Raw genomic sequence first — 45,250 nt, 5'->3', positions numbered from 1 at the left:
TCAAACTCTTCAGTTAAAATCATTTTGAAGCTTTAATCTAAACTTCCAAATCTGGCTCATCAATTTTCTGACTTAAATTTCGCTCAAATAAACTTCGAGTAATTTAAACCAATCAATCAATGAAATAATTTCGATCAATCAATCAGTAAAAATCCACACAAGTTGTTCTTCATAATCTCTTAATGATCTTAATTTCTGCCTCGTCAGCAGAAATTTTAACGCAAAACACTTCTAACAACTCAACCCTGTAAGCTAAGTTCGTAGGCTGTTTCGCGTCGGGATGGGTGCATTATAGGGCAATTTCCTACACGTGCAAGTGCTTTTAACTGCTTGTTTTCACGAGTGTTGGATTTTTACGCACTATTTTGGTTCAAAAACACACAAAACTCGCACTAACCCTATAATTTTAAATTAAAAACATGTTTTTCATATTTTTGCAATCTAAATCCGCTTATTTTGTTGAGGCAGCCTCTTTCACTTTCACACTGAGTATTTTTACCGCTTGTTTCGGTACATTTTGATGCATGCCATAGTTGCCTGTTGGTACTTTTACAATTTTATCGACAACATCCATACCTTTAGTGACTTGACCAAATACCGCATAGCCTGCGTTACGTGGACTTCGATTTAAGAAATCGTTATCTACCACATTAATAAAGAATTGGCTGCTGGCAGAATCAGGATGATTCATACGTGCCATCGCCAAGGTACCACGGGTATTTTTCAATCCATTACTTGATTCATTACGAATGGTCGCTTTGGTTGGCTTTTCTTGCATATTGGCATCCATACCACCGCCTTGCACCATAAAGCCTGGGATAACACGATGGAAGATCGTACCGTTATAGAAGTTTGACTTGGCATAGTTTTCAAAGTTCTTTGCAGAAACTGGGGCTTTGTCATTAAACAGTTCGATTTCAATATTGCCCATGCTGGTTGTCATTTCTACCACGGTGTTGGCTGCCATCGTATTGAAGCTGATAAGCATTGCTGCCATGGTAAACATACTTTGTTTTAACATTTGCTGACCAATCCATCTGTGTTGTATTTGCATTGCATCTATATTAATAAGATTATGCGAATAAATCAGTGGTTATTTTTTATCACGCTGGAAAACTTATGTATAAAAATAATTCAGATCAGAGCCGACTGTGTCCAGCACCTTGGCAACTTCAAGGTGAAGCCTATATTTTAAATTATTGGCTCAGCCCACAATTTTTAAAACAGGCACAACCTTTTGGCTTAACACCTTCTTTTTTAGGACGTCTTGTTCAAGTCATGTGGGTGCGTTATCACGCTAGCCCCATTGGTGCTTACGATGAGCTGCTGATTTTAGATCATCCTTTATTTAGGCAGCGTCGTTTATCTACTATTCCTAAAATTTTCGTTTCAACCGAGTCTTCTGTGCAACACGGACAACAACTTTGGGGCATTCCTAAACAACTGGCAAGCTTTGATTGGAATATTCAAGATCGACAGATAAGTTGCAAAATACAACACGCAGATTTGCAACTCGCCATTCAACTTGAAAAATGTAATAAGCAACACGGCTTTTATATTGATAGTCGCTACATCCCTGCTGCACTTTTAAAAATTCAGCAAACATGGCAAGGGAAATCCTATCAATTTAATCCTTCTTTTCGCGGCAGATTAATTCCACTCAAATATACATCTTGGCAATCGAATCCAAGTTTGATTCCTGATTTTAATCAGGCACGCTTCATCAACGGTTTTTACGTACCTGCATTTGAACTAATTTTTCCTGAAGCCAAAATTCATTCCAAGAAATAAAGTTCCACGTGAAACAAATTGAACCCAGATATACAGATTTTTAATGGCGAGGACGATCCCAAAACTTTCTAAAGTTTTTACACATTTCAATGCTGAGTTTTTTAGCACGGCTCGACACAAAACTCAGGTTAATAAAGCCATGTGCCTGATCTAAATATTCAACATACTTAGCCGTCACCTGATTTTGACGCAATTTATGTGCATAAATTTCAGCTTCATCGTGCAGCACATCATGCCCTGCTGTGACCACAAAAGCAGGCGCTAGTTTCTTCAACTTTCCAAAAGTTGGAGAAATAATCGGATCATCCAAAGCCACTTGGTGCTGCGTAGCGTAGTGATGCGTCACGAAATCTATATCTTGCTCTGTGAGCACCAAGCCATCTTTATAGGCAAAAAATGAAGGGTGTCGGCTTTTAAAATCCAATGCAGGATAAATCAGGAACTGCGCCTCGGGTGCATAGGCACTGTGTACACTACGCTGCGCAACCACTGCCGCAATATTACCGCCTGCGCTATCACCTGCCACCGCAATACGGTTTTTTAAAATTTTCATTTGACGACGATGTTGATAAGCCCACGCCAAAGCCTCTTCACACACCTGAATAATCTGCTGTGGACTGGCTTCAGGTGCAAGCGGATACGCCACACTCAACACTTGCGCATTGGCATGCACTGCCATCAAACGGCAGAATTCATCATGGCTGTCTAAACCACCCACCACAAAACCACCACCATGATAAAACACAATTAAAGGCAGTTTTTTATGCGGTGCAGGATGATAATAACGTGCTGCAATATCACCACTGGGTAAATTTAAGCGAACCTCTTCCACACGCTTGACTGCTGTTGGCGTACTGGCAATAGATGCAATTTGACGGTCAAATTGCTGTCTGGACTGAATTGGGTCTGCACCAATAAAACCAACTTTACCTTGCTTTAATTGTGCCGCCATCATGCATTTAATAAATGGATCAAGGTCTGGATAATGATACGGATAACCCAAAGCTTGAGCCAAAGTATGATGTACTCGACTTGGTAACTTATTTAATGCACGTGCAGCAGCACCTTGTCCTTTGTGCAATTTATTTTTGAGAGATGAATTCAAAATTTGCATGCCTGTTCCTTTTTATATGTCTGCATGATTTGCCTAAACGCTTCATAATTTCTTCATGATCAACAGCACAGTGACCATTTTGTTATACAAGTGCTTCAATCGTTATACACATTCAAATTACCTATACGCTACCCTGCTTTTATGACGCTGTCATTGACACTATTGCAGTCTATGTTTGATGTTTCAGACAAATTCACCTCATCAGCTCAGGAGGCAGAGCATGACTAAAAAATTAATCTTACTTTCATGTGCGACTGCTTTTTTAGCCGTAGGTTGCGTAGTCGTGCCTGACGAAGGTTACTACGATGGACGATATGAGCCACGCTATGATGATCATCGACGTTATGACAATGATCGGCAGCGTTGGGAATATCAACAAGGTAAAAATCGGGTTGAGTTAGAGCGTCGTAAACGTGAACTAGAACGTCGTGAATGGGAACAAAAACGACAACAGCAATTACAGCAACAACGCTATGAACAAGAGCGACAACGTTTAGCAGAGCAGCGTAAACGCTTATCGGAACAGCAGCGTAAACAGCTTGAGCAAAAGCGTAAGCAGCAAATTGAAGCTGAACAAAAAAAGCGTGAGGAAGCACGTAAACGCTGGCAACAACAACGTGATGCACAACAAAAGCGCTGGCAGGAAAACCGTAAAGACCGTGAACAACGACGTGATCGTGATTGAGTCTTGCAGCAAAGCAAAACAAATGAGGTAAAAAAAGGGCTTATTCAGAAGTTAGATAAGCCCCGAAAACACATTTAGCAATACACAAGAAACTACAGCGATATAGCATCTATGCGCAAAGAATAAGCAGTGTTAGGTTTTGTGTAAAATATATAATTACTCTCGATTAAGCTGTTTTAGCGATTAATCAACCAAAACTTAAAAACTCTAATCATACGCATGCACAATATAGTGAACAAACACCCAGTCGAATCCTGTTGATAAAACAGTGTTTTTAGCTATCTCCGTAATAAAAGCACTGGTTTAGCTGAATAATCAGCTCCCTATTACCATACTTTTTTAAACAAAAAAATATTATAAGTTTCAAAGTTTAATTTGCTTCATTCATCCGCCGACATCTTGATTCAAAATGTATTTTTTTGACCAAATTTCATGGCAATGAAAATTAATCTACTGGCACGCTTGAATTTTGCCTGCCCTGCCCCGATTTCTTAGCTAATTACGAACTTCTCTAACCATGGCAGTTCAGCAATAACGCAGTTAGCACTGACGCCAAAGGACTGTACATGTTTAAAAACCCATTTAAACGGAGTAAATCAATGGCAACTGAGCAGAACGAACAAACTCAAGACCTTGAGCAAGAGCAGACGGAACAACAAACAGCGCAAGATACTGAGCAAGCAGAAGTTTCCGTTGAGTCTTTACAAGAACAACTGAGCAAACTTGAAGAAAACCTAAAATTGGAAAAAGCACGTACTGCCAATGCAGTTTACGAAGCGGAAAAAACCAAAGAGCGTTTAGAACGTGAAGCAGATACAGCTAAAAAGTTTGCTTTAGAAAAGTTTGCTAAAGAATTATTGGATTCTGTAGACAACCTTGAGCGTGCTATTGCCGCCAATGGTGATGAAAAAACTGCCTTGTCTGAAGGTGTGGAACTGACCTTGAAATCATTACTGACCACTTTAGAAAAGTTTGGTGTGGTGGTGATTGATACAGCCAATGGTTTCAATGCAGACCTGCATCAAGCCGTAGGGATTGATCCAAATGCAAAAGCCAATGAAATTGGCAACGTATTACAAAAAGGCTACACCTTACATGGTCGCTTACTCCGCCCTGCAATGGTGATGGTTGGCGCTTAAGCCTTATAAAATCGAGAGTTGATAAAAAATTTTCATCTAAACAACTTGAAAAATTTTGATTGGCTCTCATATCGAATAACAAGTGAAAACATTGCAAAAGAATTTTTGAGGAAACATCCAAATGGCTAAAATCATTGGTATTGACTTAGGTACAACTAACTCATGTGTAGCGGTACTTGAAGGCGACAAAGTTAAAGTAATTGAAAACGCAGAAGGCGCACGTACAACTCCATCTATTATTGCTTATAAAGATGGCGAAATTCTTGTAGGTCAATCTGCAAAGCGTCAGGCTGTAACTAACCCGAAAAACACATTATTCGCAATTAAGCGTTTGATTGGTCGTCGTTATGAAGACCAAGCGGTACAAAAAGACATTGGTCTTGTGCCTTACAAAATCATCAAAGCAGACAATGGCGATGCTTGGGTTGAAGTGAATGACAAGAAACTTGCACCACAGCAAATTTCTGCAGAAACTTTGAAAAAGATGAAAAAGACTGCCGAAGATTATTTGGGCGAAACAGTTACTGAAGCCGTGATTACTGTACCTGCGTACTTTAACGATGCACAGCGCCAAGCAACCAAAGATGCGGGTAAAATTGCAGGCTTAGAAGTTAAACGTATCATCAACGAACCAACTGCTGCTGCGCTTGCATTTGGTATGGACAAGAAAGAAGGCGACCGTAAAGTTGCTGTATATGACTTGGGTGGTGGTACTTTTGACGTATCGATCATTGAAATTGCAGACCTTGATGGCGACCAACAAATTGAAGTGTTATCAACCAACGGTGATACCTTCCTTGGTGGTGAAGACTTTGACAATGCCTTGATCGAATACTTGGTTGAAGAGTTCAAAAAAGAGCAAAACTTCAACTTGAAACAAGATCCATTGGCATTACAACGTCTGAAAGAAGCGGCTGAGAAAGCAAAAATCGAGCTTTCATCTTCAAATGCGACTGAAATCAACTTGCCATATATCACTGCAGACGCAACAGGTCCGAAGCACTTGGTGATGAACGTGACTCGCGCCAAACTTGAAGGTTTGGTTGCTGATTTAGTCGCTCGTACCATTGAGCCATGTAAAGTTGCGCTACAAGATGCAGGACTTTCAACTTCTGACATCTCTGACGTGATTTTGGTGGGTGGTCAATCACGTATGCCACTTGTACAACAAAAAGTACAAGAATTCTTTGGCAAAGAGCCACGTAAAGACGTAAACCCAGACGAAGCTGTTGCAATTGGTGCAGCAATTCAGGGTGCCGTATTGTCTGGTGACAAAACTGACGTATTGCTTCTAGACGTAACTCCGTTAACGCTTGGTATTGAAACTATGGGTGGCGTGTTGACGCCAATCATTGAGAAAAACACCACGATTCCTGCGAAGAAGTCTCAAGTGTTCTCAACAGCGGCAGACAACCAGCCTGCAGTAGACATTTCAGTTTACCAAGGTGAGCGTAAAATGGCTCAACAAAACAAATTGTTGGGTAACTTCCAATTAGGTGACATTCCACCAGCGCCACGCGGTGTGCCACAAATTGAAGTTTCGTTCGACATTAACGCTGACGGTATCTTGAAAGTGTCTGCAAAAGACAAGAGCACAGGCAAAGAACAATCGATTCAAATTAAAGCAAACTCTGGTTTGAGCGATGCTGAAATTGAAGCGATGATTAAAGATGCTGAAGCAAATGCTGAAGAAGACCGTAAGTTTGAAGAACTTGCAAAAGCACGTAACGAAGCGGATGCTTTAGTTTCTTCTGCTCAAAAAGCAGTAAAAGACCTTGGTGAACAAGTGACTGCCGATGAAAAAACTGCGATTGAAACAGCAGTGACTGAGCTTGAAGCCAGCACTAAAGAAAATGATGTAGATGCGATCAAAGCGAAAACTGAAGCGCTTCAAAACATCATCATGCCAATTACGCAACGTGCGTATGAAGCTGCACAAGGTCAAGGCGGTGCACAAGGTTTTGACCCGAATGCATTCCAAGGCGATGCAGGTCAAAAAGCCGATGATGGCGTAGTCGATGCTGAATTCACTGAAGTCAAAGATGATAAAAAATAATTTGTCGCTTTAACGCACATCAAAAACCGCGCTGCAAGCAATTGCAGCGCGGTTTTTCTTTTCGATATCCATACACTGACTTCAAGATTTAAATGAAAGAGCACAGACAATTGGACGCTCAACCGAGTACAATAGATAAAATGATGCTCTAACTGCAAATAGATTGAGTTTCTGCCCTACTTTCGGCTACAGTAAACCCAAAAAAGGATGCCGCTAGCAATGCGTTTGTTTCTATTGGGTGCAATCATACTGTTTTCTATCTTGCTGATTTATCAAAATATTCAACATCCTCATACACGACACAATACTGCACTAGATCATTTAAAACATCCTTTAGATACTCGCTTACGTTATCGTATTGCTGAAGTCGATCCGCGTTTTGGCTTAAGCCATGCCGATTTACTACAACTGAGTCAGGAAGCCACCCATATTTGGAAACAAGGGACGGGACAAGATTATTTTGTATATGACCCGAACGCCAAGCTCGCCATTCACTTGATTTATGATCAACGTCAAGATGAATCAAACCAACGCCAACAACAACTTACAGCCATTGAACAACGCCAACAACACTGGAACAATCAAAACCAAAATATTCAAGCACTAAAACAAGAAATTGCAGATAAAAATCAACAACTTGATGCAAAAAAAATGCTATTTGAACAACAACTTGAACAATACAATCGTCAAGTACAGCAAATTAACCAAAGTGGTGGGCTACATCCTTCGCAACAGGAAATTTTTGCAGCCAAAAAACAAGAAATCCAGCAACACATGTGGAGTTTAGAACACGAAATAGCGCAATTTAATCAGCAAATTAACCAGCTCAATCAACAAGTCGATGCCCTCAATCAACTTAATCAAGACATTGATGTATCCATCCAGCAATTTAATGCACGTTTTCAACCACGTTTATTTGATAAAGGCAGCTTTGATGGTCAGGCCATTCGGATTTATGAGTTTCAATCTAAAGATGATTTACGTCTAACTTTGGCGCATGAATTTGGTCATGCTTTGGGTTTAGCACACCATAACGACCCTTATGCCTTAATGTATCCAATGCTAAAAGATCAGCAGTTGCAGAATTTCCAACTGCGCCCTGCCGATCTCGATTTACTCCATGCACAGCATTGAGCAATCTGGCAAACTGAAGTGACTAAAACACAAAACTCCCCTCACCCTGTACGATAGTTGCATATCCATTACACGTGCAAAGGCAGCAAATTTACTCATTTCATGTTATTGTGAAGGCTCTGTATAACCCTGAACGATCTGTGGAGATTCATGTGAGTTACTACCATATCCTGATTGAAGTAAATGACCACATCAGCACGATTGAACAAAGCCGTGATATCGAAATTTTTGATATTGTTGAGCTTCAACCTTGTCTCCACTCGATTTTATTGCCGTATTTTAATGAGCAAGTGATTGAACTTGAAGATGAAAATATTGAATACAAAGATATTTTGCATCTTGAGGTTAGACAGACCTTATTACCAATTGAACACCTGATTGAAGAAGAACAGCGTTTGCTGCCAAGTGATACCGACATCACCATTTCAGCTTATGAAATTTTTAATAACAAAGAATTAAGCCAAGATGTCACGACTGTGATTTTTGATTTGCTTGAAGCAGTGAAAATTGAACCTTAATCCCCTGTTTTAAGACAAAAATTAAAAAGGTCTGCACATTTGCAGACCTTTTTAATGCAATCACAACAACTTATTGCATCATTTGTTTGGCCGCTTCATTACGAAACGCTCTTAAAATTTGCTGCCCTGCCCGACCTGTTGCAGCCAAGCCGAGTCGAGTCTGTTCCTGACGAATCGCTTGACGGGTTTTGTCGCCAATTAAACCATCCACTTCACCAATGTCATAACCACGGCTTAACAAAAAGCGTTGAATTTCACGGCGTTCTGCGCGGGATGTACCTGCATCATCGGTTGGCCAAGCGGTGCGGAATGCAGACTGCCCCATTAAACGATCTGATAAATGCGCAATCGCTAAGGCATAACTTTCTGCTGCGTTATAGCTATAAATGGCATCGAAGTTTCTAAACACTAAGAATACAGGGCCATTCGCACCTGCAGGTGCCATCAAGCCTGCCTGACTACTGCCCGATAAATTGCCCTGAATTAATGCCGAACCATCTGCACGAGTCAACCCACGATTAACCCAACTGCTGAGGGATTTTTTATTGCGTCGCCCTTCACCACTCAAAGACATGCCTGCAGGCACTTTGACTTCAAAGCCCCACGGCTGCCCTGTTTGCCAGCCGCGACGTTTTAAAAAGTTAGCGGTGGAAGCCAAAGCATCTGGAATACTAGATACTAAGTCACGGCGACCATCACCATCAAAATCGACCGCCAACTCATCATAGGTCGATGGCATAAACTGAGTATGCCCAAACGCCCCTGCCCATGAGCCTTTTAATTGTGATTCAGTGACATCACCACGTTGCAATAAACGCATGGTGGTAAAAAACTCACCTCGGAAATAGCTTTGACGGCGTCCTTCACAGCTCAAGGTACCTAGCGCTTGCAATAATGGATAGGATCCTGAAATCGCACCAAAGTTACTTTCTACACCCCAAACCGCCACTACGGTTTCTGCAGGTACGCCATAGGCTGCTGCAACACGATTGAGCACATCACGGTGCTGTGCCAATTTCTGCTGTCCTGCCTGCACGCGCTCATCATCGACCAAGCCTGAGAGATAATCCCAGATTGGCGTAGAAAATTCAGGTTGGTAATTTAAACGCTCAATGACTGAATAATCTGGACTGAGATTTTGAGTATAGCGATCATAACTGCTACCACTCACCCCTTTGGCAATGGCTTGGCTGCGTAAATTGGCCAAACAACTTTGAAAATGGTTTTGTGGTTGAAAATTTGCAGATGTACTGACCGTTGGTGTTACGGTGACAGATTTTCCATTGATAATTAGTTCTGCCTGAACCTGAGTAGCTGCCATTGCAGCTGTCGCAAAAATCACAGCGAAACGATGCATAATACCCTTTGATGTGTTTTGAATTTAAATCTTGGCTTTACCATAACACCTTCAGCCACAGAGATCAGATGAAAATCTGTAACTTTAAATTCATTTACACAGTTTTAAATTCATTTACACAGTTTTAAATTCATTTTCTCGTTTTAAATTTAAAACACTTATCCACAAGTACAGCATCTCACATTTTTAAATTCAAAATCACAACACATGATAAGACTTTTAAATTTAAAAGTTTAAATTCAAATTAAACCAACCCAAGTTACCCACAAAACACGACATTCACTGCATATTTACGATGTATTGCTTTGAATTTAAAAGTAGCTTTTTAAATTTAAAGATCAAAAGAGCCGCTACTTTATTTAAATTCAAAACTGCAGATCTATCTTTAAATTCATTTCTGATATTTAAATTCAAAGTTGAAGCATCGCTTTAAATTTAAAACGCGCTATTTGAATTTAAAGTTTTGAATTCATAATTATCATCTGTTTCCCATCAGACTTGTGCGCATTTTTATTTTAAGTATTGCTTTGCTACGGTGATGGTTGCTTATTCAGCCTGATCTATCTTAATCAACCTAAAATTACAGCGTCAATCCTAGACAGATTAACGGTAGAACACCTTAAAAATAGGCAGAATAAAAACGTGAAAGTATAAAAAAGCGCTCATCGTGATGAGCGCTTTGGTGTCATTTTTAAATTTACAAGCTCATATCAGCACTGAGCGCCAATGGATTTGGTAAAATTTTTGCCAATTGGCGGCATAAATCTGTCAATTCAGCGGCATCATTCGGCATTAAAGTAATATGCCCAATTTTACGGCCTTCACGCTCAGTTTTATTGTACAAATGCAAATGTGCGCCATTCAATGCCAACACATCTTCAGTTTTGGGATGCTGACCAATAATATTGACCATCACCGTTGGACGTACCACTTCAGTTGAGCCTAACGGTAAACCTGCTACAGCACGAATATGGTTCTCAAACTGCGAACACACCGCGCCTTCAATTGACCAGTGACCTGAGTTATGCACACGAGGTGCCATCTCGTTGGCATACAAGCCCTTGTCAGTGACAAATAGCTCTAACGTCAACACACCAACATAATTTAAGTGATTGAGCAGGCGAGTGATGTAGTCTTGCGCCACAGGCTGTAAGTCTGCGCTGTTTGGTGCTGGTACAATCGAATGCGATAAAATACCGTTGTGATGATGGTTTTCTGCCAATGGCCAAGTTTTTACTTCACCATTTTGACCACGCACCGCAATAATAGATACTTCACGTGAAAAAGTAACAAAACTTTCTGCAATCAAGCTGCCTGCAGGGCCAAGTTCTGCCCATGCTTGTTCAATCTGATCTGCACTGCGCAGTACAAACTGACCTTTGCCATCATAGCCGCCTGTTGCGGTTTTTAGCACAATTGGCAGACCGAGTTCAGCTACAGCAGCCTGTAAACTTTCCAGCGAGTTGACGGCTTGGTACGGCGCAACAGGAATCGCCAATTCATCAAATAAGCCTTTTTCTAGCAAGCGGTTTTGAGCAATTGCCAAAGCCTGACGTGGTGGATGCAAGTCTTTCTGCTTAATCAATACATCAACATCTGCCAACGGAGTATTTTCAAACTCAAGGCTGAATACATCGGCACTGTGTATAAAATCTTGTAGGCTATTTTCGCTTTTGCTGGCAAAAACCTGACCCAAGGTTGCCGCTGGGCAATCTGGACTGGCTTCAAAAAAGGTACATTGAATATTTAAGGGTAAAGCCGCTTGTGCCATCATGCGACCCAATTGACCGCCACCAAAAATACCGATGGTCTTATCCATAGTAATTGTCCCGCTTAAGCCTGACCTGGAATATTGTTGCTTGAAACTTTCTCAGTTTGCGCGGCACGGAAATTGACAACATTTTGTGCAATCTCTGGACGGGTTAAACCTAAAATTTGGGCTGCCATAATTGCCGCATTGGTTGCTCCCGCAGGACCAATAGCCAATGTACCTACCGCAATACCCGCAGGCATTTGCACAATTGAAAGTAATGAATCGACACCATTTAAAATTGAAGATTTCACTGGCACACCTAAAACAGGTAAATCAGTTTTAGCTGCACACATACCTGGTAAGTGTGCGGCACCACCAGCGCCTGCAATAATCACCTGAATGCCACGATCACGCGCTTGCTCAGCATATTCAAATAAGCGATCTGGGGTACGGTGTGCAGAAACGACTTCCGCTTCAAATGGGACACCAAGCTGCTTCAGCATATTGGCAGTGTGTTCGAGAGTTGCCCAATCCGATTGAGAACCCATGATAATTCCAACGAGAGGAGCGTCTTGTGCAGCGGCCGCGTTCATTACAAATATTCCAGAAACGAAACTAAGGAAAGAGAAATTCAGGCGAGAAAGCCAAGCTTGAATAAGAACTCCACATTATAGACTGATTTTTCGACTTGTTAAAATTGAACACGGCGACTCAACCGACTTTTTTGATTATTTTTATCTGGTTATTTTCTAATAATTAACCACAGGCTCACACCATTGCAGCTACGCGAGCTGTTTAAGCCATGCAAAAGCACCATTTTAAGATGCTCGAAACACAAAATATACGCAGCCACATAAACATAAAGCTGCCCATAAATAATCCAGTTTAAAAGGTTGCTTAAACAAAAAAATCATAAACGGGACAAACACCAATAAAGTCACAACTTCTTGGGTAATTTTCATTTGACCTACCGCCCAGCCATGCTGCGCCAGCAAACGGGTAGCAGGAATCATCAAACTGTATTCAAACAGGGCGATCACCCAACTGAATAAAATAGCCTGCCACAGCGGCGCATCATGTGGTAAAAACTTGAGATGACCATACCACGCCAAGGTCATAAAACAGTTTGCAACCACCAAAAGTAAAAATGCTGAAGACATTGTGTCGTACTATCTTAAAAATTCAGTTTTATTTTACGAGCTATTTGCCATGAAAAATGCAAGAGCAGCAATTTTTTACATCGTTTGGCGCAGATTCAGCGCTGAAAAATCCCTGAAATGAGATACAAGAATCACTATCTTTTCGCCAAAACCCTTGCTATCGTTGCTTCAAATCAAATTAATCACGACAACAGCACAACAGATAAGTGATGTGTCTATAAAAGCAGTGGAGTAAGGCGGAATGCATCTGCATATTTTGGGTATTTGTGGCACATTTATGGGCTCTTTGGCACTTTTAGCCCGTGATTTAGGACATACCGTCACAGGTTCAGACCAAAACGTATATCCACCGATGTCGACCCAACTAGAAAATGCAGGCATTACTTTAATGCAAGGCTATGACCGCAGCCATTTACAACCGCATCCTGACTTGGTGATTGTCGGCAATGCCATGAAACGCGGGATTGATGCGATTGAATACATGCTCAATGCAGGTTTGCCGTATATTTCTGGCCCACAGTTTCTGGCCGATCATGTCTTGCAAGGTAAGCATGTACTGGGCGTTGCAGGTACACACGGTAAAACCACCACCACCACCATGCTGGCGTGGGTGTTAGATCAGGCAGGCTTAGAACCTGGCTTTTTAATTGGCGGCGTTCCGTTGGGCTTTAGCGAAAGTGCACGTTTAGGTGCTGGCAAATACTTCTGTGTAGAAGCCGATGAATACGACTCTGCATTTTTTGATAAACGTTCCAAGTTCGTCCATTACCACCCTAAAACGGCTATTTTAAATAATCTTGAATTTGACCATGCCGATATTTTTGATGATTTGGCTGCAATTCAGAAACAATTCCATCATTTGGTGCGAACCATTCCAAGTGAAGGCCGCATTATTGCCCCAATTACAGAAAACAATATTGATGAAGTGCTGGAGATGGGTTGCTGGACGCCTGTGCTGCGTACTTCGCTCGATGCACAGCCAAATGCAGAACTGTATGCAGAACAACTTGCAGCAGATGGTTCACACTTTAACGTCCTACAAAATGGTGTAGTCAAAGGCGAAGTGCGCTGGAATATGACAGGGCAGCACAGTGTTGCCAATGCTTTAGCTACCATTGCCGCAGCCGAGCATGTCGGTGTTTCAATTGAAACGGCATGTATTGCGCTATCCAATTTTGGTGGGGTCAAGCGCCGTATGGAATTACTCGGCACACCGCGCGGCATTGAAGTGTACGATGACTTTGCCCACCACCCAACTGCCATTGAAACGACTCTCGAAGGTGCACGCAAACGTTTAGGTGAACGTAAATTGTGGGCAATTATCGAACCACGTTCCAACACCATGCGCATGGGCAGTCATAAAGATGGCTTAGCCTATTCGGCTCGTTTGGCTGATGCTGTGATCTGGTATCAACCTGAAGGCTTAGACTGGGATTTACAACCCGTGGTTGCCGCGGCAGATAATCATGCTATGATGGCCAATACTTTGGATGAGATCATTCAAACCATCGTCAGCCAAGCAGGTGAGGGCGATGCAGTCGTGATCATGTCCAATGGTGGGTTTGGTGGCTTGCACCAAAAACTGATGCAGGCATTGCAACACAGCGCTTAAACCATCAATGTCATTTAAAGGCCGTTTTTGAAAAAATACGGCCTTTTTTATATATTATAAATTTATATATTATTTTTAAAAAGCAACGATTTTGCTAATGAACTTGTCATCTTGTCCTGTTACCTTAGAAGAATAACATCCTGCGAGCATGACAATTGCAGCAGGTTGGCTGCTGGATGTCTTTCATCATAATCACTATAGAAGGATAGTCACAATGTCAAAAACAATGAAAGCCATGGTCTATCACGGCGCTAATGATATCCGTTTTGAAGATCGACCTCGTCCAGAAATTCTACAACCGACTGATGCGGTGATTCGCCTGACCAAAACCACAATTTGCGGTACTGACTTAGGTATCTGGAAAGGTAAAAACCCTGAGATTCAAGAGACTGCTGTAGCTAAAACAGGCAATTTTGATGGCCGTATTTTAGGTCACGAAGGTATTGGGATTGTAGAAGAAGTCGGTTCTGCTGTAAAAAACTTCAAAAAAGGCGACAAGGTGATTATTTCCTGCGTCAGCCGTTGTGGTACCTGTGAAAACTGTCAAAAACAACTCTATGCACACTGCCAAAATGAAGGCGGTTGGATCATGGGATATATGATTGATGGTACTCATGCTGAATATGTCCATACTCCATTTGCAGACACTTCTTTATATTTGCTGCCTGAAGGTTTAAATGAAGAAGTTGCGGTTTTCTTGTCTGATGTATTGCCAACTTCACATGAAATTGGTGTGCAATACGGCAATGTTAAACCTGGTGATACCATTGCCATTGTGGGTACAGGTCCAATTGGCATGGGTTGTCTGCTTACCGCACAGTTCTATTCTCCTGCACAAATTATCGCAGTCGATATGGACGATAACCGCTTGGCGATGGCAAAAGAATTGGGGGCAACCCATACTATTAACTCTGCCAAAGAAGATGCTGTACAACGTATTTTAGAGATTACAGGTGGTCGCGGGGTAGACTGCGCCATGGAAGCTGTAGGTGTCGAAGCCACTTGGGATATTTGCCAAAATGTCGTGAAAGAGGGCGGACATATTGCCAATGTGGGCGTACATGGTAAGTCGGTAAATTTTGAGTTAAACAAACTCTGGATTAAAAACCTAACCATCACTACGGGTTTGGTGAATGCCAATACGACAGGCATGCTGTTAAAAACCTGCTGTTCAGGCAAATTGCCTTTAGAAAAACTGGCAACGCACCATTTTAAATTCTCTGAATTTGAAAAAGCCTATGATGTGTTTAAACATGCTTCAGATGAAAATGCCATGAAAGTGATGATTAATTACGAATAATCTTGGCTTAACTATGTTACAAAAAAGCCAATCTACGCGCTGTGGATTGGCTTTTTTGGGCTTTTATAATATTTTCAAGAAAATTTTAGACTGCACGACAGACGAAGTCTGCATGCTGTTTTAATACCAACACATTAGATTATTTCAACGTAGAAAGACTTTTAAGCCACGACATCAGCATATTGTGTATCTGTTTCAAAAGCCGTCTCAATATAAGAGCACACGGGTACAATTTTTAGCTGCTTTTCACGTGCAAAGGCGACCAAAATATCTAATAGCTGACGGGCAACCCCTTGACCTCGTAATGTCAGATCGACCCAAGTGTGATCTGCTAAAATAGTGTGATCATCTTGATATTGATAAGTAATTTCAGCGATATGCCGACCATCTCGTTCAATAAAAAACTCGCCACCGCGTTGGGTTTCTTGATGTTGAATTTGCATAAGTCCACCTATCAAACTAAATCTATTTTTTCAATTTGCCACACTCTTTACGAAATATTGTTCTGAATTTGTACAAATTAAAGTGATTTACCATACAGAATAAATTGCACAACACTTAAAATTATGTAATTCTTTACGCAGATTTAGGCAGCGTCCTAATCCCAAATTATGTTGAACAAGGGGAGTAGCCTCCTCCAAGCGTTAAAATATAACTTTAACGTGTCAGCGTTTCGTCATTACACTTTGCAAAAAGTCGGACGCTGAGCATAGTGCACATACTTGTTGATACAAGTCCGCTCTATGTAGGCAAGACCTTGATCATGTTGTTACAGATGTTTGAAATCATCTGACAACAGGTCAAGGTTTTTTTGTGGCCAGTTGTTGGATGTGGAGATTGTATGGAATCCATCGGCAATTTATGGCTATATCTGGTCTTTTTTGCAATTGTTGCAGTCATGCTCGCCATTGACTTCTTAGGCTTTAAACAAAAAGCAGGCGAATCGGTCAAAGTCAAAACCGCTGCGTATTGGAGTATCGCCTGGGTCAGTGTGGCAGCTTTATTTGGTGGCGGTTTATGGCTGTATCTTAAACACAGCGTTGGGCTAGAAGTCGCCAACACCAAAGTCATGGAATACTTTGCGGGTTATTTGCTGGAAAAATCACTGGCGATTGATAATGTATTCGTTTGGTTGATGATCTTCGCCGCATTCGCCATCCCACCGGGCTTACAGCGTAAAATTTTACTCTACGGCGTACTGGGCGCAATTATTCTCAGAACCATTTTTATTTTTATTGGAGCTTGGTTTGTACAAGAATTCTCCTGGATTTTGTATATTTTTGGCGCATTTTTGGTCTACACAGGCTTTAAATTCTTAAAAGGTCCAGAGCAAGAAGCCAGCAATATTGAAGATATGGCGTTGTTGAAATGGCTACGCAAACACATGCGTATTACCCCAACACTGGAAAAAGATCAGTTTTTTGTGCGCCAAAATGGTGTACTTTGGGCAACGCCATTATTTTTAGTTTTAATTTTGGTCGAAGCATCTGACGTTATTTTTGCCGTGGATTCTATCCCTGCAATTTTTGCCGTGACCACCGATCCCTTTATTGTACTCACCGCAAATCTTATGGCTATTTTGGGCTTACGTGCCATGTTTTTCTTGCTCTCAGGCGCAGCCACTAAAATGCATTATTTGCCGTATGGGCTGGGTTTAATTCTGCTATTTATTGGCTTTAAAATGCTGATGTTAGATGTATTCCACATGCCTATCTGGATTTCACTCGGCTTTATTGTACTCGTACTGACAATCACTGCGTGGTTATCAATTCGACATAGTCGAAAACACCATGAAACCACATTATAAAATTTAACAGTCCTCATCATCGTTGCAAGCCTTCTTTCGAGAGGGCTTTTTTATATCAATTGAGCTAAGTTTTAATTTACCGTACGATAAATTTTATCATACTGCTACAAGCCACATTTAAGGTACAATCTCTTGAAAAAATGAAAAATGTAGGTTGTTTTATGCCATCTCCTGTACAACGCACCGCAATTCGTGGTCGCTTTCTTGATTTCAAAAACTGTACCAGCCAAGCCGATCAAATTTCAGAACAAGTCCGTTATGTAGACGATGGCTTGTTAATTTGCGAACAAGGCAAAATTCAGTGGTTTGGTTCATGGCAAGAAGGGCAGGCACAGCTAAACGCCAACACTGAGTTCCAACATTATCCTGACCATCTCATTGTGCCTGGCTTCATCGACACCCATATTCATTTTCCACAGACTGAAATGATTGGCGCGTATGGTGAACAATTACTGGAATGGCTGAATACTTATACTTTTCCGACTGAACTGCAATTTGCAGATAAAGCCTATGCAGATCAGATTGCACAATTTTTTGTGCAGGAATTACTGAAAAATGGCACCACCACAGCTTTGGTGTTTTGTACGGTACATCCTGAATCGGTAGATGCGTTGTTTGAAGCGGCAGCACAACATCAAATGCGTTTAATTGCAGGTAAAGTGCTGATGGATCGGCATGCACCTGAAGCATTGTGTGACAGTGCAGACTCAGGCTATACAGACTCTAAAGCGTTGATTGAAAAATGGCATGGAAAAGGACGTAATCTCTACGCGATTACGCCACGTTTTGCACCGACTTCTAGCCCTGAGCAACTGGCGCGGGCAGGGCAACTCAAAGCCGAATATCCCGATGTTTATGTACATACCCATTTAAGTGAAAATCACAATGAAATTGCGTGGGTGAAACAATTATTTCCAGAGCAAAATGGATATTTAGATGTTTATCATCACTATGGTTTAACAGGTTCACGTTCGGTTTTTGCGCATTGTGTGCATTTAGAAGAACATGAATGGCAATGTCTGCATCATACCGATTCTGCAATTGCCTTTTGTCCAAGCTCCAATTTATTTTTGGGCAGCGGTTTATTTCCGCTGCATAAAACTTGGGAGCGACAGGTGAAGGTCGGTTTAGGTACAGATATTGGCGCAGGCACCACGTTTAATGTACTGCATATCCTCAATGAAGCCTATAAAGTACAACAACTGCAAGGGGCAAAACTCTCTGCTTTTGAAGCGTTGTATCACGCCACATTAGGTGCTGCCAAAGCTTTGGACTTAGACGATAAGCTGGGGAATTTTAAGGTAGGCAAAGAAGCCGATTTTGTGGTGCTGGATTTAAATGCCACCGCTTTACAACGCTTACGACAACAACGTTCCAAACATCTTGAAGATGCATTATTTGCCCTCATTACTTTAGCAGATGACCGTAATATTCATGCGACCTATATTTATGGACAACGTGCCTACTACCAACCCAATCAAAACTCAGCAGCAGGTGGCTAAACCTGCGCAATCCTCGTATATAAAACCCATCGGATGGGCAATGCTGATACTCGGTTGTGCTTTGTTGTTACGCTCAGATTCTCACTCAGCACAAAAATGATGCTATTTTAACCATGCAAGCACGTGCAACATCGCGCAAGATATATTAAAATTAGCGCATATTTTGGGGTGTTGCAGGTCAACACCTTTTTTATTTTTGCTTTTTAGGTATCTACCCATGACAGTTGAAATGCAGGTTTTGATTTCTGCAGAAGAAATCAAAACAAAAGTTCAGGAACTTGGTCAAAAAATTAATGCTCACTATGCCAATAGCGACAAAGAGTTGGTTTTAATTGGCTTATTACGTGGTTCTGTATTGTTCATGGCAGATTTATGCCGCACCATTCAAAAGCCACATGAACTGGATTTTATGACTGTATCCAGCTACGGCGGAGGTACTGTGTCATCGCGTGATGTGAAAATTTTAAAAGATTTGGATGGTGAAATTCGCGGTAAAGATGTCTTGGTGGTTGAAGATATTATCGACTCGGGCAACACCCTAAATAAAGTGATGGAAATTTTGCAAACCCGTGAGCCAAATTCAATTGAGCTATGTACCTTAATTAGCAAGCCATCACGCCGTGAAATTGAACTTGAAGTTAAATTCATGGGCTTTGAAATTGAAGATAAGTTTATTGTCGGTTATGGCTTAGATTACGACCAGAAATATCGTCATATTCCGTTTATTGGCGAAATTGGCTTATAAAACAAACACGCCTCGCTTAAAAAAAGTGATCGTTTCAGATCACTTTTTTTATGGCTAAAATTTGCATTTCATCTATCTAACAGGACAAAAACACAACATGCTGTAGCATTATTCGACTATTTTCCTTGGGATTTTTCAGCAAAAATAAGTCTGAAACATGATGTAAAACATAAACAAAGATAACAAGGAGCTGCTCATGTGGTCATTAATTGTCGCAATTGTGGTGGGTTTTATTGCAGGTTTAATCGCCCGTGCGATTCATCCTGGAGATGACAAAGCAGGGTTTATTGTCACCACCTTACTTGGGATTGCAGGGTCTTTATTGGCAACCTATGCAGGGCGTATGATGGGATTGTACGGTGATGGTTCTGCCGCAGGCTTTATTGCCTCCATCATTGGTGCGCTGATTATTCTATTTATTTATAATACGTTCATGAAAAAATCGCGTGCTTAAATCCTGTATTAACGACTGTAATTTTTCAGTCAAACATCTTCTCTCTCAATAAAAAAACCGCCTAAAAATTGAGGCGGTTTTTTTATATCTACTTCGCAATCACAAATTTCAGGTTTGCTCCGATACACACTACACAATTTTAGTTGCCAATATCAGATAAAAAATTAGCCGTTCTTAAAGACCAAATTCTTTAAAAATCTGTTCAATTTGTGCCGCAGGATATGCTCCCATAACTTTAAAGCCATTCAAGAAAATAATCGCAGGCGTACCGTTTACACCTAAACGATGCGCTAAAACAATGTTGCGCTCCACAGGGTTGGCACAACTGCTTTGACTTGTAGGCAATTGTGCTTTTGTGATCAGGTTTTCCCAAGCAAGAGCAGGGTTTTTCTCACAATACACCTGTTTAGATGGCGCAACAGATTGCGCTTTTAACGGCAAAATAAAGGTATAGATTGTAATGTTGTCCAGCTTTTTCAGTTCAGCCTCAAGCTGTTTACAATATGGGCAATTTGGGTCAGAAAAGATCGCAATCTGACGTTTTCCCGTACCTCGCACACTTTTGATTGCATCTTGTAACGGTAACTTTTTCCAATCGACACTGTTTTGTTGGATCAATAAATCTTTGGTTAAGTTATGCTGATCCTTTAAACGAATCATTGAACCCGCCAAAATATGTTGTGCATCTTCATTCAAATACACCACTTGACCATCCATAGAGGCACTGTAAATACCTTTCATTTCTGTGGCTTGAATATTGTCTAATTTCAGTTGCGGATGCTGTTGTTTGACATTTTTACTAACCGTTGCAACATCGGCCATGCTCACGGCGCTGCATAATCCCATTAAGGCAGCTAAACTCAATTGTTTAATCATGTGTTTCATCTAAAAGTAAATTTAGCCTGATTCTAAGCTGAAAGCTGCACAGAATTCAGTATTTTTAAGCCAGAATTACGCAATTGCTACAACTCGTTTTTGCTATGCAACGCTTTAGGTTTCACGTGGAACATTCAAGCCTGATGGCGGATTAATTTCTACTGAAATATGCACAATTTCTTCATGAATGGCGAGGGCGGTGCGGACTTGATCTGCGTCTAAATCGTGTGCGGTTTCCAATGCTAAAATACAGGAAAATTTACCCTGTCCGACTTTCCAAACATGCAAGTCTGTGATCATCACACTGACTGGTAACTCTGCAATCACTTCACGAATTTCATCCACCACAGGATGATCCATTTCTGCATCCAGCAATGTTTTCCCTGTTTCCTGCATCAAACCTATCGCCCAACGCGCCACTAAAATTGAACCAACAATACCTAACAGTGCATCTAGAAAATCCCAGCCCCAATATTTACCCGCAATTAAAGCAATAATCGCAAAAATTGAAGTCACCGCATCTGCCACCACATGCATAAAGGCGGCTTTTTGATTCAGGTCATGGCTGTCATGCGTATGCTCATGATGGTGATGGTGATGGTGATGGTGATGGTGATGGTGATGGTGATGGTGATGGTGATGGTGATGGTGATGGTGATGGTGATCATCTTCATGTAATAACCATGCACAAATCAAATTGACCAATAACCCTAAAATTGCAATTGGGATGGCTTGGTTATACTGAATATCGACAGGAAAAAATAAACGCTCGATAGAGTGAATTGCCATAAATGCAGCCACCACCAACAATAAAATGGCGCTGCTATAGCCAGCTAAAATTTCAATTTTCCATGTACCAAAACTAAACCGTGTATCTGCTGCATAATGACGTGCTGCCCGATAGGCAAAATAAGCCAAGCCTAGCGCCAGCATGTGTGAGCTCATGTGCCAGCCATCCGCTAGCAAAGCCATGGAATGAAAAATCCAACCACCCAAGATTTCCAAGAACATCATGACAGCCGTCAGCAAAGCCGCATATAATATTTTTTTCTGCGCCAGCGGATTGCCTTGATCGAATTGATGTGGATGGATACGATGAGAGTGTTGCTGACGCATAATGGGAAATCATTGTTAAATATACTCCCATAGAGTATATAAAATTGAGGTGATGTGTTGGGTCATTTACATACAGATAAGAAAATTTTAAATCGCGTCAAACGCCTACAAGGACAAATTGGGGCAGTAGAACAAGCACTTCACAATCCTGATCATGGCTGTATTGAAGTTTTACAACAAGTCGCAGCCATTAAAGGTGCGGTCAATGGTTTGATGAATGAGTTAATCGAATCGCATTTACGCCATCATGTGATTGGTGATCAATGCGCGATTGATGAACATGAACTGGAAGAGTTTATGAAATTGCTGAAACGCTATGCTTAAACACAAATAGGCTTGACCAGATTCAAGGCTTGTCTTTACACTGAGTGATATTTCTCACTATATGAGACTAAACTCAAGAGTTTAGCCATCAATCGAGTTTTTTATGACTCAATCTCAATCTTGGCATCCTTTCGTGATGATCAGCCTCGCCCTGATTATTGGCACCATGGGCACGGCACTTGCAAGCCCGCTGTATCCAATTTATCAGGAATTGTGGCAGCTTTTACCCAGCCATATCACCTTTATTTTTGTGGCGTATATGCTCGGTTGTTTGGCTACCTTGCTCTTTTTAGGACGTACCAGCAACAGTATCGGCTTCTTAAAAACCTTAGAATTGGGTTTAGTGATCATCACCCTCGGACTGATTCTGTCGATGTTTGCCACCAATGCACTTTGGCTTGCTTTGGGGCGTTTTGTGATTGGGATTGCTTCAGGTCTTATGACTACATCGGCGTTAATTGGCTTAATGTGGAGTATCCCCGAATCACATAAAGCACATGCGCCACAGCTCAGTTCAGTCATTACCGCAGTCGGGTTTGGCTTAGGTCCTTTGCTCGGTGGTGGTGTGGCACAATTTTCAGCAGCGCCTTTGTTTAGTCCATATATTCCTGTCATTTTGGGTGCAGTACTGTGTTTTATTGGATTGTTACGTTTAGCACCGCCTGAATTTACGCCACAAGCCTTCTCGATTGCCCCAAAATTAGAACGCCCAGAACCACGCTTTCATGCAGAATTTTATATTACAGGTTTAACCGCATTCTGTGCCTTTGCTGCCTTTAGTTTATTTGCTTCGCTCTCTCCCTCTTTTGTGCAAGTGATTATTCCGTGGCACGGGCCTTTGGTCAGTGGTTTGGCTATCACCTGTATTTTGCTGATTTCAGCGCTGGTGCAGTATTTTTCCAAAGCCATTCCTGCACAAAAATGTCTAAATTATGGGCTGTATTTGCTGTTATTGAGTTTATTGGTACTCGGTTTATGCATGTATTTACACTGGAGTTTTCTATTTTTTGTGAGTGATGTGCTGCTAGGCATAGGACACGGGTTGGCATTGATTGGCGCTTTTGGCTTAATTCATGCCATGACCAATCTACAGAATCGCGCTGCAGTGATGTCGACCTATTTATTTGTGGGCTATTTAGGCACAATTCTGCCAATTATTGCAGTCGGTTATTTGGCCGATCATTTCGGTTTAACCACCGCCGTACTTAGCTTTTGTGCAGCCATCTGCTTACTGTGTGGCTACATCATTATTTGGTATCGCCAGTTGCAGAACAAACCTGTTTTAGGATGAGTTTTTACCTAAACTAAACGTTAAAATCAGGACAAGGTTTGAATCAGCTGAGTTTATTCAAACCTTGTAGATGAATGGGACTATGTCTTCTGTTTTGATCTCAAACTCAATAGCCATTATTTTTCATTAAGGGCTTGATGTTCTAACTCTTTGGTCAGGAAGTAATTCAAAAAGGTTCGAATCACTGCAATGATCGCCAATTTAATTAGGCTATCTAAATCTGGATCTACCGTGGTGGCTAAAATATCTGCAGCCAACTGAAATTCAAGCGCCGTCGCAAGCCAATCCCCAAAACAATAACGTGCAGTACGCCCCGATTTTAACCGAACCAGCACCCATAAAGTTTTAACTAGACCAATCACCACACAAATCACAGAAATGGCTTCGAGTGACAATTGCAGAAAATGAACCGAAGAAATGAGTATTTCACGTAAAAAAGCCAGTTCAAACATCCAAAAAACCTCCATCAGAGATTTCATCTCGTGCATTTAGGATTGAATTGAGCGCCAATCTTTGATTATTTTCTCATCATAGCTTTAAATGCTGCGGTTTAAAAAAACTTGCGTGATTATTGATGGGTTTTCATAAAGGTAAATTGAAATGTTTAAACATGACATGGGTTAAATCGGGTTTGTAACAAAAGAGACACTAAACATTATCAAATAGGCTGATTTTTATCAGCTGACCAACCTAAAATAGGATAATAAAAAAGCACTAAGCCACTAAAACTTAATGCTATTTTCATATCAAATCAGAAAGTAATCGCTAAAAATCATTTCCCAATACAAAACGATCCAAAAATCTTGCCCAACAAATCATCTGCAGAAAAATCACCAGTGATCTCACCCAAAGCATTCTGTGCAAGACGTAACGACTCGGCTACTAATTCCCCCGCATGATAGACCACCAACTGCTCACGTGCTTCAGCCAAATACTGCTGCGTGCGCTTCATTGCGTCTAAATGACGGGTACGTGCAATAAAGGTATCTTCTTCAGGCTGAAAGCCTGCATGCGCTGTAATCGCCTCTATGAGCGATTGAACACCTGTTTCTTGTTTGGCCGACACAGTAATATGTCTAAACCCTTTAAAATCTGAAATTGCAGCTTGTACACCAGTTAAATCACATTTATTGCCAATCAACATCAAACGCTTCGGTTCAATATGTTCCGCAAAATAATGCTGTGCCAATTGCAACGGATCTTCGTTTTGGCTCAAGTCATAGACCAATAACAATAAATCTGCCTGTTCAATTTCTTTAATCGCACGGCGAATCCCTTCCTGTTCCACAATATCCCCTGTTTCACGCAAGCCTGCAGTATCAGTCAGGGTAATTGGTAAGCCATTCAGGGTAATTTTTTCATGCAATACGTCACGAGTAGTCCCTGCAATATCGGTCACAATCGCACGTTCAATACCCGCCAAGGCATTGAGTAAGGAAGATTTACCTGCATTCGGTTTGCCCGCAATCACCACCTGCAGACCTTCACGCAACAATTGTCCCTGACGCGCAGATTGTTGCACAGCAGTCACCGAAGCAGCCACTTCATCCAGCAAATTAAGGATTTTCCCATCGGCCAAAAAGTCAATTTCTTCTTCAGGAAAATCAATAGCAGCTTCAACATGCAGACGTAAGTGAATTAACTGTTCCAGCACGGTATTCACTTTGGTGGAAAAAGCCCCTTGCAGGGAACGTAGAGCAGAACGCGCAGCGGCTTGTGAAGTGGCATCAATTAAATCGGCAATGGCTTCGGCCTGTACCAAATCCAGCTTGCCATTTTCAAAGGCGCGCATCGAAAATTCACCCGCTTTGGCAGCCGTTGCACCGAGTTCCAGTAAACGTGCCAACAGCGCATTTTGAATCACTGGGCCACCATGCCCTTGTAGTTCCACCACATCTTCGCCAGTAAATGAATGAGGATTGGGGAAACAAATCACCAAACCTTCATCCATGACTTCATTGGCTGCATCGTAAAACTGGCGAAAACCTGCGTAACGTGCTTTGGGTAAGTCTTTTTGGGTCAAGGCTGCGGCAATCGCATAGGCTTTGGATCCCGACAGGCGAATCACCCCCACACCACCACGGCCAGGTGGAGTCGCGATTGCGGCAATGGTGCTGCGGTTATACATAAAATTCACCTAAAATTTTCAAAATATATGCAAAGAAAAATCCGCCTAAGATTACCATCTTAAGCGGATTTATTCAGCAGCTCAGCCATACTTAATTGACTGGAGTTGCCTCTTCTCGTTTAGCGCGGTCTTTTTCAACACTTTTGTTGATCAAGCTTTGCTGCAAAATCGTAATCAAGTTGTTGACAATCCAGTACAGAACTAGACCTGCAGGGAAGAACAATAAGAATACGGTAAATACCACAGGCATAATGCGGAAGATTTTTGCCTGCATTGGATCTGTTGGCTGTGGGTTCAACATTTGTTGAACATACATGGTCACACCCATCAACAATGGCAAGATAAACCAAGGGTCCATTGCCGATAAGTCTTGAATCCAACCTAACCACGGTGCATGGCGTAACTCTACCGATTCCATCAATACCCAGTACAAGGCAAGGAAAATTGGCATTTGTAGTAACAATGGCAAACAACCTGACAGTGGATTCACTTGTTCACGTTTATAAAGTGCCATCATTTCTTGCGAGAAACGCATACGGTCTTCGCCAAATTCTTCTTTCATGCGCTGCATTTCTGGTGCAATCACACGCATTTTCGCCATAGAACGATAGCTCTTAGACGATAACGGCCAAAGAATCAGTTTGACAAGAACGGTTAATAAGATGATTGACCAACCCCAGTTGCCCACTAAACCATGGAAGAATTGCAAACCAATAAACAATAATTTTGCAATTGGCCATAACCAGCCATAATCCACAGTTTGGTTCAAACCTGTCGCCAAATCTTTCAATTCAGACTGAATTTTTGGACCAGAGTAGAAGGTCGCATCAACTTCTGCCACCGTACCTGCAGGGACATTAATGGTTGGCGAGGTAAAACCAATGATGTTCATTTCATCGCTAGATTTACGTGATTCCAACTTCGCTGCATACGGTTGACCATCGGCCTGCGTCAATTTTAACTGCCCCGGAACCCATGCACTCACGAAATAGTGCTGAACCACGGCCACCCAACCACCTGTTGCATCGACATTCAATTTTTCGTCATTAAAATTGTCAAATTTCAACTTGTTGTAGTGTTCTTCAGGTGTTCCCCATGCGCCGCCAAGGAAAGTACCCAAGGTAAAAATACCTTGATCTGACTTGCCTGGATCATCTGAATTATCACGTTTCAACTGACCAAACATCTGACCTTGCCAGTTTTGGCTGCTGCGGTTAATCACTTTGTGATTCACCAGCACAGGATATTCACCTTCAGTAAAACTAAAGGTTTTAATGATTTCTACACCATCGGCAGTTTTATATACCATTGGGACAGTTAAAGTTTTAACTGTTTCACCCGCTTTATTTTTGCTTTCTTTGGCATCGGCTAAGCTATAAGTCGATTTTTCAATTTCATAGCTTGGGCGGCCATTACGGCTACTGTCTGGACCATTCAGCCCGATTAACCCAGATTGCGCGACATAGGTGCGCTTAGCATCGCTTTCCAGCATGACGAAAGGATCGTCACTGTCTTTATTTTTGTCATGATTGAGTAATTCAACACGAACAATATCACCACCTTTCGGATTGATCCAAAGATGATAAAGGTCAGTTTGTACTGAAATAAGCTGCTGACTTACAGGTGCTGTGGCATCGGTTGTTTGCTGTGCAGGAATATTTGCTTGCGGTACATCAGAAGCTGCTGTAGCCGTTTGGGCATTCGGCAAATCTGCAGACACTTCATGTGAAACAACGGCAGTTTTTTGCTGCGGTGCTGTTTCAGCATTTCCATAATCTTTTTGCCACGCCAAAATGAGCAAATATGCGACGACAAACATGGCCCCGAGAGTTGCAAACCTGGCCCATTGTTGCATATCTATTACCCCAAGTGGTTAGAGTGATTTTGGTTCAATAAACGATCACGAAAGGGTACAGTAATGTGATGCGTTTGAGAATCTATTTGCTGAAATGAAATAAAACGAATGACTTTTGGCGGCACCGGATCATAGCCCGAACCACCCCACGGATGACAACGACAAATACGTTTTGTAGCCAGCCACACACCACGTACAGCACCATGCGTATGGACTGCTTCCAAAGAATATTGAGAACATGTTGGAATATAGCGACAGCGTGGTCCCAATAAAGGACTAATCGCGATCTGATAGAAACGTATCAACCAATGCAGTAAACGTACCATTGGCCATCTCTACTTTTGTGGGGAGGGAGCTATTTTTGAATGCTTTTTGGCGAGACGTTGTAACTTCTGCCAAGCAAATTGTAATTGCTGATGCAATTCCGCATTAGATACCGTATCTACCCCAACTTTGGGCATTACCACAATATCTAAGTCATTTAATTGCTGTTGGTGTAAGCGAAAACTTTCGCGAGCAAGTCGTTTTACTCGATTTCGTTCGTGTGCACGACGCACTTTCTTTTTTGCAACGACAAGACCCAAACGGCTATTCGGCAGTTCGGAATGTTTTGCAAGAAATAAGAAATGGGGTTGATGCACTTTAAAAAGCGCACCATCAAACACACCTTTATAATCGGCAGCACAGCGTAATCTCAACTCTGTGCTGAAGCCATAAAGTGTTGTCATAACACCCAAGAGTCGGTTCAGCGTGACTGTATTAAACAGTTAAGCTGTGACGACCTTTTGCACGACGGCGAGCCAATACTTGACGACCAGCTTTAGTAGCCATACGAGCACGGAAACCATGAACGCGCTTACGCTTTAATTCAGATGGTTGAAATGTACGTTTCATATCGAAACTCCAAAAATGATCTTTCTATAAAGGTCCGCGATTTTAGTGCTCATTGCTTGAGCTGTCAATGAAAAACACGGTTTCTTGCAAAATAAGCCTAAATTTTTCTTTTTAACAAGTTTTCGCTCAATTGACTGGTTGATCATACAAATTAAAGTATACACAAGATAAGCAATTGTTTATGCTTGACTAATAAGTTATTAACAGTATTATTCACATAATTATCCACAAGCTTATTCTGTTTAATTTTAAAATTTTCGGTTTTGAATTTAAATTTAAACTCAGATTGAATTATCCACAGTTGCAACGTTTCTTATAAATAAATTCAAATTTATAAATTTAAATTTATTACTATTAGGGACGCATTTTTCTGTTGAAAACCCACTTTTTCTTTTATAAAACAAAATTTTGAATTGTGGATATCTGTGTTTCTATAATTTTAATACTATGTGGATAACTTTGTGCTATATTTTATCCACACCTTGCGGATAAACTTATCCACACCACGTTTCAAATTTAAATTCAGGTTTAGTGATTCCTTTTTTGAGCAATTTTGCTGATTTTGTCATGACAGATGTGGATAACTTGGTTAGAATGGCGACCCGCTCAGGCGGTCGAGAGAAGTTTTAAATTTAAAAATGGATTAGATAGGGGTTTCACATGCTTTGGACGGACTGCTTAAATCGCTTGCGACAAGAGCTCTCTGGAAATGTCTTTACAATGTGGATTCGCCCATTGGTGGCAGAAGAAGTTGAAGATACATTAAAACTTTATGCGCCTAATCCTTATTGGACGCGTTACATTCAAGAACATCATCTGGAATTGATTACTATTTTGGCAGAGCAGTTGTCTGAGGGACGCGTGCGTAAGGTCGAAATTTTAGTCGATTCGCGTCCAGGTGCAATTTTATCGGCCAGTGAACAACCTGCTACCACTACTGCTGCGCTGGAATCTAGCCCTGCGCCTGTGGCCAAGCCTAAACGTGAAAAAGAAGAAAGTTCTGCAAAAAGCCGTAAACGCCAACTCAATCCGTTATTTACCTTTTCCTTATTTGTGGAAGGTCGTTCTAACCAAATGGCTGCGGAAACCTGTCGCAAGGTATTGACCCAATTGGGGGCTTCACAGCACAACCCATTATTTTTGTATGGCCCAACAGGTTTGGGTAAAACTCACTTGATGCAAGCGGTGGGCAATGCTTTGTTGCAAGCCAAACCGAATGCACGGGTGATGTACATGACTGCAGAAAGTTTTGTGCAGGATTTTGTCAGCTCTTTGCAGCAGGGCAAGGTTGAAGAATTTAAGAAAAACTGCCGCTCTTTAGATTTGTTATTGGTGGATGACATTCACTTATTGGCAGGTAAAGAAGCCAGTTTGGTCGAGTTTTTCTATACCTTTAACGCTTTATTGGATGAATCTAAACAGATTATTTTGACTTCAGACCGTTATCCAAAAGAATTAACCGAATTGGATGCACGTTTGGTGTCACGTTTTTCTTGGGGCTTATCAGTCGGGGTAGAACCGCCAGATATTGAAACCCGAATTGAAATTTTATTAAAGAAAGCTGAAAGCAGCGCCGTAGATTTACCACGTAACTGTGCTTTATTTATTGCCCAGCAAGTGGTGGCTAATGTGCGTGAACTTGAAGGTGCACTCAATAAAGTGGTGGCAATTTCCCGTTTTAAAGGCACCCCAATCGATCTAGATGTGGTACGTGAATCTTTAAAAGATGTCTTGGCAATTCGCGCACGTACCATCAGTACCGAAAATATTCAGCGAGTCGTGAGTGAATATTTCCGTATTCCGCTCAAAGAATTGGTGGGGCCAAAACGTACCCGTATTTATGCGCGTCCACGTCAGTTGGCAATGGGCTTGGCACGTGAGCTGACAGGCGACAGTTTCCCTGAAATTGGTATGGCATTTGGTGGCCGTGATCACAGTACCGTGATGCATGCCTGCGAAAAAGTACAAAGCCTGCGCGAAGAAGATCCGATCTTTAACGAAGACTATAAAAACCTGCAACGATTGTTGCAAAGTTGACCGAATTTGCTCAAATTCTGTTCTTGCCATGCGGCAGCTTTTGCCGCATAGTACACTGCTAAAAAACCTATTTTATACTCCAATCTTCAGTTGTTAGAGGAATGTACCGTGCGTTTAAAAATCGCGAAAGAAAGCTTACTGAATGTTCTGTCACATGTCGTAGGAGCGGTTGAACGTCGCCATACCTTAAATATTTTATCCAATGTCAAAGTTCAGGTGACTGAGCAAGCCTTAACCATTACTGGTTCGGACTTGGAAGTGGAATTGGTTGCCAGTACGAATCTGACTGAAGGGGCATGTTTACAGGCAGGGGAAACTACAGTGCCTGCACGTAAACTGATGGATATTTGTAAATCTTTACCAAGCGCAGCTTTGATTGATTTGCAAATCACTGAAGATCAGCGCTGTATTTTAAAATCGGGCAATAGCCGCTTTGTATTAGGTACTTTGCCTGCGGAAGATTATCCATTATTGGCTACAGAAAATGCTCAAGGTACGCAAGTGACGGTTACTGAGCGTGAGCTGAAGCGTTTGTTTGAAAAAACTGCGTTTGCGATGGCAGTGCAGGATGTACGCTTTTATTTAACGGGTACTTTGTTAGAAATTGATGAAAACCAATTACGTGCTGTGACCACAGATGGTCACCGTTTGGCCTTGTGTGAAACAGCGGCATCTTCGACAGCTACTCAATTAATTCAAGCCATTGTGCCGCGTAAAGCTGTGGCTGAATTGCAGCGTTTGCTGAGCATTGAAGATGAACAACTGGCACTTTTAATTGGGCGTGAATTGCTGAATGTGACCATTCGCACCCCAAGCCGTGACAAAGAACAAGCAGAAATTACCGTGCGTTTTACCACTAAATTAATTGATGGTAAGTTCCCAGATTATCGCCGTGTGATTCCACGTGGTGGTGATAAAAACGTGCTGATCGCGCATGATGTATTTAAACAATCTTTACAGCGTGTGGCGATTTTAAGTAATGAAAAATTGCGTGGCGTATTCCTGAATTTTAGTGCGGACACCTTGCAATTACGTGCCAATAACCCAGAACAAGATGAAGCAATTGAAGATTTAGCGATTCAATATGCCGATTCACCGTTAGAAATGTCATTTAACGCACAGTATTTATTGGACGTATTAGGGGCATTGGATGGCGATGATGTATCGATGACCATGACCGAAGCCAATCAATCGGTATTGGTACAAGATCCAGCACATCAAGATCAAACCTATGTTGTGATGCCAATGCGTGTTTAAGTGAGCGGTTTATTTCAAGATTAAATCTAGCTGAATCATGCATATTACGCGTTTACATATCGAGCGTGTTCGGAACTTAAAAGCGGTTGCACTTCATGAGTTGCAGCCGTTTAACGTCTTTTATGGGCAAAATGGTTCGGGTAAAACCTCGATTTTAGAAGCGATTCATTTATTGGCGACAGGGCGTTCTTTTCGCACCCATATTCCTAAAAATTACATTCAGAACAGTAGCCAAGATGCGATTGTATTTGCTCAGTCATTGACTGAAAAAATTGGCATGCAAAAAATGGCATCGGGTGAGCAGTTGATTAAGGTCAATGGCGACCCTGTTGCGACCCAAGGGCAATTGGCTAAAATTCTGCCTTTACAACATATTGATCCACTCAGTACCGATATTATTGACCATGGTGCAAAACCACGACGGCAACTGTTGGACTGGTTGATGTTCCACGTGGAACCAGAGTTTTATCACGCTTGGCAATATTATTCACGTGCCTTAAAACAACGTAATAGTTTGCTTAAATCACAGCGACATTTAAGTCTGTCGGACTTGGAACCGTGGAACAAAATGCTCAGTGATTATGGTGAGATTTTGCATCGGCAGCGTTTGGGAACGGTGGAACAATGGCAGCAATTTTTTGCACAAGATTTACAGTATTTATTGCCTGATTTACACATTAGTCTGGAATACAGCGCAGGCTTTCATACCGAAACAGGCTTGTTGAATGATCTGTGCAATTATCATCAAAAAGATGTGGAACGTCGCTATACCGAATATGGGCCACACCGCGCCGATTTACGCTTAAAAACCCCAATGGGTGATGCCGATGTGGTGCTGTCACGTGGGCAGAAAAAGCTATTGATTATGGCATTAAAACTGTCACAGATTGCAATGCTGCATGCGTCTAATAAGGAAACTGTGGTATTATTAGATGATCTGACAGCAGAATTAGATTTAAGCGCACAACAACGTTTAATTGAACGATTAAGCCAATTGGGTAGTCAAGTTTTTATTACCACTTTAGATCATCAATCCGTGCAACAACACTTACAAGCGTTGTCGATTCCTTATCGCTTATTTCAGGTCGATCACGGAACGGTGCAGGCTGTTGAGCAATAATTTTTTTATCTTTTGATAGACCTATTTTTCACTAGGGAGAAACCATGAGTTCAGAAGATCAATCTGTCTCTACTACAGAACAAACCAATGAAAAGGCTTATGATTCCTCTAGTATCAAAGTATTGCGTGGCCTAGATGCTGTTCGTAAACGCCCAGGCATGTATATCGGTGATACAGATGATGGTACAGGTTTGCATCACATGGTGTTCGAGGTAGTCGATAACGCTATTGATGAAGCTTTGGCGGGTCATTGTGATGAAATTTTGGTGACTATCCATGAAGATGAATCTGTCAGCGTATCTGACAATGGTCGTGGTATTCCAACCGATATTCACCCTGAAGAAGGTGTTTCTGCGGCAGAAGTAATTCTAACAATTCTGCACGCAGGCGGTAAGTTCGATGACAACAGTTATAAAGTCTCGGGTGGTTTGCACGGTGTTGGTGTGTCGGTGGTCAACGCTTTATCGAGTAAACTTGAATTAACGATTAAACGCGCGGGTCAAATTCACCAACAGGAATACCGCCATGGTGATCCACAATATCCTTTAAAAGTAGTGGGCGACACTGAGCAATCAGGCACGACTGTGCGTTTTTGGCCAAGTGCTGAAACCTTTAGCCAAACCATTTTTAACGTAGATATTTTGGCGCGTCGCTTGCGTGAACTGTCTTTCTTAAACGCGGGCGTGCGTATTGTACTGCGTGATGAACGTGTCAATTTAGAACATATTTTTGACTATGAAGGTGGTTTGTCTGAATTTGTGAAATATATCAATGCAGGCAAAACCCATCTGAATGAAATTTTCCATTTCACGACACAGGCTGAAAACGGGATTACCGTAGAAGTTGCTTTGCAGTGGAATGATTCTTATCAGGAAAACGTACGTTGTTTTACCAATAATATTCCACAAAAAGATGGTGGAACGCACTTGGCAGGCTTCCGTGCTGCGCTGACCCGTGGTTTAAATAACTACATGGAAAGCGAAAATATCCTGAAAAAAGAAAAAGTCGTGGTGTCGGGTGATGATGCACGTGAAGGTTTAACCGCGATTGTGTCGGTCAAAGTGCCAGATCCAAAATTCTCATCACAGACCAAAGAAAAATTGGTATCGAGTGAAGTGAAACCTGCTGTTGAGCAGGCCATGAATAAATCTTTCTCTGAATATTTATTGGAAAATCCACAAGCGGCAAAATCCATTGCGGGTAAAATTATTGATGCAGCGCGTGCCCGTGATGCGGCGCGTAAAGCCCGTGAAATGACGCGCCGCAAGAGTGCTTTGGATATTGCAGGTTTGCCTGGTAAATTGGCTGACTGTCAGGAAAAAGACCCTGCATTATCTGAATTATATCTAGTCGAGGGTGACTCTGCAGGTGGTTCGGCTAAACAAGGTCGTAACCGTAAAATGCAGGCAATTTTGCCACTGAAAGGTAAAATCCTGAACGTGGAACGTGCCCGTTTTGACAAGATGATTTCATCGGCAGAAGTAGGTACTTTAATTACCGCTTTGGGCTGTGGTATTGGTCGTGAAGAATATAACCCAGACAAACTGCGTTATCACAAAATCATCATCATGACCGATGCTGACGTAGATGGTTCACACATTCGTACCTTGCTATTGACCTTCTTCTTCCGTCAAATGCCAGAATTGGTTGAGCGTGGTCATATTTATATCGCACAGCCACCATTGTATAAGCTGAAAAAAGGCAAGCAGGAACAATACATCAAAGATAACGATGCTTTAGAAACCTATTTAATTTCTAATGCGATTGATGAATTGGAGCTGCATGTGAGTGCTGATGCACCTGCAATTCGTGGTGAGGCTTTAGCCAAAGTCATTGCTGATTATCAAACTTCACAAAAGAGTTTGAGCCGTTTAACGCTGCGTTATCCTGCAAGTCTGTTGGATGGTTTATTAGAATTAGATGCCTTTAAAATTGATCAAGCAGCAGATCAGGCGTATGTACAACAATGGGGCGAGCAATTACGTCAAAGCATTGAACGATTACAGCCAGGTTTGCGTCCTGAATTAAGCATCGAACAGTTTGAAAAAGAAGATGCGGATGGTCAAAAATCTGCAACGTATTGGCCACGAATCACGGTATATGTGCACAACTTGCCCCATACTTATTTACTAGATACAGGTTTGCTGGGTTCAGCTGAATATGCACGTTTGCTGAAAAATTCAAAAAGCTGGTTTACGCTGCTTGAAGAAGGTGCGTATTTGGAAAAAGGCGAACGTAAAATTACGGTCAACAATTTCCATCAAGTGTGGCAACACATTTTGCAGGACTCGCGTCGCGGCATGATGATTCAGCGCTATAAAGGTTTGGGTGAGATGAATGCGGAACAACTTTGGGAAACCACGATGGACCCAGAAAACCGCAATATGTTGCAAGTCACCATTGATGATGCCATTGAAGCAGACCGCATGTTCTCTTGCTTAATGGGCGATGATGTAGAACCACGTCGTGCCTTTATTGAAGAAAATGCCTTAAATGCAGATATTGACGCTTAATTCGTCCAAATCATCCGCATAACCATAAGCACTCTACGGAGTGCTTTTTTATGTTTGGCTTTTGTTGTTGTCGTGATTCATCCAAATAACTTTTATAAAACTGACTTATTGTTCTGTCATGCTGAGCTACATTAAGCCAAAAATATAGGAGAATCATTAAGATGGATAATCAATTAGAACAAGCACGTGATGCATGGGTGAATGCTTTTTTTACTGGCAATGTGGAGCTGTTAGCACACTATGAAGATGAAGATTTTAAAGTCGTTTATACGGCAGAATCACGTGTGGAAAATCGTGAAACACGTTATGCCAACATTCAGCATGCAGTGAATAATGGTGTCTGGAAACCGATCAAACCGAATGTTGAATTAGAAGAATATGAGTTTGATCGTGAGCAGGTTAACTGTCGGATTCAAATTGGTTTGGCGGATGATCAAGGGTATATTCAAGAAATCTGGCGCTATATTCAGGGCTGGAAAATACAAGAATTATGTATTAGCAAAGCAAAAATTACTGCCGAGTAGCAGCGATTTTCTGTGAATCACTGAGATTCAATGACTCAAAATAACCATGAAAGAATGGATTGATTTGGCTTTAATTAGAGTTTTGAATTTAAAATAACAGTTAGTTTGAGTTGTGGATAACTAAGTTTTTGCTTTTAAATTTAAATTGTAGATTTTGAATTTAAAAATCACACTGAGTTTTAAATTCAAAACTTCTTGCTTGGTAGCTATCGTTGTCTTACTTTTATTCAGGGTGGGGGGTGTCATACAACTATGCTGTGGTGCAAGATTGATAAGTAAAAATAAACAAACGCAGAGAGTGACTTAAATTTCTTTGCGTGGTTATTGTGAAGATAAACTAAAGATTAAAACTATTACGAATGTGTCTTATAAGTATGGAACATACTCAATGCATATTCTACGAAATATGATGAGATTTAACCCTATTTAGCATAGCGTTAAAATCTCATCGGTATGGCTATTCAAAGCTACTTTCGAGTTCTTCCAATTCCATCATCAATTCAAGCATTTGTTCTTCTGCCTGTGCCAATTTTGTTTTCAGATCATTTTGCTCATTCATGAGTTTGAGCAAATCATCTTTACGGTTGGCATCGTAAAGGGCAGGATCTGCCAGTTCGGTTTCAATTTCAGTCAGACGCGGTTGAATTTTTTCAATTTGCGCTTCGTATTTTTCAATATTTTTACGAATAGGGCGAGTTTGTTCACGGCGTTGTGCTGCCAGTTTGCGTTGAGCTTCTTTATCTACTTTGACTAGGTTAGTCTTGTTCTCAACCACTGGACTTGGATTGGATGGAGCTGTGTTGGATGTACCTTGCTTAAGCATGTCTGCACGAGCTTGGCGTAACCATTGGGCATAATCTTGTAAATCGCCTTCAAATTCTGTGCATTGTCCTGCATGAACCAAGAGTAAGTCATCGCAGACACTGGCAATTAATTGACGTTCGTGTGACACCAATACCACTGCACCTTCATAATCCTGTAATGCCATGGTTAAGGCATGTCGCATATCTAAGTCTAAATGGTTGGTCGGTTCGTCCAGAATCAGTACGTTAGGACGTTGCCAGACAATTAAAGCCAAAGCCAAACGTGCACGTTCACCTCCTGAAAAACTTTCACAAGGCGTGTCCATACGTTCGCCACTAAAACCAAAACTGCCTAAAAAGGCGCGTAAAGTGGCTTCGCTGATTTTTTTATCGGCAATGCGTGCCAGTTGTAGCATCGGGCTGGCGCTATCATCCAAAGCATCCATTTGATGCTGTGCAAAATAGCCAATATTGAGTAATTCTGAGGCTTTGCGAGTACCTGCCAATAACGCCAATTCACCCACTAAGGATTTAATTAAGGTCGATTTACCTGCGCCGTTCATCCCCAATAAACCAATACGACTGGTCGGGGTAATTTGTAGGTTAATTTTGCTGGCAATCACTTTGTCTGCATAACCAATGCTGACTTGTTCCAAGGTCAGTAAGGGTGAGCTCATTTTGGTCGGTTCACGGAAACTAAAGGTAAATGGTGTATCTACATGCGCAGGGGCAAGCAATTGCATGCGTTCCAATTGCTTGATACGGCTTTGTGCCTGCCGTGCTTTGGTGGCTTTGGCTTTAAAACGATCAATATATTTTTGTAAATGTGCACGGGTTTCTAATTGTTTTTCATACGCTTGTTGATGTTGTGCCAAGCGTTCACTGCGTGTGGTTTCAAAGGTTGAATAATTGCCTGTATATAAAGTCAGTTCACTATTTTCAATATGTAAAATATGATCGGTAATGGCATCTAAAAAATCACGGTCATGGGAAATCAGCACCAAAGTTCCCGCATAGGCTTTAAGCCAGTCTTCTAACCATAAAATTGCATCTAAGTCTAAGTGGTTGGTTGGTTCGTCCAGTAATAATAATTCGGAGCGACTCATTAAGGTACGCGCCAAATTTAAACGCATGCGCCATCCACCAGAAAAACTACTGACCGCCAAGCTGTTTTGATGTTCCATAAAACCTAAACCTGCCATCAGTTGTGCGGCTTTGGCGGGTGCGGTATAGCCATGAATTTCATCAAAACGACCATGCAAATGTGCAAGTTGGTCATTATTTAATTGTTCAGGATGTTGCAGTTGTTGTTGAATGTTCCAGTATTCTTCATCACCCGACAGCACAAAATCAATCGCAGGCAAATCCAATGCTTTAACTTCCTGTGCCATGTGCGCCACAGTCCAGCCTTGCGGACGGCTCAACGTACCTTCGTCTGGGGTTAAACTACCTAAAAGCGCAGCAAATAAACTGGATTTTCCTGCACCATTGACACCTGTAAGACCGACTTTCCAGCCTGGATGGATTTGCATAGACGCTTTTTGAAATAAAACACGTCCACCGCGGCGTAAAGAAACTTGGTCAAGTTGAATCATGGTGTTTACTGGTCACAACAAAAGTTGGGCATATTCTAATGGAAGCCCACCAGAAAACAAAAATAAGCCCAGTTTTATTTGTGATTTGCGAAAAATCTCTCTTGTGATGTTTAAAAATTATGATCTAACAACAGGCTTTTTTTATGACTTTGTAAACAAGCACAAAATACGTGCATGTTGGAAATGATCTTTATTTTGATCTAAATCTATAAAATATAAGTGAATTATGAAATAAAAATGATCGCTTAAATAAGGCAGTATAAGGTTTTGGCAGAATTGACAGATGAAATTCGAGTAAATGCTCTATTTTTTTAATTTGAACTTGCTTAATATTTGTTTCGTGTACGGACACTCAAAAATAAAAAAATCTGTAGAAGGATCGAAACAATGAAAAAAATATGGGTCAGCGCAACATTGACAGCATTCGCAGCGATCGGTTTCAGTGCTCAGGCGCAAGCAGCAAAAGTAGATGTATGTGTCTTTGACTTACTGGGTAAGTCAGGTGAATCTTTTCAGATGGCACAAGAGTGGGCGCTAGCAGCAAAAGGCTGGGGTGCAGAAGTCAATTTAATTCCACGTCAGGATGAAGCTGTCGCAGATAATGACTTTAAAGCAGGCAAATGTGATGGGGTATTTATGACTGCCATGCGTGCCCGTCAATACAATAAGTTTGCAGGCTCGATTGATGCTTTAGGTGGTGCACCAAGTAATGCGATTGCAAAACGTGCCATCAGTTTTGCTTTAGATAAACGCAATGCAGCAAAAATGGTCACCACTTTAGGTGGCAAGAAATATGAAGTTGCAGGTATTTCACCTTTAGGTTCGGCATTCATTTTTGTGCGCGACAAGAATATCAATTCGATTGAAAAAGCAGCAGGGAAAAAGTTTGCGGTATTGGGCTATGATGATGCACAAAAAATTATGGTGCAGCGTGTAGGTGCGCAAGCTGTCATTTCTGATGTATCTAACTTTGTGGCGAAATTTAACAATGGTCAGGTCGATATGGTCGGTGCGCCTGCCTATGCGTACAAACCTTTAGAAATCTACAAAGGTTTAGGTAATCACGGGGCGATGTTTAATTTCCCTGTATTACAAGTGACCGCAGACTTTGTGATTCGCCCTGAACAATTCCCTGCGGGCTTTGGGCAAAAATCACGAGATTGGTTTGTAAAAAATCTGCCTAAAGCGATGAGTATGATTAATCGTTTAGAAGGTGAAATTCCAGCCAAATATAAAATGAACTTGAGCGCAGAAGATAAAACTAAATATCAAAAAATGCTACGTGATGGACGTATGGATATGACCAAACGCGGTATTTATGACCCTGCCATGATGAGTGTGTTAAAACGCGCTCGTTGTTCTGTCGAAAAAACCAATTTTGAATGTTCACTTGGTGGTGAATAGATTGATTTTTAATAAAAAAGCCTAGATCTCTAGGTTTTTTATAATGAAAGATTCGTCAATTGAGCCATATCAGCCAAAAAATCAAAATTCGCTAATCTGAGCTTGATAAAAGAACAGTGATACTAAATTGAAGGTTTGGATCAACTGTGCGCAGAAAAACAAAAAATGGAAGGAACTAGAAATGAAACAATGGACGCAAGCTTTATTATTTGGCGCAGGCTTATCTTTAGTCGCTAGTGCAGCGCAGGCCAAACAAGTGGTCTGTGTATTCGATTTGGTCGGTAAAAACGGTGATGTCTATAACTTAATGCAAGACTATCAATTGGCGGCCAAAAACTGGGGTGCAGAGATTGAGTTACGCGTAGGTCAAAACGAAGGCGTGATTGCAGAAGATTTTAAAGCAGGAAAATGTGATGGTATTAGTGTGACGGGCATGCGTGGTCGTCAATTTAACCATTTTACAGGCTCATTGGATGCAATTGGCGCGATTCCAGATTTAAAACTGGCAGTCAAAGTCATGCAAGGTTTGGCAAGTCCTGCTTTCGCCAAATATATGCGCAATGGTCAGTATGAAGTTGCAGGTGTCATTCCTGTGGGCGATGCCTTTTTGATGGTGAATGACCGCAGTATTAATAGTGTCGCCAAAGCCGCGGGGAAAAAAATTGCTGTTTTAGATTATGACCAAGCGCAAAAAATTATGGTACAGCAAATTGGTGCGCAAGCAGTCAGTGCCGATGTCACCAATTTTGGCAGTAAATTTAACAATGGTCAGGTCGATATTATTGGTGCGCCTGCTGCAGTATTCCGTCCTTTGGAACTACATAAAGGCTTAGGCACTAAAGGCGCGATTGTGAATTATCCAATTTTACAGGTCACGGGCAATATTATTATCCGCCCAGATAAATTCCCTGCAGGTTTTGGGCAAAAATCACGTGAATGGGTGAAAGGGCAGTTACCACGTGCCTTTGGTATTTTAGGCAAAATGAAAGCCGATATTCCTGCAAAATATTGGATGCAAGTGCCTGCAGCAGATCAACCGGGTTATCAAAAAATGATGCGTGAATCGCGGATTGATTTAACTAAACGTGGTGTTTATGACAAACGCATGATGAAATTATTGTGGCAATTCCGCTGTAAAGAAGCGCCAACCAATTTTGAATGTGGCTTGCAGGACGAAAATTACAAATAATTGGAGAATCTTGAGGTAATTACTCAGAATTCACTTTAATTCTGCATCACCGTCCCAATATTGAGTATGCTATACTTGATAAGTGGTCTTTTTGCAGAAAAGACATCTGAATTGTACCTGAGGAAAATCCATCATGAATGCCCAAGCACTTGAGCTCACCGACAACGCTGCTAAAAAAGTTCGCCAATTGCGTGACAGTGAAGGTAATCAAGACTTAATGCTACGTGTATATGTGACAGGTGGCGGTTGTTCAGGATTTTCTTATGGCTTTAACTTTGCGGAAAGCCAAAATGAAGATGATGCAGAATTTGTGAATGGCGATGTAAAAATGCTGGTCGATTCACTCAGCTATCAATATTTAGTTGGCTCGGTAGTGGACTATATTGAAGGCTTGGAAGGTTCGCGTTTTGTGGTACAAAACCCGAATGCAACCACGACTTGTGGTTGTGGTTCTTCATTCTCAATCTAAGTATGATTTAAATATTTTTGAGTATCAGCATCTGAAAAAGTAGATTGATGCACTCAAAATGATCAAAGCCTTTCCTATATAGAAGAGGAAAGGCTTTTTTGTTGCTACTGATCTGGTTTAAAAGTGCATCCTTAAACCAAAGTCATGGTACCTAAAATGCGATCACCTTTTGCCCCTGTGACCGCAGGTAAATTGCCACTTAATTGCTGACAAAAACGCATTGCCAACCAAGCAAAGGCGGTGGCTTCGACCCATGTTGGGTTTAGCCCTAAATCGGCTGTACTTTGTACAGTCCATTGATGTTTGCGCAAACGCCAGCGCAATTGCTCTAGCAAATAAGAATTATAGGCACCACCGCCACAGACATAGACTTCACCTGTATCCATGCCTGAACGATAAATGGCTTTTTTAATCGCGCGGGTGGTGAGCTTTAATAAAGTCGCCTGAATATTTTCAGGATTATCTTCCAGCTCGTCATATTCCACATCATTACGCCAATCGGCAACCTGTTCATCTAACCATTCCAAGTTAAAGTCTTCGCGCCCTGTACTTTTGGGTGGTTCTTTAGAGAAAAAAGCGTGGGCTTGTAAACGATCTAACAAGCTGCGAATCGGATGTCCATACGCAGCCCAATTGCCATTTTCATCATAAGGTTGTCCTGTGTAACGCTCACACCAAGCATCCATTAAAATATTGGCAGGCCCTGTATCAAAACCCGATACTGCTTCGGGCTGTCCTGCAGGCAACAAACTGACATTGGCAATGCCGCCTAAATTTAAAATTACCCGATGAATACTCGGATGTTGGAATAAGTTTTGATGGAAAGCGGGCACTAACGGTGCGCCTTGTCCGCCTGCAGCCATGTCACGACGACGAAAATCTGAAATTACAGGAATTTGGGTAATTTCGGTGATGATGTTCGGATCACCAATTTGTAAAGTAAAAGCATGTTCAGGACGATGACGAATGGTCTGGCCATGCGAACCAATCGCTTTAATTTGAGATTTATCCAGTTTATTTTTTTCAATCAGGCTATTAATACCATGTCCAATCATGGTGGCTAAAGCCACATCTGCCTTGCCCATGCGGTCAATTTCATTGTCACCTGGCAAAGTCAGTGCCATGAGTTCGTCACGTAAATCGGGATCAAACGGCAAAGTCAGGGTCGCGTGGAGTTGCAGTGGATCAAAAGAAGCAGCAACAAGATCGACACCATCCATACTTGTGCCCGTCATTACCCCAATATAGATCGCTGTCATGGTTATTCTATAGCCTGCAATATGCTGAAAAAGTGTTAGTATATCGCACAAATTGAATAACTGATGTGTTTGGATTTCGTGATGTCAAATTTCCTGCCGGCTGAAGAACAACTTGCCCTCATTCAACGAGGCACGCATGAAATTATTTCTGAAGAAGATCTTCTAAAGAAATTAAAAGAGAATCGTCCTTTAAAAATTAAGGCGGGGTTTGACCCGACTGCACCTGATTTACACTTGGGGCATACGGTATTAATCAATAAATTAAAAGTATTCCAAGACTTAGGTCACGAAGTATTTTTCTTGATTGGCGATTACACTGCCATGATTGGTGACCCAACAGGTAAAAGTGCTACACGTCCGCCGTTGTCACGTGAAAAAGTCTTGGAAAATGCCAAAACGTATCAGGAACAAGTTTTTAAAATTCTTGATCCAAATAAAACCAAAGTGGTGTTTAACTCTGAATGGTTTGCAACAAAAACTGCAGCAGACTTAATTCAGTTGGCATCGCAGCAAACCGTAGCGCGTATGTTGGAACGTGATGACTTCACCAAGCGTTATAACAACCAGCAACCGATTGCGATTCACGAATTTTTGTATCCGTTGGTACAAGGTTATGACTCGGTGGCATTACAAGCCGATGTAGAATTGGGCGGTACAGACCAGACCTTTAACTTGTTGATGGGACGTACCTTGCAAGGTCGTTATGATCAGGAAGCGCAAGTTTGTATTACTGTGCCAATTCTTGAAGGCTTAGATGGCGTGAATAAAATGTCTAAATCTTTAGGCAACTATATTGGCGTATTTGATGCACCGGGTGCGATGTATCAAAAAGTCTTGTCGATGCCTGATAGTCTGATTGAGCGCTATTTTGAGTTACTCAGCTTCAAGTCGATGGATGAAATTGAAGTGTTGCTCAAAGAAATGGCAGAAGGTCGTAATCCGCAAGAAATCAAAAAGATTTTGGCACTCGAATTGGTTGAGCGTTTCCACGGCAGCGAAGCTGCAGCCAATGCCCATAAAGGTGCAGGTAATATCATTACCGAAGGTGAATTACCTGAAGGTACGCCAGAAGTGACGATTTCACGTGCTGAATTTGGTGGTGAATTATTTATTGCTTCTATTGTACGTGCTGCAGGTTTAACCAAAAATGCCGCACAAGCCAAAGATGCTGTTGCACGTGGCGCAGTAAAAGTAGATTGGAATGTGGTTGATGCAGGTTTCTCGGTCAAAGAAAACGCAACACACATTATTCAGGCGGGCAAAAAAGCCATTGCCAAAGTCACATTTACGGACTAGGTCCATTCTAAGTGATTGAAATAAAAGCAGGCTTCGGTCTGCTTTTATTTTCTGTTTGGTATATTAATTATATGAATAAGTAAATTCAAAAAAAACCTTATAAAAACAACACTTAAATTTTGCCAAGTAGCTTGCATTTTTGCTCAGTTATGTATAAGATTTACCCATCTAGACACAGTGTACAAAACAGATCTAGAGGGTACTTATAACTATAGCTCCACAATTTACAAGTCCCTTCCCCAAGGGACTCTTTTTTTCGTATAACTATAATAATGATATATGGATCGCATATAGATTCAACTCCGAGGGAGAGATTTTGGGAGAGATCTCTTTCTTTTTTTTGCCTCTAGTTTTGTTGTGGTTTATATCTAAAGGTAAAATGTAAGATTACTTCTCTTTGTTTTATAAAAATTTTCTTAAAACTTTAAGACCTAAATTCAAAATTCAAAGCTAAAGCTACTTTTATACGGCAAAACCTCTTGTAGGTAGTGTATGTGGATGGCGCGATCTAAACTTGTTGAATAGAGGAGTAGACTCATTCGACTTGAAATCAATAATGTAAATGCTGAACACCAACTTTTAATCAACGGACAAGACCTCCACACTGATATGAAATCAATGATAGGTACGCCGTATGTAGGAATATGATTCTGGATAATGCAAAAGCATTTTTAACTGAGATGTAAAATTTTTTTAGATATCATAAGACAAAAAGAATTGTATACATTGGCAATCGTTGATTACAGCCTGCAAAACTTGACCGATTTGAGCCCATAAAAGTATGGATAAAAAAGCCCTCTTTACTTTGTAGATGTGAGTTTTTATTTAAATTTGATGAAAAAATAGCTAAAAAATTAAAAAACCAAGTATTTTTGTAGAAAAAAAATACATACGTGAAAAATATCCTAATTTGGGGCTTGCAAAGATTTTGAAATCCCCTAGAATGCACACATCCCGACGCGAAACAGCCTACAAACTTAGCTCACAGGGTTAAGTTGTAGAGAATTTTTTGCGTTAAAATTTCTACTGACGAGGTAGAAGTTGAGATCATTAAGAGATTATGAAGAACAACTTGTGTGGATTTTTACTGATTGATTGATCGAAAATATTTCATTGATTGATTGGTTTAAATTACTCGAAGTTTATTTGAGCGAAATTTAAGTCAGAAAATTG

Annotated in this window: 40 protein-coding genes; 23 read left to right on the top strand and 17 right to left on the bottom strand. The window is 41.3% G+C overall.

What is annotated here, in order from left to right:
- Window positions 1–451: 451 nt before the first annotated feature.
- A complete protein-coding gene (locus FTU39_RS11160; protein ID WP_180052190.1) occupies window positions 452–1,021 on the bottom strand; it encodes a peptidylprolyl isomerase in 570 nt (189 codons plus the stop codon).
- 98 nt (window positions 1,022–1,119) lie between these two features.
- Between FTU39_RS11160 and FTU39_RS11155 the strand changes: the two genes are divergently transcribed.
- Window positions 1,120–1,791 carry an acetoacetate decarboxylase family protein gene (locus tag FTU39_RS11155; protein ID WP_180052189.1) on the top strand — a complete coding sequence of 224 codons (672 nt, stop codon included), beginning with the start codon at window positions 1,120–1,122 and terminating at the stop codon, window positions 1,789–1,791.
- Window positions 1,792–1,831: 40 nt separating this feature from the next.
- Here FTU39_RS11155 and FTU39_RS11150 read toward each other — a convergent pair whose 3' ends face one another.
- A complete protein-coding gene (locus FTU39_RS11150; RefSeq protein ID WP_180052188.1) occupies window positions 1,832–2,905 on the bottom strand; it encodes an alpha/beta hydrolase in 1,074 nt (357 codons plus the stop codon).
- A 220-nt stretch (window positions 2,906–3,125) separates the two neighbouring features.
- Here FTU39_RS11150 and FTU39_RS11145 point away from each other — a divergent pair, with 220 nt between their 5' ends.
- The 5 genes from FTU39_RS11145 (at window position 3,126) to FTU39_RS11125 (ending at window position 8,437) form a co-directional block, all read left to right on the top strand.
- Window positions 3,126–3,590, top strand: a complete 465-nt coding sequence (locus FTU39_RS11145; RefSeq protein WP_180052187.1) for a hypothetical protein — start codon at window positions 3,126–3,128, stop codon at window positions 3,588–3,590.
- A 566-nt stretch (window positions 3,591–4,156) separates the two neighbouring features.
- Window positions 4,157–4,729, top strand: coding sequence for a nucleotide exchange factor GrpE (grpE, locus tag FTU39_RS11140; RefSeq protein ID WP_256732321.1), 573 nt, complete (start codon window positions 4,157–4,159; stop codon window positions 4,727–4,729).
- Between the two features lie 121 nt (window positions 4,730–4,850).
- The gene (gene dnaK, locus FTU39_RS11135; protein WP_104852793.1) at window positions 4,851–6,785 is read left to right on the top strand and encodes a molecular chaperone DnaK; all 1,935 of its coding nucleotides are present in this window, start codon (window positions 4,851–4,853) and stop codon (window positions 6,783–6,785) included.
- A gap of 219 nt (window positions 6,786–7,004) precedes the next feature.
- Entirely contained in the window at window positions 7,005–7,919 is a 915-nt protein-coding gene (locus FTU39_RS11130; RefSeq protein WP_180052186.1) for a matrixin family metalloprotease, read from the top strand.
- A gap of 140 nt (window positions 7,920–8,059) precedes the next feature.
- Window positions 8,060–8,437, top strand: coding sequence for a hypothetical protein (locus FTU39_RS11125; protein WP_162164695.1), 378 nt, complete (start codon window positions 8,060–8,062; stop codon window positions 8,435–8,437).
- A 70-nt stretch (window positions 8,438–8,507) separates the two neighbouring features.
- Here FTU39_RS11125 and FTU39_RS11120 read toward each other — a convergent pair whose 3' ends face one another.
- From FTU39_RS11120 to FTU39_RS11105, 4 genes are all read right to left on the bottom strand, one after another.
- Complete coding sequence (locus tag FTU39_RS11120; RefSeq protein ID WP_004969803.1) at window positions 8,508–9,794, bottom strand: lytic murein transglycosylase; 1,287 nt, start codon at window positions 9,792–9,794, stop codon at window positions 8,508–8,510.
- 697 nt (window positions 9,795–10,491) lie between these two features.
- Window positions 10,492–11,613: a 5-(carboxyamino)imidazole ribonucleotide synthase gene (locus tag FTU39_RS11115; RefSeq protein ID WP_180052185.1), complete on the bottom strand. Its 1,122-nt coding sequence runs from the start codon at window positions 11,611–11,613 to the stop codon at window positions 10,492–10,494.
- Window positions 11,614–11,627: 14 nt separating this feature from the next.
- On the bottom strand, window positions 11,628–12,140 hold the full coding sequence (gene purE, locus FTU39_RS11110) for a 5-(carboxyamino)imidazole ribonucleotide mutase (RefSeq protein ID WP_004969800.1): 513 nt from the start codon (window positions 12,138–12,140) through the stop codon (window positions 11,628–11,630).
- Between the two features lie 225 nt (window positions 12,141–12,365).
- Complete coding sequence (locus tag FTU39_RS11105) at window positions 12,366–12,707, bottom strand: DMT family protein (protein ID WP_004969799.1); 342 nt, start codon at window positions 12,705–12,707, stop codon at window positions 12,366–12,368.
- A gap of 241 nt (window positions 12,708–12,948) precedes the next feature.
- Here FTU39_RS11105 and mpl point away from each other — a divergent pair, with 241 nt between their 5' ends.
- Window positions 12,949–14,319, top strand: a complete 1,371-nt coding sequence (mpl, locus tag FTU39_RS11100; RefSeq protein WP_180052184.1) for a UDP-N-acetylmuramate:L-alanyl-gamma-D-glutamyl-meso-diaminopimelate ligase — start codon at window positions 12,949–12,951, stop codon at window positions 14,317–14,319.
- Between the two features lie 214 nt (window positions 14,320–14,533).
- Window positions 14,534–15,619 (top strand): zinc-dependent alcohol dehydrogenase family protein, encoded by a 1,086-nt coding sequence (locus tag FTU39_RS11095; protein WP_180052183.1) that lies wholly within the window; start codon window positions 14,534–14,536, stop codon window positions 15,617–15,619.
- A 161-nt stretch (window positions 15,620–15,780) separates the two neighbouring features.
- On the opposite strand, the gene FTU39_RS11090 is transcribed toward FTU39_RS11095, so the two are convergent.
- Window positions 15,781–16,062 carry a GNAT family N-acetyltransferase gene (locus tag FTU39_RS11090; protein ID WP_004969793.1) on the bottom strand — a complete coding sequence of 94 codons (282 nt, stop codon included), beginning with the start codon at window positions 16,060–16,062 and terminating at the stop codon, window positions 15,781–15,783.
- Window positions 16,063–16,460: 398 nt separating this feature from the next.
- Here FTU39_RS11090 and FTU39_RS11085 point away from each other — a divergent pair, with 398 nt between their 5' ends.
- The 4 genes from FTU39_RS11085 to FTU39_RS11070 all read left to right on the top strand — a co-directional run bounded on the left by FTU39_RS11085 (window position 16,461) and on the right by FTU39_RS11070 (window position 20,127).
- Window positions 16,461–17,426: a TerC family protein gene (locus FTU39_RS11085; protein ID WP_104852786.1), complete on the top strand. Its 966-nt coding sequence runs from the start codon at window positions 16,461–16,463 to the stop codon at window positions 17,424–17,426.
- Window positions 17,427–17,587: 161 nt separating this feature from the next.
- The gene (gene guaD / locus FTU39_RS11080) at window positions 17,588–18,928 is read left to right on the top strand and encodes a guanine deaminase (protein WP_180038204.1); all 1,341 of its coding nucleotides are present in this window, start codon (window positions 17,588–17,590) and stop codon (window positions 18,926–18,928) included.
- A gap of 217 nt (window positions 18,929–19,145) precedes the next feature.
- On the top strand, window positions 19,146–19,673 hold the full coding sequence (hpt, locus tag FTU39_RS11075) for a hypoxanthine phosphoribosyltransferase (protein WP_180044402.1): 528 nt from the start codon (window positions 19,146–19,148) through the stop codon (window positions 19,671–19,673).
- 196 nt (window positions 19,674–19,869) lie between these two features.
- Entirely contained in the window at window positions 19,870–20,127 is a 258-nt protein-coding gene (locus FTU39_RS11070) for a GlsB/YeaQ/YmgE family stress response membrane protein (protein WP_004969785.1), read from the top strand.
- 174 nt (window positions 20,128–20,301) lie between these two features.
- Here the strand turns inward: FTU39_RS11070 and FTU39_RS11065 are convergent, their stop codons facing one another.
- Together FTU39_RS11065 and dmeF are read right to left on the bottom strand one after the other, a co-directional pair.
- A complete protein-coding gene (locus FTU39_RS11065) occupies window positions 20,302–20,949 on the bottom strand; it encodes a DsbC family protein (protein WP_373683485.1) in 648 nt (215 codons plus the stop codon).
- Window positions 20,950–21,117: 168 nt separating this feature from the next.
- Window positions 21,118–22,119 (bottom strand): CDF family Co(II)/Ni(II) efflux transporter DmeF, encoded by a 1,002-nt coding sequence (gene dmeF / locus FTU39_RS11060; RefSeq protein ID WP_179996592.1) that lies wholly within the window; start codon window positions 22,117–22,119, stop codon window positions 21,118–21,120.
- Window positions 22,120–22,176: 57 nt separating this feature from the next.
- Between dmeF and FTU39_RS11055 the strand changes: the two genes are divergently transcribed.
- Together FTU39_RS11055 and FTU39_RS11050 are read left to right on the top strand one after the other, a co-directional pair.
- Entirely contained in the window at window positions 22,177–22,443 is a 267-nt protein-coding gene (locus FTU39_RS11055; protein ID WP_004969779.1) for a metal/formaldehyde-sensitive transcriptional repressor, read from the top strand.
- Window positions 22,444–22,546: 103 nt separating this feature from the next.
- Window positions 22,547–23,734 carry an MFS transporter gene (locus FTU39_RS11050; protein ID WP_171287397.1) on the top strand — a complete coding sequence of 396 codons (1,188 nt, stop codon included), beginning with the start codon at window positions 22,547–22,549 and terminating at the stop codon, window positions 23,732–23,734.
- A gap of 116 nt (window positions 23,735–23,850) precedes the next feature.
- Here the strand turns inward: FTU39_RS11050 and FTU39_RS11045 are convergent, their stop codons facing one another.
- From FTU39_RS11045 to rpmH, 6 genes are all read right to left on the bottom strand, one after another.
- The gene (locus tag FTU39_RS11045; RefSeq protein WP_180052182.1) at window positions 23,851–24,186 is read right to left on the bottom strand and encodes a DUF1622 domain-containing protein; all 336 of its coding nucleotides are present in this window, start codon (window positions 24,184–24,186) and stop codon (window positions 23,851–23,853) included.
- Between the two features lie 320 nt (window positions 24,187–24,506).
- Complete coding sequence (mnmE, locus tag FTU39_RS11040) at window positions 24,507–25,862, bottom strand: tRNA uridine-5-carboxymethylaminomethyl(34) synthesis GTPase MnmE (protein ID WP_178319448.1); 1,356 nt, start codon at window positions 25,860–25,862, stop codon at window positions 24,507–24,509.
- 91 nt (window positions 25,863–25,953) lie between these two features.
- On the bottom strand, window positions 25,954–27,717 hold the full coding sequence (yidC, locus tag FTU39_RS11035; protein WP_180051379.1) for a membrane protein insertase YidC: 1,764 nt from the start codon (window positions 27,715–27,717) through the stop codon (window positions 25,954–25,956).
- 5 nt (window positions 27,718–27,722) lie between these two features.
- On the bottom strand, window positions 27,723–28,043 hold the full coding sequence (gene yidD, locus FTU39_RS11030; RefSeq protein WP_178319449.1) for a membrane protein insertion efficiency factor YidD: 321 nt from the start codon (window positions 28,041–28,043) through the stop codon (window positions 27,723–27,725).
- A 9-nt stretch (window positions 28,044–28,052) separates the two neighbouring features.
- Window positions 28,053–28,445: a ribonuclease P protein component gene (gene rnpA, locus FTU39_RS11025; RefSeq protein WP_004969764.1), complete on the bottom strand. Its 393-nt coding sequence runs from the start codon at window positions 28,443–28,445 to the stop codon at window positions 28,053–28,055.
- Between the two features lie 31 nt (window positions 28,446–28,476).
- Entirely contained in the window at window positions 28,477–28,611 is a 135-nt protein-coding gene (gene rpmH, locus FTU39_RS11020; protein WP_000831329.1) for a 50S ribosomal protein L34, read from the bottom strand.
- Between the two features lie 660 nt (window positions 28,612–29,271).
- Between rpmH and dnaA the strand changes: the two genes are divergently transcribed.
- From dnaA to FTU39_RS10995, 5 genes are all read left to right on the top strand, one after another.
- Window positions 29,272–30,648, top strand: coding sequence for a chromosomal replication initiator protein DnaA (dnaA, locus tag FTU39_RS11015; RefSeq protein ID WP_004969761.1), 1,377 nt, complete (start codon window positions 29,272–29,274; stop codon window positions 30,646–30,648).
- Between the two features lie 108 nt (window positions 30,649–30,756).
- Window positions 30,757–31,905, top strand: coding sequence for a DNA polymerase III subunit beta (gene dnaN / locus FTU39_RS11010; protein ID WP_004969759.1), 1,149 nt, complete (start codon window positions 30,757–30,759; stop codon window positions 31,903–31,905).
- A gap of 37 nt (window positions 31,906–31,942) precedes the next feature.
- Window positions 31,943–33,025 carry a DNA replication/repair protein RecF gene (recF, locus tag FTU39_RS11005; protein ID WP_004969757.1) on the top strand — a complete coding sequence of 361 codons (1,083 nt, stop codon included), beginning with the start codon at window positions 31,943–31,945 and terminating at the stop codon, window positions 33,023–33,025.
- A 44-nt stretch (window positions 33,026–33,069) separates the two neighbouring features.
- Window positions 33,070–35,538 carry a DNA topoisomerase (ATP-hydrolyzing) subunit B gene (gyrB, locus tag FTU39_RS11000; protein ID WP_154320151.1) on the top strand — a complete coding sequence of 823 codons (2,469 nt, stop codon included), beginning with the start codon at window positions 33,070–33,072 and terminating at the stop codon, window positions 35,536–35,538.
- A 161-nt stretch (window positions 35,539–35,699) separates the two neighbouring features.
- The gene (locus FTU39_RS10995; RefSeq protein WP_004969754.1) at window positions 35,700–36,062 is read left to right on the top strand and encodes a hypothetical protein; all 363 of its coding nucleotides are present in this window, start codon (window positions 35,700–35,702) and stop codon (window positions 36,060–36,062) included.
- A 457-nt stretch (window positions 36,063–36,519) separates the two neighbouring features.
- On the opposite strand, the gene FTU39_RS10990 is transcribed toward FTU39_RS10995, so the two are convergent.
- Window positions 36,520–38,460 carry an ATP-binding cassette domain-containing protein gene (locus FTU39_RS10990; RefSeq protein ID WP_104852778.1) on the bottom strand — a complete coding sequence of 647 codons (1,941 nt, stop codon included), beginning with the start codon at window positions 38,458–38,460 and terminating at the stop codon, window positions 36,520–36,522.
- A 387-nt stretch (window positions 38,461–38,847) separates the two neighbouring features.
- Here FTU39_RS10990 and FTU39_RS10985 point away from each other — a divergent pair, with 387 nt between their 5' ends.
- The 3 genes from FTU39_RS10985 to erpA all read left to right on the top strand — a co-directional run bounded on the left by FTU39_RS10985 (window position 38,848) and on the right by erpA (window position 41,522).
- A complete protein-coding gene (locus tag FTU39_RS10985) occupies window positions 38,848–39,864 on the top strand; it encodes a putative solute-binding protein (RefSeq protein WP_180052181.1) in 1,017 nt (338 codons plus the stop codon).
- A 181-nt stretch (window positions 39,865–40,045) separates the two neighbouring features.
- Complete coding sequence (locus FTU39_RS10980; protein ID WP_104852777.1) at window positions 40,046–41,053, top strand: putative solute-binding protein; 1,008 nt, start codon at window positions 40,046–40,048, stop codon at window positions 41,051–41,053.
- A 133-nt stretch (window positions 41,054–41,186) separates the two neighbouring features.
- Window positions 41,187–41,522 carry an iron-sulfur cluster insertion protein ErpA gene (erpA, locus tag FTU39_RS10975; RefSeq protein ID WP_004969742.1) on the top strand — a complete coding sequence of 112 codons (336 nt, stop codon included), beginning with the start codon at window positions 41,187–41,189 and terminating at the stop codon, window positions 41,520–41,522.
- Between the two features lie 131 nt (window positions 41,523–41,653).
- Here the strand turns inward: erpA and FTU39_RS10970 are convergent, their stop codons facing one another.
- The gene (locus FTU39_RS10970) at window positions 41,654–42,781 is read right to left on the bottom strand and encodes an anhydro-N-acetylmuramic acid kinase (RefSeq protein ID WP_004969740.1); all 1,128 of its coding nucleotides are present in this window, start codon (window positions 42,779–42,781) and stop codon (window positions 41,654–41,656) included.
- Between the two features lie 63 nt (window positions 42,782–42,844).
- Here FTU39_RS10970 and tyrS point away from each other — a divergent pair, with 63 nt between their 5' ends.
- Entirely contained in the window at window positions 42,845–44,077 is a 1,233-nt protein-coding gene (gene tyrS, locus FTU39_RS10965; RefSeq protein ID WP_180006229.1) for a tyrosine--tRNA ligase, read from the top strand.
- Window positions 44,078–45,250: the final 1,173 nt, after the last annotated feature.

It is taken from the genome of Acinetobacter sp. YH12099 (assembly GCF_013419195.1).
GTDB classification, from domain to species: domain Bacteria; phylum Pseudomonadota; class Gammaproteobacteria; order Pseudomonadales; family Moraxellaceae; genus Acinetobacter; species Acinetobacter towneri.
This window is presented reverse-complemented; position numbering and strand designations above follow the sequence as displayed.

Coding starts and splice junctions, on each gene's coding strand:
- FTU39_RS11160 (WP_180052190.1), bottom strand. CDS start 1,021: ATGTTAAAACAAAGTATGTTTACCATGGCAGCAATGCTTATCAGCTTC.
- FTU39_RS11155 (WP_180052189.1), top strand. CDS start 1,120: ATGTATAAAAATAATTCAGATCAGAGCCGACTGTGTCCAGCACCTTGG.
- FTU39_RS11150 (WP_180052188.1), bottom strand. CDS start 2,905: ATGCAAATTTTGAATTCATCTCTCAAAAATAAATTGCACAAAGGACAA.
- FTU39_RS11145 (WP_180052187.1), top strand. CDS start 3,126: ATGACTAAAAAATTAATCTTACTTTCATGTGCGACTGCTTTTTTAGCC.
- grpE (WP_256732321.1), top strand. CDS start 4,157: ATGTTTAAAAACCCATTTAAACGGAGTAAATCAATGGCAACTGAGCAG.
- dnaK (WP_104852793.1), top strand. CDS start 4,851: ATGGCTAAAATCATTGGTATTGACTTAGGTACAACTAACTCATGTGTA.
- FTU39_RS11130 (WP_180052186.1), top strand. CDS start 7,005: ATGCGTTTGTTTCTATTGGGTGCAATCATACTGTTTTCTATCTTGCTG.
- FTU39_RS11120 (WP_004969803.1), bottom strand. CDS start 9,794: ATGCATCGTTTCGCTGTGATTTTTGCGACAGCTGCAATGGCAGCTACT.
- FTU39_RS11115 (WP_180052185.1), bottom strand. CDS start 11,613: ATGGATAAGACCATCGGTATTTTTGGTGGCGGTCAATTGGGTCGCATG.
- purE (WP_004969800.1), bottom strand. CDS start 12,140: ATGAACGCGGCCGCTGCACAAGACGCTCCTCTCGTTGGAATTATCATG.
- FTU39_RS11105 (WP_004969799.1), bottom strand. CDS start 12,707: ATGTCTTCAGCATTTTTACTTTTGGTGGTTGCAAACTGTTTTATGACC.
- mpl (WP_180052184.1), top strand. CDS start 12,949: ATGCATCTGCATATTTTGGGTATTTGTGGCACATTTATGGGCTCTTTG.
- FTU39_RS11095 (WP_180052183.1), top strand. CDS start 14,534: ATGTCAAAAACAATGAAAGCCATGGTCTATCACGGCGCTAATGATATC.
- FTU39_RS11090 (WP_004969793.1), bottom strand. CDS start 16,062: ATGCAAATTCAACATCAAGAAACCCAACGCGGTGGCGAGTTTTTTATT.
- FTU39_RS11085 (WP_104852786.1), top strand. CDS start 16,461: ATGGAATCCATCGGCAATTTATGGCTATATCTGGTCTTTTTTGCAATT.
- guaD (WP_180038204.1), top strand. CDS start 17,588: ATGCCATCTCCTGTACAACGCACCGCAATTCGTGGTCGCTTTCTTGAT.
- hpt (WP_180044402.1), top strand. CDS start 19,146: ATGACAGTTGAAATGCAGGTTTTGATTTCTGCAGAAGAAATCAAAACA.
- FTU39_RS11070 (WP_004969785.1), top strand. CDS start 19,870: ATGTGGTCATTAATTGTCGCAATTGTGGTGGGTTTTATTGCAGGTTTA.
- FTU39_RS11065 (WP_373683485.1), bottom strand. CDS start 20,949: ATGGCCGATGTTGCAACGGTTAGTAAAAATGTCAAACAACAGCATCCG.
- dmeF (WP_179996592.1), bottom strand. CDS start 22,119: ATGCGTCAGCAACACTCTCATCGTATCCATCCACATCAATTCGATCAA.
- FTU39_RS11050 (WP_171287397.1), top strand. CDS start 22,547: ATGACTCAATCTCAATCTTGGCATCCTTTCGTGATGATCAGCCTCGCC.
- FTU39_RS11045 (WP_180052182.1), bottom strand. CDS start 24,186: ATGTTTGAACTGGCTTTTTTACGTGAAATACTCATTTCTTCGGTTCAT.
- mnmE (WP_178319448.1), bottom strand. CDS start 25,862: ATGTATAACCGCAGCACCATTGCCGCAATCGCGACTCCACCTGGCCGT.
- yidC (WP_180051379.1), bottom strand. CDS start 27,717: ATGCAACAATGGGCCAGGTTTGCAACTCTCGGGGCCATGTTTGTCGTC.
- yidD (WP_178319449.1), bottom strand. CDS start 28,043: ATGGTACGTTTACTGCATTGGTTGATACGTTTCTATCAGATCGCGATT.
- rnpA (WP_004969764.1), bottom strand. CDS start 28,445: ATGACAACACTTTATGGCTTCAGCACAGAGTTGAGATTACGCTGTGCT.
- rpmH (WP_000831329.1), bottom strand. CDS start 28,611: ATGAAACGTACATTTCAACCATCTGAATTAAAGCGTAAGCGCGTTCAT.
- dnaA (WP_004969761.1), top strand. CDS start 29,272: ATGCTTTGGACGGACTGCTTAAATCGCTTGCGACAAGAGCTCTCTGGA.
- recF (WP_004969757.1), top strand. CDS start 31,943: ATGCATATTACGCGTTTACATATCGAGCGTGTTCGGAACTTAAAAGCG.
- gyrB (WP_154320151.1), top strand. CDS start 33,070: ATGAGTTCAGAAGATCAATCTGTCTCTACTACAGAACAAACCAATGAA.
- FTU39_RS10995 (WP_004969754.1), top strand. CDS start 35,700: ATGGATAATCAATTAGAACAAGCACGTGATGCATGGGTGAATGCTTTT.
- FTU39_RS10990 (WP_104852778.1), bottom strand. CDS start 38,460: ATGATTCAACTTGACCAAGTTTCTTTACGCCGCGGTGGACGTGTTTTA.
- FTU39_RS10985 (WP_180052181.1), top strand. CDS start 38,848: ATGAAAAAAATATGGGTCAGCGCAACATTGACAGCATTCGCAGCGATC.
- FTU39_RS10980 (WP_104852777.1), top strand. CDS start 40,046: ATGAAACAATGGACGCAAGCTTTATTATTTGGCGCAGGCTTATCTTTA.
- erpA (WP_004969742.1), top strand. CDS start 41,187: ATGAATGCCCAAGCACTTGAGCTCACCGACAACGCTGCTAAAAAAGTT.
- FTU39_RS10970 (WP_004969740.1), bottom strand. CDS start 42,781: ATGACAGCGATCTATATTGGGGTAATGACGGGCACAAGTATGGATGGT.
- tyrS (WP_180006229.1), top strand. CDS start 42,845: ATGTGTTTGGATTTCGTGATGTCAAATTTCCTGCCGGCTGAAGAACAA.